A 57,671-nucleotide genomic window follows, 5' to 3' on the forward strand; every position below is an offset into this window, starting at 1 on the left:
CATGACCGAGTTTGCGGCGACGCCTCCCTTGACCGGCCAACGCGTCCGCCTGAGGGGGCTACACGAGAGCGATGCGGCTGCGCTAGCGCGCGCCGCCGAAGGAGTGACCGGGCTGTGGTACGCGCCGGTTCCACAACCGAGCGATATGGCTGCCGAGATCGCGCGTGAGGCGCAGGGCAGCCACGTCAATCCCGAAACGAAACTGTTGCTGCTGACGCGCGCCTTTGAGGAGCTCGACTGCATCGCCGTGGAGTTTCGGGCGCATTTCCATAACTTCCGCTCGCGGCGCGCGATCGAGAAACTCGGCGCGAAGCTCGACGGGGTGCTGCGCTCGCACCGGATCGTCTCGGGCGTGCTGCGCGATACGGCCGTCTACTCCATCACCGCGGCCGAGTGGCCGACCGTCAAGCTCGGGCTGACCGAGCGCCTGGCCGCGCTGTGACGCTCATCCAGCCGCCGAAGCTCGCCGCCGGGCAGTCGATCGCGGTCCTGTCTCCCTCGTTTGCGGCGCCCGGTTTCGCGCCGGCCGTTCACGAACAGGCAATGGCGCGGCTTGCGGCACTCACGGGCGCGGAACTCGTCGAATACCCCACGACGCGGCAGCTGGGGGCGCGGCCCGAGGATAGGGCGGCCGACCTCATGGCCGCGATGCGCGATGAGTCTATCGGCGCGATCCTTGCGACGATCGGGGGCGAGGACCAGATCACCGTCATCCCCCACCTCGATGTGGACGTCGCGCGGGAGCGCCCAACGCTCGTGTTCGGCTACTCCGACAACACCCACCTCCATACGTTTCTCACGCGCGCGGGCGTGGCAAGCTTCTACGGCGGCTCGACCCAGGTGCAGCTCGGGCCGGGACCGCACGTCGATGAGGTGCACGCGACCTCGCTGCTCGCGGCGCTGCGGGACGGCGGTGAGCTCGAGCTCACCGAGCCGGGTGAGAGCGAAGATTTCGGCTACGACTGGCTCGATCCGCGCGCGCTCACCGACTTCCGCGAGCGCCGAGCTACCGAGGACTGGCAGTGGTTCGGACCCGAGGTGCGCGTCAGTGGGCACACCTACGGGGGCTGCGTCGAAGTCCTGAAAGACATCCTGCTGGCGGGGACGTTCCCGAGGGACGATTACCTCGATGGCGCGATCCTGCTGCTGGAAACCAGCGAGGAGATCATCTCGCAGGCGTACTACTTCGAGTTCCTGCGGGCGCTCGGGATTCGCGGCGTCCTGGAACGGCTCGCCGGCCTCGTCTTCGCGCGGCCGCCCGCGACGTCATTCACCCACTCCCCCACGCCTGAGGAAGCTGCCACCTATCGCGCCGACCTCATTCGGCTCACGGGCGAGGCGCTCGCCACCTACGCGCCGCACGTCGTCGGCGTCGCGGGCGTGCCGTTCGGGCACACCCGCCCGCAGTGGATCGTGCCGCACGGTGGCCAGCTGACGCTCGACGGCGCGGCCCGGCGGGTTTTTGCTGACTACGGCGACTGAGCCAGGCGCTGCGCCCAACGCTCCGGGCGGGGATCCATCCGCCGCTCGAGCGTGTCGTGGCCGAGCACCCAGTCATTGGTAATCCGCCCGACCGCGGCAAGGCCCCGGATGGCCTCGCCGGCCGCCGAGAGCACCGAGGCGTCGGGCGCGATACGGACGCCACGACGCTCGCCGCCCGCCCCCTTCGCAGCAAACACACCAAGGTATTCCTCGATCGGCGCGAGCGCGGGATAGGCGCCGGACCAGAATCCCGACGGCGGCAAGACAGCGTCGATCACGACGTCGACCAAGCGCTCTTGCTCGGTGAGCTCGCCCTGTCCGATGCCGGCATCAAGCCAGGACGTATCGACGATGCCCGCCTCGATCAGGGCAAGGAGTTTCTCGCCGTTGATCGGCGGCGGCCCAAAACCGCGGCGTTCCATCAGGGCATCGACCCGCAGGAATTCGCGCCACTGCTCATCGGGCCACTCGCGATGCGCGAGCGTTTCAATAATCGCGTCATACATCGTCGTCCACACCGCGCCGACGATTGACCCCTGGCTCGATTCTTGCCGGCCGCGCGCCACCTCGATCGAAGTTCGCAGCTGGGCTGAGGCTTCACCAGGCGCGGGCTCGGGATCGGTCACCGCCTCGGCGGAATCGCCGCCGGCCTCCTCGATGATGGCGCCGATGCGTGAGAGCAGCTCCAGCGGATCCTGCGAAGCGCGCACGCTCGCATCCGCACGAGCGACGCCGTCCTCGCCAATCAAGGTGGCAAGCAGTCCGGCCGGGGGCTTGACGTCGAGGAATCTGCCCTGGCGAGCGATCGGGAGGATCGCTGCGGGTTCGTTGCCGCCGCGCCGGTAGTGCAGGCGGCCTTCCTCGTCACGTTCGAAGCTGCCGCCGCGCCCCTCGGTGAGCGCGAGCGAGGCGTCAATAAAGGTGAGGGCCGCGCCGCGCACGACGACAGTCGCGCCCGGTCTGATCGCCTCGAGCCGGCTCACGGGATAGACCGCTCCGATCACAGGGATGGGCGCGACGACCTCCGGGCTCAGCGCAGCGGGCCGATCAGTGGAGTGCCCGAGCGCGAGCATGACTTCATGGGCGTAGACGCTCGCGGCATCGCTATCAACGTCCCAGCCGCCATCATTCGCTCGCCGCACCGACGTCGCCGGGCCGTGCTCGGTGAGGTGCATGGCTGCGGGTAGCCGCGAGCGCAGGAATCGATAGCTCTCGCCCAGGTAGGTCCCGACGCGGGCGCGCGGCGGATAGTCGACGCCGTGCCAGGCCGGATCAACGTCGTCGAGCCAATCCGAAAACGTCTCTCCGATCGGCTCAACGCCGTCGCGCCGAGCCGGGTAGAACATGTCGATGATGCTCCGCTTGGCGTTCAAACGGAGGTAGTCCGGCTGATCGGGCGCGAAGGCACTACCGGCTCCCGCGACGCGCACGCCGTCGGCATCGAGGGCGCCGAAGAGGTGAACGTCGATGGGGCAATCGAGGTCGCGCCACGCGCTGGCAAGAGACTGGAGGCAATTCAGGCCGCGAGGCCCGGCGCCGATGATCGCAACGACAAGCGGTGAGGGGGACATATGTTGAACATATGACAGTGCCGGGCCTTGCGCGCGCGCGCACTAGTCTGGAGGCGATGACTTCTCCAGCCCCGATCTACACCTCGGCTGTCGTGTTCACCGACGTTGACGGCCGAATCCTCACCGCTCGCAAGCGCGGCACGAATCGTTTCATGCTCGTCGGAGGCAAGCCCGAGCCTGGCGAGCAGCCCCGGCAGACCGCGCTGCGGGAGATCCGCGAGGAAGTCGGTCTGCTCCTCATGCCAGAGGATCTGGAGCTGATCGGCATGTGGCGCACGGCGGCAGCCAATGAATCCGGGCGGGACGTGCACGGTACCGCGTTCGTCGTACGCGAGCCGATCACCGAACTGCCCCGCGCGGCCGCCGAAATCGCGGAGTTGCGCTGGCTCGATCCCGCGAGCGCCCTGCCCGACGACCTCGCGCCCCTGCTGCAGACCCGGATCTTGCCTGCCCTGGCCGGCGAGGTCCACCCCTGGGATACGGACCATCTGCCGGCCGAAGAATTCGCCTATCCCGGTCCGCTACGCGACCAGCTCGTTGCGGCCATCCAGGCGGGGGCTAAGACCGCCACGAGTTCGCTGCACGCCGATTACCTCACCGGAGGTGAGCCACTGCCCCGGGTGGGACAGCTCGGCAATCTCGTCGATTCGGAAGACCAACCCGTGGGCGTCATCGAGACGACCGCCGTCGACATCGTCCCCATCGGGTCCATCACCGAGCAGTTCGCCTTCGATGAGGGCGAAGGGTTTGAATCGGTCGCCCAGTGGCGCGCTGCCCACGAGGAGTTTTGGGGCTATCGGATGGCAGACGACGAACTCGTCGTCTGCGAGTACTTCCGCTACTACCGCTCTTAGGATTCCGGCGCGAGGGCTAGGACGACGGGGATCCAGCCCAGCTCCGTGCTGTAGCCAATAACCGAGGTCGTGACGTTCATGAAGTTCGGGACGACGGCGACAATCGTCTGGCTTTGCCGATCGTAGGTGATGAGGCGGCCGCCGCTCTTGAACAGATCGACGTTGGCAAGCGCGGGATTCTGCGGATTCTCTGAAATCCCCGTCACGTCGACGGCGACGTTTTCCCGAATCTGGATGACGGTCTCATCCTGTTGACTGCGGGCATAGTCCTGCAGCGCCTGGCAGTCTCGGCACGAGACGAAGATGTCGCCGTCAAGGACTCCGGGCTCCCCGCGATGGATCGCGTATTCCCACAGCTGGTAGTAGTACTGCCCGGCGGCGCTCCCCGCCGCATCTCCGCGTTCCCTCAGATCGGGCTGCGTGGGCGGTTCAGCGAAGCCCGTAGCGGCAAGAAGATCGTCTTCCGAGATCTTCGCCCCGACGATGAGGCCATCGCCGCCTTCCGGCTGTGTCGGACTGGGCGAGGCCGACGCCGTGGGGCTAGGCGCGGACGTCGTAGGTGATGCGGCGGGGGTTGAGTGGGTCGTCGGTGATGGGCTCGGCGCCGGGAGCGTGGTTGGCGGATCGTTCGGAGCGCAGGCAACGAGAGGAGTGGCGAGCAGAAACGCAGCGAGGGCGACTGACGTGAATCTCTTTGTCATGCTGTGAACGCTACCGGCATCAAACGACTATAAACAGAACCTTCCTCAACCTGTGCATAACGTCGTAGCGGAGTAAACTGAAGGCATGTTTGGTGCAGTGCTGTACGGCAAAGACGACGTGCGCTACGAAGAGCGCGAGGACCCCCGCATCATCGACCCGGCCGACGCCATCGTGCGCACCGTTGCGACGTGCGTGTGCGGTTCGGATCTCTGGCGTTATCGCGGCATCAATCCGACCGACCGCCCGAGCCCAATCGGGCACGAATACGTTGGGATCGTCGAAGCGGTCGGCAGCGAAACCACGACGGTCTCGCCCGGGCAGTTCGTCGTCGGCGGCTTCCTCTACTCTTGTGGCACCTGCGCGACCTGCCGCGTTGGCCAGCAGGCCAATTGCGAAAACGGCGGCGGCTACGATGGCTGCCAGGCCGAGTACATCCGCATCCCCTACGCCGACGGCACGCTCGTCGCCGTCGAGGAGACGCCCACGGACGACGACCTCATCGCCGACCTGCTCTCGCTATCGGACGTCATGTGCACCGGATGGCATGCGGCCGTGAGCGCAGGCGTGACAGAGGGCTGCAGCGTCGCCGTCGTGGGCGATGGCGCGGTGGGACTATCCGGTGTCCTTGCCGCCAAGATCCGCGGCGCTGAGACGATCATTGCGATGAGCAAATACCCCGAACGGCAGGCGCTGGCTCGGGAGTTTGGCGCCACTCACATCATCGCCGAGCGCGGCGACGCGGGAATCGCGGCCGTCCGCGAGCTCACAAACGGCATCGGCGCCGACGCCGTCCTGGAGTGCGTCGGTACCCAGACGAGCGTTGATCAAGCGCTGCAAAGCGCTCGGCCCGGCGGCCGCGTCGGCTGGGTGGGGCTGCCGCACATCGATGGCATTAACCAGTCGCACATGTTCTGGCGCAACGTGGGCCTTGCGGGCGGTGTCGCACCCGTGCGCGCCTACCTGCCCGAGCTCCTGCCCATGGTCCTTTCGCGCGCTATCCGGCCCGGCAAGGTCTTCGACCTCCGCCTCCCACTCTCCGACGTCGCCGACGCCTATGCGGCGATGGATGAGCGCCGCGCAATCAAGGTGCTGCTCACCCCATAACTGCCCGCGCCTGAGGAATCCACGCGGCCGTGTGAATTTCTCACACAACCTCATAACAATGCTCAGCGCTAAGCGGCCGAAACCCGCGAGACCGTTAAGTCATGAACAACGACATCATCGTCGACGCGCAACACGTCTCTCGCACCTACGGCTCGGGCTCACAGGCCCACACCGCCGTACGCGACGCTTCGCTGCAGATCCGCCGTGGCGAACTGTTCGCCATCCTCGGCACCAACGGCGCCGGCAAAACCTCACTCATGGAGGTCCTGGAGGGACCCCGACCGACCTCACCGTCGCCGAAACTGCCCGCATGTGGGGCGGCACCATCGCCAATCCCCTCTCCGTCGAGACGGTTCTGGCACACGTCGAGCTGACCCACCCCGCGGACGTCAAGGTCTCCGCGCCATCGGGCGGCGAGAGACGCTGCCTCGATCTGACACTTGCCCTCATGAACCGACCCGACCTTTCAGTGGTAGCTTAATACTGTATACATCCTTCAATTGATCTCTTCAGGGGTTCTCCATGTCTACCGCACCTGATAACCGGTCCTCTCTCCCTTCCCGCCGCTCCGTTGCCGCAGGCGCTGCCTGGGCCCTGCCGGCCATTATCGCGTCGACGACCGCCCCAGCCTTTGCCTCAAGCCGATGCCACGGGTGCTTCCAATACGGCAACTGGAGCCCCTCGACGAATAGCGGGTCCGTATCGCTCGTGTCCGTCCCTACAACATCGGCGGATTGTCGGCGACGCACCAGGCACTGGTGCTTAACATTGGCTACCAGACAACATCCAGGGTGACCTTCACGTTCAGCGAACCGGTTTCGAAAGCTGACCTTCAGCTTCACGACATCACCGCGATCCGCACCGGGGGCCAGAACCAGTACGGTCGGTACGTTGACCGAATCGCACTTGATCAGCCGTGGTCGATGACCGGCGATATGCAGTCGGCTAACAAGAGGATGGGCAACGCCGGAGAGTATTTCGAGCGCACTGCTGATTCTCCGTCTAACCACAGGGCGTGGCTCAATACCATGTCGACGCGCGGCCAATCGCCTTTCACATCACTGACTCTGACCTACAGCGCTCCGAGTGCTGTTTTTGGTGACGCGACGAGGTGTGGTTGGCAGTTCATTGCCGTCGGCAACATTGATTTCTGCCTCGCCTAGCCAGCGGCAGTAACCGCGACAATCTCGTAAGTAACCGCCGACTCAAGGAAGGCTCTGACCTGGTCGTGAGCCTCCTCGGGCACCGGCAGTCCGGCGCCTTCCAATCTGTCGATGAGCTCATTGACGTTCAGAGGTTCGGGCGACTCGGAAAGCATTTGCATGATGCTGGGTGCGACTCCATCAAGCTGGAGGACGGGCCCTTGCGGTAGAGGCGCGACCCACAGCGTCGCACCGTCGAACTCACTCGCCCACGGTAGTGCGGAGTATTTGCGATCCATCCAGACCCACCTCCCCAAGACTCCTCATTGGCATTTGCTTTGGCTCGCTACGATGGAGCCATGACGTCATCGGCCGAGGTACCTGCGGGAGTCCATCGCCGATTAGCCCATGCGTGTTTGCAGTTCATCGCTAACACCGCCGATGTCAGAATACTGCACATCAAAGGTGAAGCCTTGCACCCCGATCTCGCTGATGGTCGCAGCGCACCGAGCGATTGCGATGTCCTTGTCGATCCAGCTCGCGTGACGGCCTATCAGCAGGCGCTCACGCAGCTCGGTTGGGAACTGTACACGCGCTTTGAGTACGGCAGCATTTTTGGCCACGCTGCGACCCACTACAACCCCCGTTGGGGAACCGTCGACGTGCACCGCAGCTTTCCCGGATTTGATCTCAGCCCACAGGAAGTCTTTGACCAGCTGTGGGATGAGCACTCGAGTGTCGAGTTGGGATCCGCCGAATGCGCGGTCCCCAGCCTTCGTCACCAGCGAATCATCATGCTTGCTCACGCCGCGCGGGACCCGTTCGGCCGTGGTGTCTTCGACGTCGAAGCGTCCTGGACAACCGCCACCGACGAGGTCAAACAGGAGATCGACGAACTAGCCGAATCCCTAGGTGCTCGGGTCGCCTTGGCTTTTGCGACCGACCGCGAAGATCGCGCCTTGGGCCGACCAGGTGAGCATCTGTGGCGCGCCTTGTCCAGCAACGCGAATTCGTCAGAGATCTGGCGGGCTCGGGTCAAAGAATCCGTTCGCCAAGGGCCGCGCGCATTCCTGCGGACGCTCGCGACGGCGACCCACGTCAATCCCGATCACCTCGCGCTCAAACTCGGACGCAAACCCACACGCGCAGACCTACGCGCAGAGCAGCGCGAGCGGGTTCGCCGTGGCTGGCACGCCGTTCGAGCCAAGTTCAAGCGCCGCTAGAGCTTCCGGGGTCTTCCTCAGAGGCTAGCGCTGTTGGTGGGACGCGAAATATTCAGCAAGCTCCTTGGAAATTTGGGGTACCGCCATTGGCGCCGCACCTGACCGAAGCGACTCTGTAGCGGCAATACCTGCCGCGACGGCATCCCGTGCGCTCAACGGCGAAGTCTCAGTTGGACCACCGTCAGTGATGAACCGGATGAATTCGGCAACTGTAAGTACGTCGGCATCACCGTGCCCTTCGGCATCGCCACGAATGGCGTACTCCTTGTCACCGCGTTCGCGGTATTCGCTGCGCTTGTTCCACAGCCGGACGACTCCGCCCTCGGAGTCACCGAAGTTCTCAATTCGCCCTTCGTCGCCAATGATGGTGTAGTTCCGCCAGTAATCGGGACTGAAGTGGCATTGTTCGTAGCTTGCGAGAACGCCGGAGTCCATCCGCATCAACATCATCGAAATGTCCTCGACGTCTATGACGGGGTTGAGGCTGTGCTGTTTTGCCGGCGGGTACGTGTCGTAGTCGAACCAGTCACCCATGAGCTCGTCCGAGTTGTCGCGCCTATCGGTGACGTTGCCGTAGACCATGAGGTCGCCCATTGCGGTTACTTCGCGGGTCGCCGAGCCCGCCAGGAGATGCATAACGTCAATATCGTGGGCGCCCTTTTGTAGTAACAAGCCGGTGCCGTGTTCCCGGGTGGCATGCCAGTCCTTGAAGTAGTAATCACCCCCGTGGCCCACGAAGTGGCGAGTCCAGATCGCCTTTACCTCGCCGATCTCACCCCGCTGGATGATGTCGTGCATCAACCGCACCACATGCATGTGCCGCATGTTGTGCCCGACGTAGAGTTTCGTTCCGGTTTCATACGCCGTCTGCAAGACTCGGTCCGCATCGGCGATCGTGATGGCGATTGGTTTTTCAAGGTAAACCGGCACCCCGGCACGAAGCAGCTCACACGTGATGTCAGCGTGGGTGTCGTCTGGCGAGGTCACAAACGCGGCGTCCACGCCGACTGAAATTACCTCGGCCGTCGAGTTGACGTGCGTGACATCCGGCCCGAGGCGATCTTTGACTCGGCGGGCGCCCTGCGGTGAGGTATCGGCGGCCACAACAATTTCGCCACCCACCTGTTCCGCGTGCCTCGCCAACCGGCATCGTGCTCCGGCGCCAATGACACCAATGCGAATCGTCATGCGTATTTCTCCCAATCTTTCGTGAGTTTACGGAGAGGGGGTGCCGGAGGAATATATCCGGACAGAAGAGCCGAGGTGGCATTCTCAATCGCCGCAATCAGGCCCCCAAACATCGGACCGTCGCTGCCGAGCTCGGTCAATGTTAACGGCGGAGGTGACGCAGAAGTGAAGAGCTGAGATAACTCGACCTGCAGCGGCTGAAGTAGCTCGTGCCCCGCGCGTGCATCTGGTCCGGTTAGTACGACCAGGGCTGGATCGACTGTGGCCACTGTCAGCGCAAGGAGCGGCGCAACGGTCGCAGCAATTTCCTCTAGGGTCCGAGATCGAGTAGCCCCATCGATCGTGGAGTCCAGGAGCTCATTGAGCCGAGACATAACGGAAGCCCTGGCAAAGACCCCCGGCAAAGATAAGTAGGAGCTTTCTCCGGCGGCAAAGGTCGTACCACGATGCAGCCGTCCGCCCAGCAGCAGGCCCGCCTTAATCCCCCCAGACATGTGAGCCAACACGACATTGTCATACCCCTGAGCCACCCCCATGCGCGCCTCAGCCAAGGTCGCCATATTGACGGTGTTCTCCAGCACCACTTCGCAGTCTGGCAATGGCAAGACATCCCGAACACCGTAGCCATTGAACTCCGGAAAAGCGTTCACCCGCAGAAAGGAGCCTGCCGGATCGACGACGCCTGGCGTTGAGACGACTATCGAGATCAGATCCTCGGCATGGGGACTCGTCTTCAAGAAATCCTCAACGGTCTCGGCAAGCGCCTCCCTCGTTTGCACTCCCGATGAAAACTCATGCCGCTCATATAGTCGGTACGCTCCCGTGAGATCGGCAATTCCGACTCGAACCGAAAGATCCGTGATGTCGAAACACGCAACCTTGGAGCGAGGTTCGAACCGATAACGAGCTCCCGGCCTCCCCGGTCCAGCGAGTGGCTTCTCCTCACCTTCAGTAGCGAGTCCCTTCTCCACAAGTTCGCGAAGGATTGTCTGCGAAGTCGGGCGAGAAAGCCCTGTCGCCTTAGCAATGTCCGAGGCTGTCGCGCTACCCAGATCTCGGAGCACCTCAAAGCACGCCACAACGTTACGTGCGCGTTGTTGGCTACTCGTCATTGGGTGCTCCTGCGTCATGCTCCGGTATCGCCATTTACGTAAGGGGTTTACGCAATAGCCTTATCTAATTACGTGAGATACGACATGTTAAGGCCGTCTCGAGTCACAACGCGCTTCTCGTGATTGACTGACGTCATGACACAGACCCTGGACGTCGACATCTTTTCCGACATTGCATGCCCGTGGTGCTACATCGGCAAGCGGCGATTCGAGGCGGCATTAGAGCAGCTCCCCTTCGCCGAGCACATCAATGTTCGGTGGCACAGCTATCAGCTAGATCCACAGCTTCCCGCCACGTACCCCGGCACGGAGAAGGACTATCTGATGGAGTCGAAAGGACTCGACGACAACAGCATCGATCAAATGCTTGCCCAGGTGACAGAACACGCCGCCGAGGTGGGACTCACCTATGACTTCGATCGATTAAAGGTCGCCAACTCCTTCCACTCTCACCGACTCCTCCACGCAGCAGCCACGGTCGGCAAAAGCGGAGAGATGAAGGAATCACTACTCGCAGGGCATTTTTGCGACGGGCTCGACATCGGTACCGACGACGACCTTCGAGTCATGGCGGATCGAGCGGGCTTGCCGAGCGACCTGACAGAATCCGTCCTCCGTGACAAGTCTGCATTTGCCGCCGACGTGCGAGATGACATCAAGACGGCTCAACAGCTTCAGGTCAGTGGCGTGCCATTTTTCGTTCTCGGCCAGAAATACGGTCTCGCCGGAGCGCAGCCAACGGAGACGTTCGTTGAGGTTCTCACCCGAGTCTGGGAGGAATCGAATCCCAGCCCCATCACGCTGCTAAACGATGACCCCTCCGGACAGGCCTGCGGTCCGGACGGCTGCGACTAGGTCGACACAGCATCAGCTGCGTGCTGATTAAGAGGAAAGTGACACGCCACCAGATGCGGCCAACCGTCCTTACTCGTCCCGTGCTGTTTGAGTTCCGGCCGCACCTCCGCGCAGATATCCTGCGCCAGGGGGCACCGCGTTCTGAACCGACAACCACTCGGCGGGTCCATTGCGGAAGGAAGCTCACCCTCGATTTTGAAACGCTCACGCGGACCATCGCTTGCCTCATCGATTCGGGGTACCGCGTCAATGAGCCCCTTGGTATAAGGATGAAGCGGACGGTCACTGACGTCATCGGCTGCTCCAACTTCGACCAATACGCCAAGGTACATAACTCCGATACGGTCGGACATGTAGCGCACGACGGCCAAATCGTGGCTGATGAAGAGGTATGACAGTGAATACTCCTCTTGGAGTTCACGCATTTGGTTCAGAACCTGTGCCTGCACCGATACATCAAGCGCCGAAACCGGCTCATCGCACACGATGACGTCGGGGTTGAGCGCGAGCGCACGCGCTAGTCCGATTCGTTGCAGCTGACCGCCAGAGAACTCGTGCGGATAACGCTCCAGGGAGTCTTCCGGAAGTCCGATCTGGTCGACTAGCTCCTCGCTAGTTTCGCGGCGAGATCTTCGCGATCCAATCTTCTGGACTGCTAGCGGCTCGGCAATGATCTCATCGACTCTCATGCGAGGATCCATTGCCGCCGCAGAATCTTGGAACATCATCTGAATCTTGCGATGAAACTCGGTTCGACCGCGTCCCTTCAGCTTTGTTGCGTCATCGCCATCGACACTGACACTCCCCTTCGTGGGCTCGTCCAGTCCCGCGATCACACGTCCAAGCGTGGACTTGCCACAGCCGGATTCCCCCACGAGACCAAACGTCTCACCGCGTCCCACAGTGAAAGACACGTCATCGACGGCTGAAACCTCACCGACTTGGCGCCGGACAAATGTGCCGCCTAGGGCGGGGAACACCTTTGAAACTCCGTCAACATCCAGAACGATATCCGCGCCAGCTTGTTCCGCAGTCGGGCGGTCCTCCAGCACCCCCGCCGTTAACTTCTCGCCACCTGGGTGGAAGCACGCCGTCTTATGGACAGTCCCGGTGAGCTCTGGCGTCTCCGTGCGGCATCGATCAGTCGCACGCTCACATCGGGGCGCGAACGGGCAGCCAGCAATCTCATCTAGGAGATTCGGCGGCGAACCCGGAATTGAGTAAAGCCGCGCTTTGGAATTCGTTGCGCGTTCAGGGAGTGCAGCGAGCAGCGCCCGCGTGTATTGATGCTCCGGCGACTCAAAGAAGGGGCCAGCAGGCGCTTGCTCCATCACCCGGCCGGCATACATTACTGCGACTGTGTCCGCACGGCCCGCAACAACTGCCAGATCGTGGGTCACCAGGATGACGGCCGAACCAAATTCTTCCTTCAGTTCGTCAAGCAGATCCAAGATCTGCAGCTGAGTCGTGACATCCAGCGCTGTCGTTGGTTCGTCTGCGATCAAGAGCTTCGGGTGGCAGACCAGGGCCATGGCGATCATGGCACGCTGACGCATTCCCCCAGATAACTGGTGTGGATAGTCGTCGCAGATCTTATCCGCGCGGGGCATTCCCACCCGGCGCATGATCTCGATCGCCCGGTCCCGAGCTTCTGCTTTTGATGCACCTTTATGGACGCGCAGGGACTCGCCGATCTGGTTCCCGATGGTCATCGTCGGGTTCAATGACGTCATCGGATCTTGGAAGATCATGCCCATCTCGGTCCCGCGGAGGCGCCGGACGTCTGCCGGGTCAGCAGTGACGAGGTCTTGTCCATCGAAGACGATAGAGCCGTCGGCCACCCGTCCATTGCCGGGTAGTAGCCCCATGACGGCCAGAGCCGTCATCGTTTTCCCAGACCCAGACTCTCCGACAATTCCCAGCGTTTCGCCAGCGCGCACGTCCAGGTCAACACCGCGTAGCGGGCTCACATGGCCCTTGCGTTGTGGGATCTCGACGTGCAAGTCGCGGATGGTGAGCAGAGCATTGCTGTCGTGCCTCATATCGGTCACCGCTTCCTCAATCGAACTTCGAATGCATCCCGAAGACCGTCTCCAACGAAGTTGAAGGCAAGTACGAGAACAATGATGGCGATACCGGGTGGGAAGATCAGCCACCAATGGCCTGAGTAGATCTCCCCCAGTCCCGTGGAGAGCATTCCGCCCCAGTTGGCAGCAGGCGGTGGCACCCCGAGCCCGAGAAACGATAGGTAAGCCACGTACAGAACCGCATCCGCCACCTGGAATGTCGCATTCACGATGACGGTTCCAATTGCATTCCGCACGACGTGAGTTCGCACAGCCCTCAGCGGACCACCGCCCATCCCGCGCATAGCGGTCACGAACTCTCGGCTGCGCAGCGCGATGGAGTCACCGCGAACCATACGGGCCGGATTCAGCCACGCAAACGCACCGATAACGAGTACCAACAGAGGTACTGAGGGGGTGATGATCGTGGCGATCAGCATGAATAGGAAGAGAGCCGGAATTGACATGAGCGCATCAACGATTCGCATCATCACGGCATCGACCCAGCCCCCGATGAAACCTGCGGTTGCGCCCCAGATCGTTCCGAATGTCGTCGCTAGCAGCCCGGCGGCTAGTCCCACGATCAGCGACGTCTGCCCACCGAGCATGAGTCGACCGAGTTGGTCATAGCCAACACCATCGGTGCCTAGCGGATAACCTTCTTCGCCCGGAGCCAGGTGCGCCGAGGATAGATCTGTGTGGACTTGGTCAGTTTGGTAGATCAGCGGACCGACGAAAGAGAACAAGACAAGAAAAACCACGAGAGCGAGTCCGAACACAGCCAGCTTGTTCTCAAAGAACACCGCAACGCCTTGTTTGCCAAGACCGACTGGGCGGCGACGCCGTTTCTTTGCGTCTGCTTCCGTGAGTGTCTCCACCGGTTGGGCAGCGGATGACTCAGTGGTTGGGTCAACGGGACCCGACGGGAATGTCATGATTTGCCTCCCGATAGCCGAACTCGTGGGTCAGCCACCGCGTAGAAGATATCTGCGAGCAACGCGCCAATAACCGTCGCAAACGAGACGATAAGCGTGGATGCCAATAGCACGGGGAAGTCACGCGTCTGAGTGGCCTGCCAGAACATCAACCCCATTCCCGGATAGTTGAACAACTGCTCGACTACGAGCGCTCCTGAGAAGAGCCCTGGAATGTACATTCCAAGGAGCGTGATAACCGGGAACAGCGAGTTTCTTAGAGCGTGATGCACAGTCACCCGACGACCGGGAAGACCCTTGGCGTGGGCCGTCCGAATGTAGTTTTCGTTGAGATTGTCGACCATTGTCGAGCGAACGTAGCGAGTGAACGCAGCGATTCCGACGACCGCCAAGGTAATGACTGGCAGAATCAGCCCTCGCCATTGCGGGAGGATCTCACCCACGGTAAATCCCTGTGGTGCTTGCGGTGGAAGAATAGGCCAGATCTGCGAAAACATCACAATGAGGATCATGCCTAGGAAGAACAGTGGCGTAGCGTATGCCAGCAGTGCGACGCCGGTGATGGCGTAATCAACAGGACGGTTTCGCCGAACTGCTTGGATAGCTCCGAGCGGAACCGCGATGATGACCGCGAGCGTCGTCGCAAGCACACCCAGCAAGACAGTCTTTGGAAGCCGTTGAGCGATCATGGCGGCAATCGGCTGGTTTTGCTGGAACGAGAAGCCAAGATCCCCCGATATCAACCGCTGAAGATACATCCCGTATTGGACGAGGAATGGCTGGTCGTACCCCATCTGTTGGTTGTAAGCGGCCAGTTGCTCAGCGGTCGCGTCCAAGCCGAGCGCGGATCGTGCTGCACCGCCCGGGAGAAGGTAGAGAAATAAGAAGGTAATGAAAGTGACCAGGAGCATGACGATTACGGCCTGGCCGAGCCTACGGAGTATGTACTGCCACATCTCGCTTCTGATTCACCTTTCGCGACTAGGGCCGGGAGGCGGTCGCCTCCCGGCCGTCGTCAGTTGCTGTCTATCGTGACCAATCCTGGGGGTACATGCCCAGGGTTGGTTCTTGCGGCGAGATTCCAGTGATGTCGGACTTGAAGGCGGAGACGCGGTTCACCGGGTTTGGCATCCACAACACCGGCAGATCTTCCGCGAGATAGTCGTTGTACTCCTTCATGGCCGCTTCATCACTCGACCGCAGGGTCTTTTCGATGAGTTCGTCTGCCTTGGCATCGGAATAGCTCCCGAGGTTTACCGGCGCGTCGGTCGCAAAGAGCCGCTGGCCAGAAGCGTAGACCGGGAAGTACCACGAGGCTTCAGAGCCGAAGAAGGACAGGTCCCACGTGCATTCCTGATCGGGCTTGCATGCCTGGCTGACAGCAACCGAATCCGGCACTTCCTGAATGTCTAGGACAATCCCGAGCTTCGCAAACTGAGACTTCAGTTCAGCGAACATCTTGGTGGTCGCCGAGAAGCCGGATTGGCTCGTCACCTTGAACCGGAGTTCCTTACCCGCATCAATACCCTCTCCGCACTGGCCCTCGCCGGTGCCGGGATTGGTGCAGGTCGTGACGCCATCAGATTTCACATCCCATCCGTGCGACTCCAGCAGCTCTTTAGCCTTATCGGGGTTGAAGTCATAGACACAACCCTGGAGCGATCCCGCGGCACCTGGTTCCTGGGGAATTGGGCCACAGGTAGGCGCTGCCATGTCTTGCCACACAACCTTCGAGATAGTCTCCTGATCGATGAGGTGCTGCATGGCCTGGCGCACATACTTCTGTTTGAAGATGGGGCCGGTTTCGGGATTGTTGAAGTTGAACGGCATGTAGGTAATCGACCAGCCATACCAAGGCTCTACCGTGTAGCCCTGGGACTCGACGAAGTCCTTCTGAGACACGGATCCTGCGGGGATGTAACCGTAGTCAATCCCTCCCGAACGCAGGGTGTTGAACTGGGAGTCATCGGAAGTAAAAGGCTTGAAAGAGACCGTTTCGAGTTTCGCTTTGTCTTCGCCCTCGTATGCTCCATTAGCTTCCATGACTACTTCGCCCGACGGCACGTAGCTCTTCAGCTTCCAAGGGCCAGACACGGTCTGCCACAGCGGATTAGTCGCGAAGCTGTTTGGGTCCTCGGAGGCCTTCTTTAGGTAGGCAAAGATCGCCTTTGCTCCTTCTTCGCTGCGATCGAGTTCTGGGTCTACCTCCGCGTCATCACCGCTCTTAGACCACACGTGATGCGGCATTGGCACGATGGAGTTCAGCTGGTTGCCGACGAAGTAGCCCGGAGCAAAGACCTCGGTCGTGGTAAAGGATAGGGTCTTCTCATCAATGACTTTAAATTCCGCGACATTATCGGGGAAACCGCCCTCGCGATAGGACGCCCATTCCTCCTTATTGTTCTTGATGAGGTTGTACCAGAACTCGACATCTCGAGTGGTGATGGGCTCCCCGTCCGACCACTTCAGGTCCTTCAACGTGATTTCGTACGTAAGGCCGTCATCGCTGATCTTCGGAACTTCAGCGAGGGAACGCTCCTTCTTGATGTTGTAGTCTTCCGAACCCTCGAGGGTGAAGTTGTAGAGGGTGGGATAGATGAGTGATCGGAAGATGCCATTTTCACCTTGAGTCTTGCCCGGGACAGAAATCGGCATGATCCACGACGGTGTTGTCATGGCAACGCTGACGGACTTCGAGCCGCCACCTTCGCCGCCAGTTGCACCAGTGGCTGCTCCCGTTGGAGTTGAGCTGTTTCCGCTGCAGGCAGCGATTGTCACCAAGGCGAATGAGGCAGCTACTGCGAGCACACCCCTCGTCTTGTGTAGAGGTTTCATCTTTGACTTCTCCTTCGCAGACTCATCAAGGTGTGGGGCTCCACACATCGTCTTGAAAGCACACTAGCACCACTTCGTCCAAATGTGCACTATCTTCTGACAACTTTTTGCACGAGAACCGATTCTTATTGCCTACGATGGATTAACGTGGTTGCATGAGATCACCGGATTCGGCGCCACGAAGGAGGGCCCCATGGCTCTAGTCGACACACCATCGGCTGAACCAGCAGTCAACCAAGATCTCATCGATCAAGCCCTCAAACTCATCACCGCTGGGACTGTTGCCTCGAGAGCCGATCTACGTCGGGAACTCGCAGTTTCTGCATCGACGGCCTCCAATATTGCGCGCGTCCTGATCAGCCGCGGCGAAGTCGTGGAAGACGGAATGACGGCCTCGACTGGTGGGAGACCTGCTGTCGCACTACGCGCTACAAAACGGCCCGAAATTATTGCGCTAGCTGAGGTGGGAACGAGCCACGTGCGTCTTGGATTATCGCGCAACCACGGCGAAGTCACCGATACCAGCGAGACGCCCGTCAACCTATCAGGAGACCCCCGAGACGCCCTCACGGCAATTGTCGAAGCATGGCAAGCCAGCGTCAACAAAGCCGCTCCCGATCATCCGGTGATTGATCGTTGTGCAATCGCCTTACCTGGCCCAGTCCGCACAAGCGACCAACGCGTCATCACACCAGCACGTATGCCTGGTTGGCACGGCACGGACGTCGTCTCATTGCTCAGCGATATCGCGGGGGTCCCAACAATCGTTGACAACGATGCTCGCGCCGGAGCTCGCGGTGAGGCTGCTCAGCGAATACACGAGTTTTCGCAGTTCATCTACGTGAAAGCGGGAAGTGGCATCGGCGCGTCGTTCGTTGTCTCAGGCACACCCTTCGAGGGCGCGTTTGGACTCGCGGGCGACATTGCCCATACTCCGGTCGGCGCTGTTGAGGATGTTCCGTGCGCGTGCGGAAAGGTTGGTTGTCTAGAGGTTCTAGCATCCGGGGCGGCAATCCGGCGGATTGTGCGAGAAGAAGGCGTTGAAGCGTCCTCTATGCTCGATCTCATTGAGAAAGCTCAAGAGGCGACGCCGGTGGTCACCTCGGCCATGCGCCATGCAGGAACCCTCCTCGGACTTGCCCTCGCCCCCCTGGTTAACTTTCTCAATCCGGAAGCCGTGGTCCTGGGTGGGTCTCTCTCCTCAGTTGGGAGTTTCAAAGCTTCTGCTCGCGCCGCTCTTTACGATCAGTGTTTGCCGATGAGTTCGGAGTCCCTGGCTATCGAAACTTCGAAAACCGGCCGCGACGCTGCACTTCACGGATTAGCGATCCTGTCCCGAACCTACCAAGCTACGAGTGTGTAACTAACTCATGTTCAATTTCGAAGACCGCACCGGACCCGCGAACCTCGCTGCTACCGTCCGGTACCCCGACGCCACCGTTCCTGACTGGTACCTGGACGCCAAGCTAGGATTCTTCATCCATCTAGGGCTGTACTCAGTGCCCGCGTGGGCATATCGGCCGGGCGGACCTTATTCCGAGGGCGAGCCGGCCCCGACACCGATGGAGCTCGCGTACTCCCACCACCGCTACGCGGAGTGGTACGGCAACACATGGCGCCTGCCGGACTCGCCCTGCCGAAAATTCCACGAGGACTCTTTTGGGGTCGGAACGAGCTATGAGGACTTCGCGGACCGGTTCACCCCGCATAGCGAGAACCTCGCAGAGCTGACCTCCCGCCTGATCGGGGCCGGCGGGCGATACATCGTTCCCACAACGAAGCATCACGATGGTTACTGCCTGTGGGACACCGAGACAACCAACTTCAACTCGGTAAAGCGAGGACCCGGAATTGACGTAATCGACGCTGTCGCCTCGGTCGTCTCCGATAGCGATGCGCGGCTTGGCCTGTACTTTTCAGGCGCGCTCGATTGGCATGTCTCCGACTTTCCCCCGATCAACTCCGATACTGACCTCTTTGCGTTCCGCCGCAATGACGAGAACTACGCTCAGTACGCGGCAACTCAGCTGCTCGAACTCATCGACCGGTTCAAACCAGATCTCCTGTGGAACGACATCGACTGGCCCGACGGAGGTAAGGGGACAGCCGACTTCGCTCTCGCAAGCATTCTGACGCAATACTACGAGCACTTCCCGGAAGGTGTCGTCAACGACCGTTGGGGCATCCCCCACCATGGATTCCTGACGCGCGAGTACAGCCACGTCCCCGACATCATGGATCGTCCGTGGGAGGCAACGCGCGGACTTGGGCGTTCATTCGGAATCAACACGAACGAGGATCCTGCTGACCGACTATCCAGCCTCGAGCTCATCCACCTGTTGCTCGATGTCTCGGCTAAAGGCGGAAACCTCCTCATCAATGTCGGCCCCGACGCAGCCGGAGAGCTCGATACGTACCAGTCGAAAACGGTCGATGATCTCGGTGAGTGGATGTCCCAGTTCGGCGCCCTGTTGTACGGGACTCGCCCAGCCACGGCTTTCACCGCCGAATCACCGGGAGATCTCCGGTTCGTCACCAAAGGTCAGGATCTGATCTGCTACGTGCGTGACCGCAGTGCCTCCGTCGTTGCCCTTCCCTCCTGGGCAACGGGCACGAGGGCGCAATGGCTGGTGGATGGTAATCACCAAGACGCAGCCATTAGCAGTGAGCGAACTGTTGATATACCTGCCGCTTCATCCGAAACCCCGATAGCTCTCGTCATCAAATAGAAAGACTGCCATGAGCGCCCTTCTTCCCCCACCGACCCGTCCACGCATCGCGATCGCCGGGATTCACATCGAATCATCGACCTTTTCTCCCCAACTTGCTGTGGCCGAAGACTTCGAGATCACGCGAGGAGATGAGCTCTTCTCCCGGTATTCGTGGATCGAAGAGACGTGGTCCCAAGCAATCGAGTGGCTGCCTATCTTCCACGCTCGGGCACTGCCGGGAGGCGTGTTGGAACGCGAAACCTATGAGACCTGGAAGTCCGAGATTTTAGAAGGCCTTCGCGCACTGGGGAAGCTTGATGGGTTTTTCTTCGACATCCATGGGGCGATGTCCGTCGTCGGACTCGACGACGCCGAAGGTGATCTCATCACCGGGATCCGGAGTGTCATCGGGACCGAGCCACTAGTTGGCACCTCAATGGACCTACACGGCAACGTATCCCATGAGCTTTTCGAGGGCTGCGATCTACTGACCTGCTACCGCATGGCTCCGCATGAGGACGCCCTCGAATCCCGCCGGCGCGCGATGCGAACCCTTGCCCTCAGAACGCTGTCAGGCCTTGGAAAGCCAGCCAAAGCACTCGTTCACATCCCCATCCTGCTTCCGGGCGAAATGACCTCCACTCGGATCGAACCCGCGAAACGCCTCTACGCGAGGATCCCGCAGCTTGAGGCCCAACCAGGCGTGATCGATGCAGCGTTTTGGATCGGCTTCGCATGGGCGGATCAGCCCCGATGCAAAGCTGCCGTCGTCCTCACCGGCGATGACGCTGATGTCATCGAGCGCCTCGCCATGTCTTGGGCCAAAGAAATCTGGGAGGCTCGCGACGAATTTGAGTTTGTCGCTCCCGTGGACACCATGTCTGGCTGCTTGGAATGGGCGCGCACGGCACATCGGCCCACCTTGATCTCTGACACAGGAGATAATCCCGGGGCTGGTGGCGCGAACGACACCACCTGCGCGCTCGGGGAACTCCTCGACTTCGAACCCGTCATGAGCGGTGACCTCACCGCGATCGTCGCGTCCTTGCACGATGCGGAATCGGTACGCGCAGCGATCGATGCAGGAACCGGAGCGGTCGCCGACTTTGTCGTAGGTGGAAAGATCGATCGCCGCGACCCCGGCCCTCTGCCCATCACTGCGAGAGTCCAGCACATCGGAACCGATCCGCTTGGGGGAAGCACCGCTGTCCTGAAAGTCCTGCGCGATGGCCACGACACTGGTCTGACGGTCATCGTCACCGAACGGCGCAAGCAGTATTCCGATCTGGAGAGCTTCACACGGTTGGAACTGGATCCAACCGCTACCGACATCGTGGTGGTGAAAATCGGCTATCTTGAACCGGACCTTTACGAACTCCAGCGGGATTGGAAGATGGCGTTGACGCCCGGCGGCGTGGACCAGGACCTCATCCGTCTCGGCCATATGAAGATTGACCGCCCGATGGTTCCCTTCGACGAGAATGTGGACAGCGTGCAGTTGCGCGTCATTACGGGCTGATTTCCCGTGCAATGTCTGCGCCCTTGAGATACTTGGGCATATGGCTCGCATCTTCACCCCGCTCCGGATCCGGAAGCTTCTGGCCCGAAACCGGATCTGGCTTTCTCCCATGTGTATGTACTCGTGCGAGAACGAGGACGGGATTGTCGGCGACTGGCATCTCGTCCACCTGGGCGCGAGGGCGGCTGGTGGTTTCGGGCTGATCATGACCGAGGCCAGCGCCGTTTCCCCTGAAGGACGGATTAGCCCACACGATGCCGGCATATGGAATGACGACCAAGCCGCCGCTTGGAGGCCCATCGTAGAGTTCGTCCACTCCCAAGGCGCCGCAATCGGGATCCAACTCGCCCACGCCGGACGCAAAGCCTCCACCCACCGGCCATTTCCAGGAGAGATTTCGGGGATCGTCACCACTGCCAACGGCGGCTGGGATGTTATCGGGCCTTCAGCTGAGAGATATCCCGGGCTGAAGAATCCAACGCCCATGACGAAGAACGATATCGAGCGAGTAATCGCTGATTTTGCGTCGGCTGCCGAGCGCGCGGTTGCGGCTGGTTTTGACGCCGTAGAAATCCATGCGGCCCACGGCTACCTCCTGCATTCCTTCCTGTCTCCTCTGTCAAACCACCGGGAGGACCAGTGGGGCGGCAGCTTCGAGCATCGGACGCGGTTTTTACTTGAGACCGTGAAGGCGGTCCGCTCTACTGTCGGCGACGAGTTCCCGATCTTCGTCAGAGTCTCCGCCACAGACTGGGCTGAGCGAGGTTGGAGCATTGAGGACTCGACTGAGCTTGCTCCCCTCCTTTCCGACGCCGGGTGCGACCTTATTGATGTGTCGTCGGGAGGAAACGTGCCGGCCGAGATCCCGCTTGGGCCGGGTTACCAAGTGCCGCTAGCAGCGACTATCTCAGCGGAGCTACGTGAAAGAGCATTGGACACCTATGTCGGCACGGTTGGTCTCATCACGGACGGGACGCAAGCGGAGAAGATTCTGGCCGCGGGAGATGCGGACGTCGTACTGCTCGGAAGGGCCGGGCTACGAGAGCCCAACTGGCCGATGGCTGCCAAGGGGCCGCTGCGTTCTGATACTCCGTTTTGGCCGCCCCAGTACACCCGCGCTGAGCTCTAGCTCACGCTGAATATGATATGCAGCACACACTAGACTATGGCAACCAATCATCGGCCAAGCCCAGACACTTCAAGCTGGGCAGAGCCTAATTCTGTCGCAGCGACACCATTGATTTCTGTCGCTGCTCTCAACGTCTGGTCGCTTAAAATAGCTCAAATCTCCGCTTTTTAGCCAACGCTAGGGAAACGGCTTGGCTGTCCACAGTGCCTCAAAATCTGAGACGACAAGGTTGGAGAAGGCCGCTATATGAACTTACCGTTATGTATACTGTAGGAAGTTACGCGTTGTGCGTGACGACCACAAGTTACTCCCGAATTACCACTTGTGGCGGAGGCCCGGGCTGCAGGTTACCTGCTCGCCCGGGCCTCCTTCCGTTTTTGGGAAGATCTCGACAGTACGTAGAGCTCAGAAGAGTGACCTCGCTCGATCTGGGTACTTGAGTCCTGCATACCCACCGCTTTCGACGAGGAAAGCTACTGCCTTTTCCCCCATGACGCTCGGGACAGCAGGAAGGATTCGATCAACGAACCGAGCTGAGTGTCCAAGAATCCTCTCCGACTGGAGGGTACTTGCCATCGCGACGGCTCTTCCCCATATACCCCGAAGAGCCGGTGGTTCAGCTAGGCCGTGCTTCTCTAAGAACGCGCGTTTCGCGGTGCCCGCATGAAGCGCCCGCAACGCACGTATTTCGGTCGTTGTAGCAGCGACGCGGTGTTCTGTTTCTAGCGCTGGCTCAAGCTCAATCGGCACTCCGGCACGGAACAGTCGGTAGCCGTAATCGACGTCTTCCCAACCGTACTTCCGGAATCTCGGGTCATAGAGACCAACCTCCGCCATGACCTCACGTCGGGCCGAGCTATTGCCATGCCAGTAGATCCAACGCTCCGACGGCGGCGCATGGTAAGCCTCCTCGCGGAACATCTGATCCCGTGGCTTTCCGTATGCTCGCGAATAGGGAGTTTCCGGGTATCGGTTGAGATACAGGCCTACCAGCCCCTTGACGGCCTCTCCATGAGACGTCGCGATGATGTCGATGTAATCCGCAGCTGGCACAAGGTCGTCATCGCATCTTGCTATAACCTCGCCGGAAGTAGCCTCGATACCACGATTGAGTGCCGCGACTCGTCCGCGATTTTCCGGAAAAACTGTCCAGCTAAGATCGACCGTGGGGAATTCTTGCTTAAGGCCCTTCAGGACGTCTTCTGATTTATCGATGTCGCCATCAACGATGACGTGGACGTCGAAGCGTGCGGCAGTCTGTTGATTTCCAAATGCCTGGAGCAAGGTGGGTAGTCGGCCGGCTCCCCCTCGTGAGGGCACGATGACACTGACACTTTTCATGATTCTGCCCGCTCTTTCTCATCCCGTATGTACTTTTCGAGGGACTCGAAATGGTCCGGCGGATCAAACCCCGCGTCGCGGAGTGGGGTGAGATCCATGACTGAATTGGTGGGACGTCGCGCAGCCAGCGGCTTATCTCTGTAATACTCCTCTGCCGACACCGGAGAGACACGATGGGGGTTAGCCCCGGCGAGCTCAAATACGTGTCGAGCAATAGCGAACCAGCTTGCGGCTTCCCCGCTTCCCGTCACGTGGTACGTCCCGTAGGGAGCTGAGGACCTAATCAAGTGCAGGATCGCATTCGCCAGATCCGTCGTGAAAGTCAGTCGCCCCCACTGGTCATCGACAACCTTCGGGTCAATCCCTCGGTCAGCTAGACCGAGCATCGTACGAACAAAATTCGGTCCGTCGCCAATAAGCCAACTCGTCCTGACGACCCAGTGACGAGCTGTCGTGGTGACGGCGAGTTCACCGGCGGCCTTCGATGCCCCATAGACATTGAGGGGTGCGATGGGGTCTTGCGGTGAGTAGGACTGTCCTAGAGTGCGCGAACCGTCAAAGACGTAGTCAGTGGAAACATGCAGTAATGGCACGCCTGCTGCTTCGCAGCGCCGGGCGAGATCAGCGACACCCGTGGCGTTGATTGCCCATGCCTGCTGCGATCCCTCTGGCGATTCCGCTCCGTCGACATCGGTAAAAGCTGCGGCGTTAATAACCGCTTTGAAGCGTCGTAGGCTCCCGAGGTGGTCAGCATCGATGTTTGACAGGTCGAATCCCGGCCGATCGAGGGTAGTGAACGCCTGGCCCTGTTCCTCACACTTCTTCACCAAGGCTCTACCCAATTGGCCGCTACTACCAAGGATGAGGACCGGCGGCTCGCTGACGGGTTCGACGTCGGTGAGCAGCGGATGGTGACGATCCTTGTCCGAGACCTCGGCTTCAGCTAACGGGATCGGCCACGGGACGGCCAAGTCCGGATCAGCCAGATTCACGAACGTATAGTCATCCTGCGCATCGGCGCTCCAGTGAGCATTCACCAGATAGGTGTACGACGTTCCTGGCTGAAGAGTCTGGAACGCGTTTCCGACTCCTCTAGGAACGAAAACTGCTCGGTCCGGACCGATCTCGGCCGTTACAACGCGACCGAATCCACTGCCAGCGCGAAGATCTACCCAGGCTCCAAAGACCTTGCCGTTGGCCACCGAGATGTACTTATCCCACGGCTCGGCGTGGATTCCCCGGGTGACGCCAACAGCGGCGTTGAACGAAATATTGTTCTGGACCGGCCCGAGGGCTGGCAGTCCTGCAGCGGTAAGTTTCTCGTTCTGCCAGTTCTCCTTAAACCATCCTCGATTGTCCCCATAGACCGGGATGTCAATCAGGAGTAGGCCAGGAATCTCGGTGGGGTGTACCGAAAAGTTGCTGCTCACTGTCCTGCCTTTGCGTACCGGGCCTCTGTCGCAGCTTTTTGTGGGCGCCACCATTGCTCATTGTCTTTGTACCAGGCGATCGTGTCAGCCAAGCCATCACGGAAGCTCGTGAACTTCGGCTCCCACCCGAGCTCTTCTCTCAATTTGGTGGCATCGATCGCGTATCGAAGGTCGTGGCCGGGCCTGTCAGCAACGTGCTCAAATTCGTCTGGAGATCTGCCCATGAGCTCGAGAATCATCGAGATGACGTCACGGTTATTGAGTTCACCATCGGCACCAATCAGGTAGGTTTCGCCGGACCGACCACTTTCCAGGATTCCGTAGACAGCAGAAGAGTGGTCCTCGGTGTGGATCCAATCGCGAACATTGGTACCGGCGCCATACAGTTTTGCAACACCACCATCTAGGAGGTTCGTGATCTGTCGCGGAATGAACTTCTCGACGTGCTGGTAGGGGCCGTAGTTATTGGAACAGTTCGACAGTGTGACCTCCAGTCCGAATGAACGACTCCAAGCTCGCACGAGGTGATCGGATGCGGCTTTGGACGCGGAGTACGGACTCGAAGGCTTGTACGCAGTGTGCTCGTGGAATTTCTCCGGCGTGTTCAGCGGTAGGTCCCCGTATACCTCGTCGGTTGACACGTGATGGAAGCGCTTGGCGAACTGTCGAACAGCTTCGAGAAGAACTGCCGTTCCCACGACATTGGTGTGGACAAAGGGCATCGGGTCCGACAGTGAGTTGTCGTTATGGGACTCTGCTGCGTAGTGGACGACGGCGTCGCTTGCCTCGACCAGTTCCGAAACAAGGTTCTTGTCGCACACGTCTCCGACTACGAGTTCAACTCGCTCGGGGTCTAGCCCGTCGAGCGACTCTCGATGCCCTGCGTAGGTCAGTTTGTCGAGGACGACAACCTGGTGGTCTGTTTGATCCACGAGGTAGTGAACAAAATTCGATCCAATAAAACCCGCGCCGCCGGTCACCAGAATCCGAGTCATGTCCCTAGCGTAACGTTGATTTTTCTGCTTAATTGGAACTAACCCATTCCATGGAGAGGACAACAGTGAAGGGCATCATCCTAGCTGGCGGGACCGGGTCCAGACTTCACCCACTTACTCTTGGAGTCTCCAAGCAGTTGATGCCGGTGTACGACAAACCGATGATCTACTACCCACTGTCGACACTTATCCTTGCTGGCATCGACGACATCCTCATCATCACGACCCCCGAGGATGCGGAACAGTTCGAACGACTGCTGGGAGATGGCAGCCAGTTCGGAATCACACTCTCCTACACAACGCAGCCCTCACCTGACGGCCTTGCGCAGGCTTTTGTCCTCGGGGCCGATCACATTGGCAATGAGGCCGTCGCGTTGATCCTGGGTGACAACCTCTTCTACGGCCCCGGAGTCGGTACCCGGCTCAGGGAGCACGCCGACAAACCTGGCGCAACCATTTTTGGATACTGGGTTTCCGACCCCCGATCCTATGGTGTCGTCGAATTCGATTCGGAAGGGCGGGCTCTATCCATCGAAGAGAAACCCCAGCATCCGAAATCAAACTGGGCAGTGCCGGGCCTGTACTTCTACGACAACAGGGTCGTTGAAATCGCGCGAAATCTGAAGCCGTCGCCCCGGGGAGAACTCGAAATCACGGATGTGAATCAGACCTATCTAGAGCTCGGCGAACTGCGCGTCGAAAAGCTGCCGCGGGGCACCGCCTGGCTCGACACAGGTACGTTTGACGATTTGAACGACGCCTCCAATTACATCCGCACGATCGAGAAACGCCAGGGCCAGAAGATCGGATGTCCCGAGGAAGTAGCTTGGCGCTTGGGGCTCATTGATGACGACCAGCTTCGCATACGCGCGGGCGAACTAGCTCAGAGCGGCTATGGCGCCTATCTAGAAGAACTCGTGGGCTACGCAGCCAATGAGGAGTTCCGATGATGCGGAAAGACCTCATTGAAAAGATCCCCGGCGCAGCTTTCGCTAAGCAGATTAAACACAAATTATTCGTCACCAAAAAGCGCTTTGCCCAGAAATCCAAGATTGCCGGCACCTTCATCGAGACCGGCTATTACCGATTCCGAAACGAGTCGTATACCTTCGAATACAATCGTTATCGTCACGAGTTCATCAACCGCAAACCACCGCTCATCACAGAGCCTTCTAGGCTCCCACGCATCCTATGGCTTCTATGGACAAATGAGGCTCCTATGACCGAACGGCGGCAGGAATCTCTGAAAAAAATTCGAGAATTGCACCGCGGGATGGAACTGATCCTGGTTACCCCAGAGAACATCCACCAGTACATTCTTGACGATCACCCTCTGAGCCCTGCCTACAAATACCTAAGTGCCGTACATCGATCAGACTATCTACGCGCGTATTTGATGCACCACTACGGCGGCATGTACATGGACATCAAAAAGCCGCTCGAGTCTTGGATCCCCGCGTTCTTGCGCCTTGAGAGATCAAACGATAAGTGGGCAATTGGATATCGCGAGCTCAACGCTGGCTCCGGAGCTAGACTTCCGAGAAAAATTGGAGCGGACCTACGCCGCCACCACGCTAAACTCATTGGAATGGGCGGACTTATTATGCGCTCGCACACTCCCCTTACTGCGGAGTGGTTGAGAGAAGTCGAGAATCGGCTGAAGTGGTACGAAGACTCTCTCCGGGAGTCACCGGGGGATGCCTACGGTACGAATTTGGATTACCCAATTGGATGGACCAACCTTCTTGGTAAGATTCTGGGCCCCGTTCTCCTCAAGTACCACGACCGGCTGATTATCGATCAACGCCTGCTTCTCGCCTTCAAGGATTATCGATAATGCGCACGGCATGCCGCTTCGCATACGCGCGGGCGAACTAGCTAAGAGCGGCTATGGCGCCTATTTAGAGGAACTCCTAGGCCACGGACTCCAAAACTAAGGACTTCGAGAAGTCCTAGGTCAATTCGCCGAGCTCAACCAGTCGACGGAATATCGGATTGTTCTCGCGGAGCGACTCGAAACTTCCTTTAGCCACGACCTTGCCGGCGTCGAGGAGAACAATCTCATCACATGATCTGACTGTGGACAGACGATGAGCAACAACGATTGTCGTGACGTCTCCCCGAACCGTCTCCAGTGCTTGTGTAATGTCGTGCTCGATCTGGTTATCGAGGGCAGATGTTGCCTCGTCGAGGAAAAGGTACTTTGGATTTCGATATAGCGCTCGTGCGATACCAACGCGTTGCCGCTGACCGCCCGACAGGAGCTGTCCTCGCTCCCCAACCTCGGTCTCCTCGCCGTGCGGAAGCTCCGCGATAAGCGACTGTAAGGCAGCGGATTCAATCACCTGAGCGAACCGAGATTCGTCGTAGGGCACTCCCAAACAGATGTTCTCTCTAAGGGTCCCTTCAAAGATCATGACGTCCTGTGGCACCAAACTGATTTGCGAGAACCATCCAAACGGGTTGTCGTGGATACGTTGGCCTTCAACAAGAACGTCCCCATGCGCGGGTTTCAGCAATCCTGTCAATACGTCTATCAGTGTGGTCTTGCCAGCTCCAGAAGTGCCCACGACCGCTACCGACGAGCCAAACGGGATAGTGAAGTTGACATCGTCCAGTATGGGTCGATCAGTGTCCGGGTATCGGTATGAAACATAAGAGATTTCGATATCGCCCGGCTCTAGCGTGGTCAGGGAACTTGGCTGCTCAACCCATGTTTCATCTGCAAGGTCTGCGTAGGCCTTCGACAGGATTCTCAAAGGCTCACGCCCGAGTCGAATCGAGTTCAGAGACGCCACGAGTCGATTGATTCCAGGAAGCACTCGCGTGCCTGCTGCGACGAATGTTCCGAGAAGTGCGATCGCTGATTCAATCCCTGAACTGGCAACCGAAATGAGCGCAACTGCGGTGGCACCGACAATGAACACGACATCCAAGAGATACTTCGGCACTTCGGCATACATGCTCCCACGGCGCCTCAGTCCCGCTTGTTCAAACATTGCCGTGCGGTTGTCGGCAACGAAAGACCCCAGGAGAAGATTCATCCGAACATCGCGAAATCCTTGGAATCCCTTATACGTGTAACCCGCGATGATCAGGTCGAGTTCGGCTAACCGGAGCGAAACCTGGCGTGGGCCTCGTTGGGTCGCCCGCAGCATGAGCCAGGCTGCGCCACCAAAATAAACCATCGCAAAGAGTGCCGGTATGGGCATGAGAACCAGCAGCGCAATCATGATGAACGCCATCGAAATCACCTCGGTAACGACCGAGATTCCGCCTAGAACAACGAGGCCGAAGACCTGTTGCGGGAAGAGCGAAACCGCTCTCGAGATTTCTGGCAGGCTGCGTCTCTTGTGCTGCGAATACTCCGCCCCAAGATAGCGAACATACATATCACTTGAGAGTTCCGCCTGCGAAGAATTAACCATACCGATAACCCACCAACGGAAAGCAATGGTGACCACTGCTCTGATGATGTAGATACCGATGAGTGAGCCAAGAAGCGCAACGAGCAGGCTCTCTCGACTAGTCGTGGAAAAGATGTCGCTAAGGCTTCCTAGGATCCCAAGCGTGATATCGGAACCGGAGATGAGAAGCATAAGGGGATACATCGCGAGTACGGCGACGATATCCAGCATTGCCACGCCGACGGACCCTGCGATCGCGAGCATCACACCACGACGGGCCCGCTTTGAGAGCATGGGGACGACTTCCGCCCATACTCTCTTCAGTGCGATGGGATTCATGGCGTCCTAACTCGTGCGGAGTGGATCTATGCGTGCAATTAGCGGTTTTGGGGGCCGTCCCATTATCCGATATCTCAGGTGGCCCCACGCAACGCCGAGCCTCCACCCTACGCTGCGGGCCTGGACCTTATTGCCCATGTTCGCCCAGCTGACAAGCGCAGTTGGTAGCGAAGCAAGTGCGGCAAGGAGACTATGTCGGAAAGACACGGCTCCAGGGGCAATCGAGTTTCGGTAGCGGCACCATAGCTGAATATATGTTCTTCCAAAGTGAAAATGCTGCAGGTAGGCAGAACGGGAAGTTGACCGCTGAACGTATGTGATATGCGCGTCCGAGTCTCCCACTTCATAGCCTGCTAGCTGAACTCTGATTCCGAACTCCACTTCGTCATGGCCCCGTACAAATGATTCGTCAAAAGCTCCTTCCCGCTCAAAGACTGCTCGCCGAACTCCCATCGAGCCGCCGGTCGGATAGCTGTACCCAAATGCATGGGGGCGCTCTTGAATGTCCGTCGCTTGCTGTCCGACAACGAGGAGTCGGACTCGTCCGCCAACAACGGGCCAGTTGCGCAGCGCCTCACGCATGTCCGCCACCCAGGTATCGGCCACTGCGTCGTCATCATCGCAGAACAGGATGAGCTGATTACGCGAATGCTTGATCCCCGTATTACGTGCGTGGTTGATCCCTTGCCTAGCAACGGCTTGCACCGTACGAATTCTCGGGTCCTTCTTCGAGAGTTCCTCTACGACACGCGCTGTGTCATCGGTGGAGCGATTATTCGCCACAATGATCTCATCACCGTCGAGAAGCTGAGGGATCAATCGCGCGAGCTGCGTCGTTATCGTGGCCGCGCCATTGTAGGTGGGGATGACTATGGAGACTGCCGTGTTTTCATTCATTGTTACGCACTTCTATCAGCTGATATGGCGCCGGTAGGCCTCTGCGGAAGCTAGCGAAACCGAAGGTTTGCGAAGCTTCGGTAGCCACCTTAGCGGCGCGGGTTTCTGCTTCCTGGCTTGCTCGAATGCCGCTCACGATCAACTTGGCAAATTCCGATGCGTTGTCGGTAACGCCCCAGAACCAGTTGTCACCAGGGATTCCCTCGGCTCCGACCGTCGTACTGACTACAGGAACACCGCGAACGAGTGCTTCAATCGTCTTGTACTTCACGCCTGCACCGGTCCGAAGGGGCACAATGACTAGCGCTGATGCTCGATAGATATCATCGAGGTTTTCGCAGAAACCAAGCAGTTCGATTCCTGCAGCGTCCATCCGGTCTACGAAGTCGTCGCGGAGACCCCCGCCTGCGACAACTACCTCGATATCTGGCAATTCCCGACGAACCTGTGGGAGGACTTCGTCGGCGAACCAATACATTGCCTCCTCGTTCGCCCACCTAGCCATGAACCCCACAAAGGTCACTCGGTGGGCGATCTTCTCTCTCCTATCAAGGAGGTCACCACGGATCAGTGGCGGAACAATAGAAACCTCCGCACCCTGTGCAACGCGAGGTAAGAGATCACGATCCTTCTCACTCAACACAATGACGTGATCTGCCCACTTCATTACCAGATACTCGCTGGCCTGAGTGAGCCGGGCGCGAATCTTCCACACTAGCGAAGTGAGAGCATCCTTCGCCTCCTTGGCCTGGCGGATGAAGCGCTGTGACAAGACGTCGTGGAGAGTCACCGTGATCGGTGCCGTTGGATTGATTCGACGTACCCACGGGATCAGGGCTGCCTGCTCCTGCCACTGGATGTCGATGACGGTTGCTGCAGCAATATGGATACGCAACTTGGCAAGGTCCTTGGGTGCAAGCCCCGGCCGCCAACCAATCATCTTCCCAAGCAGCTGCAGGATTGCCGATTCCTTCCGTCTCACGAGAACGTTACGACCACGGGTTCCGCGCGCAAGGGATCTCTCATTAGCAGGCCCAAAGGCGCTGAGCATCGTGAGATCGTAGCGCTCGGATATTGCCGAGGCGATATCGAAGACTAAGGTCTCGCCTGCGGACTCACGCCCATTGGTTGAGGGAATCATCGGGGTGATCATGACGGCTTTCAGTTTCCCGTCACGTGCGACTGGAGCTTCTCGCGCGGTGGCGCTGTCCAGCCCTGCGGCCATCGATTCGCGCCAGGAATCCCAGTTCGGGTGGCTGCTGAGCTTCGTTTGGATGTCCTCGGAGGCCGAAGCGAGCTCGGCTTGCGATAACTGAATGAGGAAGTTGGCGGCATTGGCGATCAGGTCGTCATCGAGGTCGAGTAGCCAGCCACTTTGTCCGAGTACGGTCTCGAGGCCGCCGATACGCGTCGCCAACACCGGTAATCCGTGTGCGAGAGCGTCCGTAACAACGACGCCGCCGCCACTACCCCGGGTGAATTCGATGAGGAGATCGTGACGCAGATACTCGGCTGACAGTTCCTCTGAACTGAGGGTTCCCAGGTGTCGGACCCACGCCGGCAGTTCAGGTGGGGCATCGCCAACCAGCGTGAGGGAGATCTTCCGACTCTTTCGAGCTTGCTCGACTGCCGCAATCACATCCGGGACACCCTTACGCCGCCAATCGCGGGCGACGACCAGGGCTTTGAGGTCCTCTCCGTGTCCATTCTTGGCGTCGCCGTTGCTACGCGATGGGGAGATTCCTGGACCAAACGGAGCGACTGTGATGGTATCTGGGATAACACCTGCGTCGTTGATGAGTGCGTCTTTCGACCATTGCGACGCGACGACGTACGAGTCAGTACGGCGAGCACTGAGCTTGTCGACAAGTCGGCCCTGGACCGCGCCTATTGCTGCAAGATCACCGTTCTGAAAATACGACGTTTGCATCGAAGCAAAAGACGCATCCGTTATTTGGATGACCGGAATGCTCTCAGGCAGCCGAAGGATATCGGTCGAGGCTGCGATCGCGACGATCACATCAAGCCGATCTTCCGTCCTCGCGAGTCGGCGGAGTTCGTTAGCAACTGTGCTGCTTCGTCTAAGCGACGTCGACAGAGCGTGTCGGACTAGGTAGGTCTTACCGAACGCTCCGGAAAGCTTTGCGGCGGCCCGATCGAGAATCGAGGCTCCAGGGTCCTGTGGGTCGATGAGCACGACTTCGCCGAGGCTTTGGAGTTCACGCATGATGGGCTGGACGACCCCAGACCAAGATGCCGGGTCATTGACATCCCAGCCGGAAACGACACCGATTCTCATACGATTCCTAGTCAAGTTCGCGCACCGCCTGATGAATCTCTTGCGCGAAACGCTCTTCCGAGAAGTGCGCGGCATGCTCTCGAATGGCCTCCGCATTCCACGTCACCTGCTCAGCTCGTTCGATGGCCCGCACGATGTCATGCGGATCTGGGCTCTCACAGTAGACACCATTGACCCCCTCATCAATGGAATCCAGAAAGCCTCCCGCTCGCAGCGCAATCGTGGGCTTGCCCCAGGCTGAAGCTTCCAACGGAGTGATACCGAAATCCTCGTGAGATACGGTAATGAGCGCGCCACAGTGCGCGTATGCCCACCGCAGCTGAGCGTCGGTAAGATCCTTCGCCAGGAACCCGACTCCGTCCAACAGGCTGCGAATTCGCGATTCTTCGGGGCCTGATCCCACCACCACAATCTGCTTTCCTGCAAGCTTCGCTGCCGTGACGACCTTGTCGACGTTCTTGTATGGCATGAGGCGGGAGACCACCAGAAGGTAGCCGTCGGCGACGTGTTCGCTAACTCCCGGAATGGGATTCTGGGTGCCCGTTGTATCAACCGAATGCGGCGGGAAAATCAGTCCAACATCGTCTTTGTCATAGACGTGCGCGATTCTCTCCCGCACAACAGTCGAATTGCCGACGTAGCTCCCGTGCTTCGCTGCTGCTCGCTGATCCCACCAGGTCAGCGCGGGGGTGAGGAATCTGAGGATTGTTGCTTTTAGTCCGCGTTCCTCACCCAAATAATCCTGCGGTAGGTACAGCCATCTGGCCGGTGTGTGGCAATAGATCAGAGCTTTACCGTCATATCGGAAGCCGTGCGCCCAGCCGGAGGATGACACGACGGCGTGAGCTTCCCGCACTCGCATCGCCGAGGCCGCAAAAGCCAAGAATGGCAACGCCAGTCGATGATCACTCCGGAATAGCCCAATGCGATTCAGCGGCGAGGTCACGATCGTGGCTTGTCGAAACTCTGGGAACGTGGTCTCCGGGTTGTAGAGCGTCGTGTAGATCGTCGCATTCGGGTACATCCGATGAAATGCCAAGACAACGCGTTCCGCCCCGCCCTTTTGGGTGAGGTAGTCGTGCGCGATCGCTACTGGCTTAGTCCCGGGTTCAGGCTCGAGGCTGGCCACGACGTTAGCGATTCGGCGCCGGCCAGCGTCTGGTGAGAAGTGCTCCTCCCAGCGACGAATACCCTCAGGGCTCACGCTCTCGCTCGAAGCTTCAGTGACGTCTGCGATAGCGCCGGCGAGGGCGTGGCTGTCGGCAGCGGGAACGATCGCGGCAGCCGCGCTCCCGGCCACTTCCGGCAGCGCTCCTCGATCACTGGTGATGACTGGCACGCCCGCAGACATTGCCTCAGCTATGACCAGTCCGAAGGACTCGCGCACGAGAGAGGGGACGACAAGGCAATCAATGGACTCGAAGAAGGCTTCTCGGGACACCCACCCTAGCTGCTCGACTGCTACTGGTGTGGCTGCGAGCGCCGCACCAATCTCGGCTGCCTCTGCATTATCGACGAACCGAGAATCGCCCGCGATCACGAGTTCGAACTGATCCGGGTTCTCAGCCTGGAGTTCCTCCATCGCGTCGAGGAGGGTGAGGATGCCTTTGTCCTTGGAGATGCGGCCAAGGAATCCAATTCGTGCAGGTGGGGCGCTTGCCGTTCTGTTCTCAACTTTGACCTGGTCGACCCAGTTACGGAGCACTTCGGTCCCAGGCATTCGCTCCTGCATGGCGACCGAAGGAACAAAGGCTCGCAGGGCTCCCAGCTTGCTGAGGGCAGAAGCAACTGATTGGGCGCCCGAAGCCTCTTGGTGATAGTGGACGATTCGGCGTGGGAGCCCCGCCGTTGCAAGCGCGGGCAGGAGTCCATTGGCCCAGAGGATCCGCGACCGGCGACGAGTTACCTCCTTGCGCAGATTTCGCGCGTATGCCCCTCGTCCGCTGCCGGGAACTGGTTGCACTTTGAAGCCGCGTTCCGCAGCTGTCCGAACAACCTCGTCTGGGTAGGCAGGAGCAACCACTCGAACAGGTACGTCGAGCGCTCGGAGCGCTTCGGCAATGTTGAGGAGCATGACCTCACCACCGCCGATCTCGCCCTGGTTTGCGAGCAGATCAATGGTTAGCGTCATACAGACTCCCCTCGATATACGCGCCCTATTGCCGCTGTCATGCTCTCAACCGACGCCAACGGGTTTGCTGCCGGTCGTGCGCCACCCCGCGCGACCGCGGAGACGATCTCCGTTGGACTCAAATCATCGAGGAGGTGCGCTTCGTCGAAGATTTCACCATTTCCGCCCACCCGGCTTGCAACAACAGGCAAGTCACGCGCACGAGCATCGAGCAGTGCATACGACAAGTTCTCCCAGGCGGAGAGTTGCACGAGCATGTCATGGTTCCTCATCGCTTCCTGGGCCTCGACATGACCCGGAAAGGTGACGGATTCCTGGAGCGATAGCTCATCCACAATCGCATCGAGGTTGTCACGTTCGGGGCCTTCGCCAGCGATCGTGAGATGTGCTCGCGGGTCCCGCCGCAAGATCTCGGGCATCGCGCGAAGAAGGTACTGAATGTTCTTTTCGGGGGCTAACCTCGCGAGGCTGAGGATGCGGATTCCTTGTCCTAGCGTGCGACGGATCAGTTCCGGATCGCTGGTTTTCGCTACACCATTCGCGATGACAGTGACATCACCAGCGCCCCATTTTTCTTTCATGAGTTGGGCAGTCGATTGGGACACCGCGATCGCATGATCGGTCCGCTTCAGTCGATAGCGGTGCACGCTCTGCTTGACCCGTGCGGCGTTTCTCGACGATGCGTAGAGCGTGTCGTCGGCGGCGATTCCATGCTCTGTTGTTGCTGTGATGGCGCCGAAAGTTTGGGTCAAGGTGGCTGCCACGATATCCGCGTAGGCCAAGTGCGTGTGAATGACGGCAGGGCGCAATAACTCGACCACCCGGGCGAGGGTACGCCTGGAGTGCCACAGTCCTGCTTCGGGACCGAAGTCTCCCTCGACCACCGCACCACCCGAAGCTCGGATCCTTGCCGGTAAGTCTCCGGGCGGAGAGAGGACTATGATCCTAAAGCCCGGAATCCCTTGCGCCACCACATCCAAGACATGACGAGCTACGCCCCCGAGATCGGCTACGGGGACCACCCATAAGGCAAGCTGCGGCACGTCGGTCATGGAATCAAAACCACTCTTCGAGACGGTCGAGGGCGACCCAGAATCCTTCGCCGTTATTGACGTGCCCTTGCCAGATTTCCGGAATGAACGGGGCATCGGGAGCCAATCGATCGAGCTGTTCAGCCAGGACGGGCCAATCCACTTCGCCTTCCCCTACCTGGTCACCTTCACCGTCGACCCCGGAGGCGTCGACGATGTGAAGGTGATCTGAGTACGGCGCGAGCTTTTCGACCATTTCGGAAAACGGAATCCCTAACCAGTTTGCTGAGAGCTTCGAGTGTGAAATGTCGAGGCAGAGTCGCACTCCAGAGTCTTCGCAGAAGCGAATCGTGTCGTCTGGATCCATGAAGAGGTTGTGGTACTGCTGGCCGCCAAGGAGCCACGGATAGGGTGGCAATGTCTGAGCCAGCATCCTGATGCCCTCGGTGTCGAGGTGTCCCACGGCCTCAGTGATGCGGTCGTATTTCCCGATCCGCTCACTGGGCGGGATGTGTCCGTCCATTGTGAAGCCACCCATCGTGACCACCATGATGGGACGCTCTTCCTTCGGGAAGTACTTCTTCAGCTCGCGCGTGACATCGATCGTTCGTTGCACTTCATCAATCGAGCGCCGCCAGTGAGCCTCGTCCCTCGAGGCGAGGTCGACGAGAAAGTCACCGGCGAAGAGGTCGGGAAGGTGGGTGGTGAATCCGATGTCGAGCGGCTTGTCGAAGACGTCCCCAGGATCGATGTCGAGATCCTTGTAGGAGAAGTGGAACTCCAGGAAGTCTGGCGAACTGTGCTGCAGGAGCTGCAACGCGTCGTGGTACCGCACGGGCAGTCCCCACGGCCGCCGAAAGGTGAAGTCGCGCCCGGTCGGCATCGCATCGTCTAGATCGCCGGCGAAAAAGAAGTCTCCCGCTTGTAGGTCCCGGTGTGCTCGGCGCCCCACGAGGTCGGCCAGGCGGTTGGGCTGAAGGCCGCGACCTGGGCTCTTGATCGTCACATCTTCGGCTGAGATCTGCTGCCCGGTGGTGATCGGCCGAGCCGCGACGAGCGATTTCGCTAGATTGATGCGGTTGATCTTCTCCCCATGGGTGACTTCACGGGTGTCGCGTTTGCCGATCGCGTCTTCAACTTCCCGGATCTGTCGAACCATCTGTTTGAACTCTTCGGGCAGGAGGGAGACCTGGTGGTCATTGCCTTCCATCGTCTTATCGATGGTGAAGTGCTTTTCGATGATCGATGCGCCCCGAGCAACGGCGGCGATCGGGACATGGATGCCACGTTCATGGCCGGAGTAGCCGACGGGACATTCACCAATCTCGGCCAGCTTGTCCATGTAGGCGAGGTTGACGTCCTTGAAGGGCGCTGGGTACATCGACTGGCAGTGGAGCAGCGCGAAGGGGGTGCCGAGATTCTTGAGGATCTCGACACTCTCCCGGATCTCGGTTTCGGAACTCATGCCGGTTGACACGATCGTGGGTATCGAGCGGGAGCCCACATCTTCGAGTAGTTCGTGATTCGTTAGGTCAGCGGAGGCAATTTTGAAGGCGGGGACGCCATAGGCCGCTAGATCTTCGACTGACGTGTGATCCCACGGCGTGCAGAAAACTTCGATACCCCTATCCCGGCAATGATCGAAGACTGCGAATAGCTCCTCAGCGGGCAACGAGAACTTTCTTAGCAAGTCGAGTGTGTATTGAGCCGCTAAGTCTTCGCCCTCGGTTGCGCCACCTGACTGTCGATACAGCGAGTCCATATCGCGCAGCTGGAACTTTACGGCGTCGGCGCCGGCATCAGCGGCCAAGTCAACTAGACGCTTTGCGAGATCAACATCGCCATTATGGTTATTTCCGATCTCAGCAATGACGTATGCCGGGAAGCCCGGACCGATGCGCCGCTCACCAATACGCAGTTCGTCGGAGCGATCGATAGCGATCGCCATGACGTGTCCGCGATCATCCAGCAATGGCAGGTGCATTGCGCCGTTGGGCAATGCCTCTCGCATCGTTTTCTCGTCCACTCCGATGCGAGACGTGGCAGGGTTCCGGTTCGCAACGTCCAGTACCGGGACATCGAAGTCGATGTCTGGCGCGTTGATCACCCAGCGCCGGAAGTCCCCGTCGGTGAGGACGCCGAGCAGGACCCCGCTCGCGTCGACGACAAAGACAATGCGCTCTTTGTTTGCCGTCATTTTGCGCAACGCGACAATGATGGGGTCTTCGGAAAAGACCATATATGGCGTGAGGTTTCTATCGATGATCATGCGCTATGCTCCCCATCCACCGATCGATTGTGAATAGTCATCCATTTGGAGTTCGGCCAACCGGAAGTCGATATCGGTATCAATATCGACGCCCTCCAGCTCGCTCAAGACGAACAGCCCGATCGTGCCACCTATACGATTGTGCAACCGATCGTAGATTTCCGGCCGCGTAACGTACAGCGAACCGTTTTCCCGAAATCGCAAGTCAGTTAACGTCATATCTTGGCGCCGTTTGCGGTGCTCGACATCGTAGTCAGCCGCCGGGGGTGCGCCTTCATCGGGGCCAAACCGCCAGATGAACGGGGCGATGGGAACGACCCCGACGAGCGAATCGACGCCCGTGGTTTCGAACTGCTCGATTGCACGATCGATCGTGTCGGGTTGCCGGAGCGGACTCGTTGCTTGCAGGAGCATCACGGCGTCGTACGTCCGTCCTTCGGCACGACGGAAGTTCAACGCATGTTCTACGACCGGTTCGGTGGGGGTCGTATCTTGGGCGAGTTCAAGCGGCCGTAGGAAGGGTACGTTGGCGCCCGCACGCTCCGCGATCTCGGCTATTTCTGGTGAATCCGTCGAGACAACGACGTCGATATCCGCCTTCGCCGCCAGCGCTTGGCCGATGGTCCATGCCACGAGGGGGCGGCCGCCAAGGTCCTTGATGTTCTTTCCTGGCACGCCCTTGGATCCGCTTCGGACCGGGATGACACACAACACGTTCATGTCGCTGAGAGATCTCCCTTTGTAATGAGTGAGGCTATCGCTGCTGCTGGTTCTTGGGATGGCAACGAAAACGCTGGGGTGGGCTCGCGATCACCATGCGGCTGCCAGGGAGCCATCGCGTAGCGCTCCCACATCGAGCGTAGCCACCGCGGTGGGTCAGGATGCACCACCCAACTCGGTTTCCCGCTCGCTGCGGCTTCCAGCACGCCCGTGGAAAACACGGATGCGATGGGACCGAGAGCCTGTGCAAGGGGTCGCCGTTCAAGATCGAACTGGATCCCGTTACGACGCCAGCGAGCGTGCGTCCGCCGGGACAGCAGATCTGTTTCTGATGGATGAGGGCGATAGTGGGCTCCCGTTGACTGGCAGTACATCGTGGCAGCTTTCGCGAAGTCTGCGCGTGGGAGCTCCGCTCCATGCAGCTGACCGAGGAATACCCCGGGTCCGTCGAGTGGCACAGCGCGATGCTTCGATGCTTCCCAAAGCAGCTGTGAGCCCACGGTTCGCACAGCAATATCGTCACGCCCGGACTTCCAGTAATCGCCATCTGCTGCAGAGAAGGCAAGCAGGGTGGCGTCAGCGGGTAGCGGCGGAACTTGGGGTGCCAGGAGACCGTGCTGGACGACGACGAAGGCGATGCTATGTCGCCGAGATATCTCATACCCCAGAGCACCCAATGGCAGATAATGGCCAACACCCAGCACGTGACGCAGCGACGACCAGGACGCAGCCCGCAGGTCTTCGGCGGTGATCGTCCTTCGAGAATCTGATCCGAAGGAGCGAGCTGTTCCGGCGGGACCAATGATAGCGATGGGGAGCTCATCGTAGAGGAGTTTCGCGGGCGCAAGCAGCGCCGCGGTTTGCGTTGGGCCTAGCGAATCAACGGCCACGAGGGCAGCGGCCTGCTCGGGATCTCCGATCAGTTCGAACTGCTCGGGCGATTGGTCACGTCCGCGTCGATCCTTCGCCCACCGGACAACACGTCGCAGAGCGGGCCCTTGTCGCTTCTGCCAACGCTGCCACTGCTCGAGATCCCGAGCAAACCATAATTGGTCATCCATGGCGCCACATACCTGCGACGAGTTCAGCGCGATGCCGGAAGGTGTGGTGAGCTAACGACCGCTCTCGCGCACGTTGTCTAATAGAGCGCGTCCAGTCGACGTCGGTAAGCGCTCGCTGCGCCAGTTCCCGGAGCTCGTCGTAGCTGTCGTAGACAAGAACCTCGGTACCTGGGTCGTAGAACTCTGCAACGTCTGGGCGGTCAATGAATTGGACGCCTCCCATTCCGGGGATCTCGAATGTCCGCATCGAAAGTCCCGCCTGCAGCCCATGAATATTGATCGCACCAGCACCTTCACCCTGGATCCGATATGCCTCGGCGAGTGGAATGTCTCGCTCCCCAGGGATATTTGGCCGCCGGAGCTCCCAGGTTCGCAGCCGGTCATAGGGGTGACGACTCCATTGCCGGCCGTAGGCCCTCACCGGGAACCCGTCCCTGACAAGCCGTTCCAAGATCTCGGTCCGATTCGGGTACTTAGCCCCGACGAAGACGAGCTCATTACGCCAGCTGGTTGGCAACTGCACTAGCGACGGGTCGAACGCATTGGGGACGTAGCGAGCATCGATGCCCGCTTCCTTCAGTCTTTCTGCCTCACTGCGCGCGTATGTGAGGACGGGCTGCAGGCGTGACAAGGAATCGAAGGAGTACCGATGACGTTCAAGGTCGTCGTACAACCAGAGCGTCACCGGTACACCCATAGAATCCAGCTCGGACCAGAACTGCTCCCCCAACGAGTCGCCCTTAATCACCAGAACCCGGTCCGGACGCACTGACCGTAGGGCCTCGACCGCCCGCTGCGTGTCCCACCTACTTCGAACATCGTGGGTGGAGATGCCAACGCGCTGCGGCAGCTCGAGCATGATCTTGTTTCGTAGCTTGCTCGTGGCAGAGGAGTACAGGTCGTAGCAGTAGGACGTGACGGTGTAGTCGAGCTGTCTAAATCCATCCGCAATCGACCGGTAATACCCGTGGAATGCTGGGGTCACCAGAAGAATGTGTTCCGCCGTCACGATTTCACCCCGCTGTTTCGAACAAGCCGACGCTCATAGTTGAACACTGTGGTCGCTGATACATCTCGTCCGAAGGCTTCCCGAACTGCATTCACACCGAAATTCACCGCAGACGCGAGGTAAAGCCCTCCGCGAAGGAGCCGCGGATGCCCCCACTTTTTCGCGTAATGATCGCGTGCTTGGACCAGCCAGGTTCGCCGAAGCTGGGAGTCCGAGGAGCCTCCTCCTTTATGCAAGACTTCGACGGTCGGGATTATGACCGATGGGATTGACGAATCGCGCAAGCGTCGCTGGAGGTCGACTTCTTCCGCGTTCATGAAGTAGCTCTCGTCGAAGCCCCCGGCACGTCGGACGGCTTCCACGGGCAAAAGCATGACAGCGCCGAAAACCCACTCCGTGGGCGTCGCGACACTCGCACTCTCCGCGCCCGTGTCATGCCCCACCCACCTGTGAAGCCGCGGCTTATGGCGGAAACGAGCGAGCGGCGTCAGCCACTCGACGACCTGGTGAAAGACGGTCGGAAACAGCCGCGCTGTCCATTGAGGTTCCCCATCGAATCCCACGACCTTAGGTGACACCACCGCGGGGGCCCAAGAATTCGCCGAATCCACGAGGGTCTCGATTTGGTTTGACGACATCTGCGCGTCGGAATTCAAGATCAGCGCCCACGGTGTCTCCACGAATGACAGTCCATGATTGACGGCGGAGCCAAACCCGCCATTGTGCGCCTTGCGCGAAACCACGAGCCGAGGATCTGTGAATTCTTCTGCCGGGAACGGAATCGGCGAGTGGTCATCGGCAACGATGATACGCGCGATGGTGGACGACTCCTCCGCCATCAACTGCCCAACGAGGGAGACGGTATCGCTTGGATCTCCATAGTGCGGGATCACAACGCTGACAGCGCGATGCTCGCTCATAAACTTCCCACATCTCGGCCGACAAGTGATACATGAAAGTCTAGCAACTATACTAACTCGTCTTGATCGTGCTGACCTTTCGGCACTCGTTGGCTCGTCTCCGCTCGCCGCAGGAAGACCGCGGCTGCAGCCCCCGCCACCACTCCGAGCGAGTTCGCGGCGAAATCCAGCCAGTCCATGTTTCTCGCATCTAGCAGATAACCCTGGACGAGTTCAATGGTCATGCTGGCAACGACACCTGCCACCACAACGTGCCAGACACGAAGTCCGGGGAACACCGCGAGCGCGATGACCACTGGAATCGCGAAGGCGAGGAAGTTGAAGATCTGCTCGGTGTGGTCTGGTGTGATCCAGCGGGGCAGCCCTACCTTTCTTAGTGCCAGCCATAGATCGAGGTTGAGGCGGTGGATAACGCTGCCGTAGGGCCAGAAGAAGATGAAAGCTGCACAAGCGAGGTATGCGGCAAGCAGTCCGCGACCCAATCGACGACGCTGGGTGCCTGTCACAACCGCATTCCCGGGTTAAGTTCTTGGACCCGTTCGACTTTGAGTTGGTAGGCACGTTGGTCTCGGAGCCTCATTTCTTCTGCGGTGAGCATCAGCCCGCAGGCCAAGAGAAGCGCTCCCGGCACGGTAATGAAGGTCTCTCCCAAGCGGGAAGCACACACCAGCAAGACAATTGCAGCGCCTTCGACTGCAATGCGAGAACGTGACCGAAAAACCGTGCTAAACGGCCGCAATCCCAAGATGATGTATGCCAGGACGACAACCACACAGAAAATTGCGCCACCTTCAACCCATAACCCCCAGTAAGAGTTATGGAACCACCAATGGCGGTCCTCAATGATGACAAAGGCCTGATTGAGTCCACTGCCGTACCACGGGGTATCGCCGACCTTTTCCCATGACTGCCGATCGATCTGTTCACGCAACCGGTCCGACCCGACACGCTCGGCGTATACCAGGGCGCGGGCGAAATTCTCTTCGATGTACTGAATGGCGATGATGAAGCCGCCGAAAAGAACCATTCGAAAGAACATGCCTAGTTTCGGCGAGGCCACGACCCAGATAATCGCGCACGCGAGGGCTGCCATGCTCGTGCGGGAATCAGTCAGGACCGTTCCCGCGGCACCGAAGACTAAAAGGGCCACCTTGTACTTGTTGCTCGAGCACGTCGCCGAGAGCAACAACGGCACAACGGCGTAGTACAACCCGGCAACATTCTTGTCCCCGATAAACCCGGTTAAGACGCCACCATAGGTGTCCGGCAACAGCCCCAGATAGAACAGCGGGATATTGATCGCGAGCGCAGCGACTGCCCCTCGCAGTGCAGCCCTAATATCTACGCGCCCACTAGCGAATACCCCAATGAGTCCCAACAGCATGGCAATGCGGAAAGCCCGCCGCAGCCAATCACCGTCATTGATGATCGTTACGCCGATGAGGTAGAGGATGAGTGCCACCGCGAGCACGCCAACAACACCAAATCTCGAGAGCTGACGTTCGGGGCGCCGGAACAATGCAAGCGTGAGGAATGCGAGTGCCGCCAGTTCAGACAGCGGGACACTTCCGCCGCCCGCCGGGATCGGCACGCCTTGCATCACCAGCAAGAAGCCCAAGCAGACCTGAAGTAGTGAGGGCGATCGCTGCGTCAGGAGCGGATTCTCTCGCTCGTCGGTATGCGACAGCTCAGTGCGGAAACGGCCTTTGCCTTGGCTGTCCATCAGGGTCCCCCTCTCGCTACGTTCGTCGTGTCTGCTCATTCGTCATGAGGATAGTGCATGCGTGCGGCCTCAGAGACTGATCTCTGAGCGTGGACGGCGCCCACTCAGCTCTTCCAACCGAGCGACGCGCGCTTCGTATTTCAATTGCCGGTGCCGCTCTAACTCCTCTGCCGTGAGCATGAATCCCGCAGACAGCAACAGCATCGATGGGATGGAGATAAAAACCTCGCCGAGTTTCGAGGCGCAAACCAGCAAGACGATAGTGCTCGCCTCCACAGCGATACGCGAAGGCGTCCGCACCAAATTACTGAATGGCCTCAATCCCAACAGGACGACGGCCGCGACGACGACTCCCGCGAAGACCCAGCCACCTTCCGTCCACGCCGCAAAGTAGGAATTGTGGTACCACCACCGGTTCGTATCCACGAACACGTAAGCCTCGTTCAGGCCCTTGCCGTACCAGGGAGTCTGCGTCACCTTGACCCACGATGCGGCGTCGATCTGGCTCCGCAAATGATCCGATCCGAGCCGATCTTCAAAGAAGATCGCGCGCGGAAAGTTTGTTTCCAGATAGTGAACGCCATAGATCATGGCCCCGAGCAGCGCGGCTCGAAAGGCGATCCCACGCTTAGAGGTGATAAGCAACCAAATGATGGCGCAACCGAGCGCCGCCATAGTGGCGCGAGATCCCGTGAGGACTGTGCCAAGCAGAGCGAAGGCGATCAGAAGCGTCTTGACGTCCCGGCGTTTGATGGTGGCACTCAGCAACAGCGGCACGACGGCGTAGTAGAGGCCTGCAACGTTCTTATCCCCGAGAAAGCCCGTGAGCACACCACCGTAGGTATCCGGCAGAAATCCAAGGTAGAACAACACAATGTTCAATCCAAGTGCTACGTTCACACCCTGCAGCACGGCGTTGAGCTGCAATCGACCGCTGCCAAAGGACCCAATAAGTGTCATGAGGATCGCGATTCTGCCAGCGCGTCGCATCCAATCCACGTCGTTGATGAGGCTGACGCCAATGAGGAAGGCAATCAGCGCCACGGCGAGGATCCCCAAGACACCAAAACGTGAAAGCTGGCGCTGCGGGCGTTGGGTGATCGCGAGAATACATAGGGCGACGGCGGCTGCCTCAGATAGCGGAAGGATCTGTCCGCCGACCTTAACGATGACTCCCTGCATGACGAGGATGAACCCCAACACGGCTTGCAGCAGGAGCGTCGGGTTACCCCGCATGAGCGGATTGTCATGGTCGACAACCTCGGCATTGACCGTGCGCGACATGGCTGTATCGGGTCCAGTTATCATGTTGACCGCTCACACCTCCTCCCGCCGGAATCACAAGCGGTTCGGCTATAATGATCGTAGCTCAGCACGCGCCCATTCCACTTGGCCCGTACCACCTAAGGCGTTCCATTGGCTCACTCGACCTCCACGCATAACCAGCTCAATATTCGAGTCATCGGTCGAGATTTTTCCGTAACCTTGCCCCCCGATTCTGACGACGCACGTCGCGCCCACCTCCACTCGGCCTGGCAGCGCTGTGTTCCAACCGAATCCGTGGATCGTGACGCCATTACCATCGACTGCTCGCACGGCTTTTCATCGGATTCTCCTGAATCCGCATGGCAGAATCTGGGCGACCGAGTAGCTACCGCCATCACAACCGAGGTGCTGCGCGTTGGTGTCGGTGAATACTTGCTATTCCACGCCGCCGGTGTGGCCACCAAGGAAGGCGACGTCCTAGTCTTGTGTGCCGGGCCTGGCACGGGCAAAACCACCGCCTCAGCGGTACTGTCGAAGCACTTTGGCTACGTCAGCGATGAAATGATCGCCGTTGATCCCGAGTCGGGAGAGGTCTCTCCCTACCCGAAGCCGTTGCAGGTGATCGTGCCAGGCTCTGGCAGTCGCAAGGACCTCGTAGGTCCGGACGATCTGGAACTGCTTCATCCCCCACAAACTCTGCGTCTTCGCCAGCTTTTCATTTTGGACCGCGAACGCGATCCCGCCGAGTCATTCGCGCCAACCATCGAACCCATCGATGTGCCGCTGGCGCTGGAACTCCTCATCTCGCAGATCTCTTCGCTCTATCTCCTACCGACACCATTGCAGCTGCTCTGCCGCTATCTGGCCGATTCTGCCGGCCCGTTAGTTATTCGGTACGCCGAAGCTGACACCCTCCCAGCACTGCTGACCGATTGGCTCAAGGAGGAGCGGCAGGATCGCGCTCCGGCGTTCACCTGGTCCCCCTCCGACACCTCTGGGGCACCCCTAGACGCTCCCTCAGGGTCGAGGTTCCAACGCCGCGCTCCGCTGGACGCTGTGCAGCTTGATGATGCTCTCGCGATCCTCATTCACAGCGAGTTCTTCGTCTTGGCCGGAATCGGAACAACAATCTGGAACGCTACGGCTGAGCCCGCAACTGTTGACGATGTTCTGGCGCGCGTCGTGGCTGAACATGGAGCACACGATGATGCGGCCGCAATTGTCTCGTCCGTATTACAGAATTTTGTACACCACGGAATTCTTGCCAATGTGCCCTAATGTTGCGGAAAGTAGAGGTTGGTCTCACCGTGGCATCTGGATCCGAAACGGCACGAGAACAAACTAGAGTTACTCAGTAGCAATACCCGTGAATTTATTGTTAGGCAGCCTCACGGCAGCACACCGAAAGTTGGACAAGGCATGACCGTCGTTGACTTCTTCCGCATGCTCAAAGCAAACATTGTGATTTTGCTGCTGGGCGTTCTCCTCGGCGCTGCCGCCGGGTATGGCTACTCCATGCTCCAGCCCAAGGTCTACACCTCGAAGTCGACCGGGTTCGTCGTCGTCAACGACTCGGCCGGGGGATCGGTGCTCTCGGGTAGTAGCCTCGCGCAAGAGCGCGCCAACGCCTACCTGCCACTGATTAACAGCCGCGCGGTCCAAGAGCAGATCTCGCAGATGAATGATGGCGATGCCCCCGCCGGCAGCCTCTCGGCGGAGGTTGCCACCGGGTCCAACCTCATCGTGGTTTCGGCGAGCTCCAGTGACCCAGAAGCTGCGGCAAAGCTTGCCAACACGGCGCTGCTGGCCACTGCGGAGGTCGCTAACCGCATTGAAGGCAGCCAGTCGGCGGTTCGTGTCGAGGCTCTGGAGGACGCCGTTGTCCCCACTACCCCGTCGAGCCCGAACATTCCACTCAACGTTGCCTACGGCGCCGCGATTGGATTGGCGCTCGCTCTTGCGGTCGCCTTCTTGCGTCGCTTGTTCGACGTCAACATCCGCACCACAACCGACGCCCGCGTCGCTGCCGGAGCCGGAATCCTGGGTGCGCTACCCAGCGATGAGACGTTCTCTCTGACGGGCGAGGGTGTCGATCATCTTGCGCCCCGCGCATCGGAGGCCGTCCGCCAGCTACGCACGAACTTGAAGTTCGTGAGTATCGACAACCCGCCGAAGACCATTTCCATCACGAGCGCCGATCCTGGCGAAGGAAAATCCACGGTCATTGCAGCGCTTGCCACAGCCCTAGCGGCCTCGGGCGACCGCGTGATTCTCGTTGACGCGGATCTTCGCCGCCCTCGCCAGGCCTCACTGTTCAATATTGAAGGGCGGGTTGGCCTCTCGGAGGTCCTGGCCGGTCAGGTCGAACTTGATGACGCTATCCAGGAAGTAGGGCCCTATGGCCTGCTCATCCTTCCCGCGGGCCGCACGCCTCCTAACCCATCGGAGCTGCTGGGTTCCGAACGTATGAGGCTGCTGCTTGAGGAACTGTCACGCCACTGCACCGTCCTCATTGACGCTCCCCCGGTGTTGCCCGTGACGGACTCGACCTTGCTGTCGACTTCGGTCGATGGGACGGTGCTCGTCGTTCGCCATGGCAAGACTCGCCGGGATCACGTCGAGGTCGCACGGGACATGCTGGCAAACGTCAACGCCACTGTTCTCGGTGTCGTGCTGAACCGCGTTCCCGCCAAGGGCGTTGGAAGCAGCTACTACGGGGGCGGTTATGGCGCCTCGGACCAGTCTTATGCTCCCTACCAGTCCGCGCCGCGCGGGTCTCGCGACAGCAACAAGCGCAGCGGCCGACGCGCACGCAAGACGGTACGCCACCGCAACTAGCGAATGAAAGCACGCTTTTGGGGGCGATGTGCCAACTGGCGCATCGCCCCCAAAAAAGTATGTGGCTAGAGCTTGTCGCAGCCGATGATGCCCTTGGGGAACCGAACCGTGAAGACCTGAGTCATCGGCTCACCGGTGACGTTATCAGTGACCTTGAAGGCGATCGTGATGGTACCGCTGGCATCCTGGCTATTGCCGTAGTTGTCCAACACCAGGTAGAACGGCTTAGTCTCGCCGCCTTCCAGTGTGAAGGAACCGAGTTCCCCACCCGTGAGCGGGTCCGACTCGAAGAACCGGAGGCGCCCCACCCGCGCCGCGTCGCCGTCAAAGGTAATGCTACTTGCGCCGGGAAGAGGCTCGACGTTGACGGTGTGCGTTGACTTGTTCGTAAAGTTCGCGCGGAACCGGTAGGCGTGCTTGAGGTCGTTTCCAGCACTAGCACCCGGGTACTTGCAGAGGGTCCCCGGAATAAGCTCGGGCTCTACGATCGGCGACGCGGCGAACGCTGGTGCATTGGACACGACGGCAATTGCGGGTACGGCCCACGCGGCACCTGCGATCACCGTGCGGCGCGACACTCCGGCCTGAGAACGCTGAATTGACATGTTGAGTCCTCCTGTGACGTCCGATCACGGGGGTGATGACGACAAAATTTGTCGCCCATCCCATACCCGAACTCCCGATTCGGGCCGGCCGGAATCGTGACACCGCCAGGGCTGCCCGCGTAGGTAAAGCCTCCTGTCCTGGTGGTCCCGCCAGCAATGAGAGTCCCCTGCTGGGGAGTCACCGTGATCTCCTGGTTCGTCTTGTTCTCGTAAGTTGCAGAAAGCGTGACCGAGCCCTTCTTGCCCGAGCTGTTATTCGTGTAGCGGCACTTCGCGGTGAGCGTCAACTGAACCAGGGGGGAGGCTGCGAAGGCGGGCACCTGTGAAGCGACAGCGATCGCGGGCACGGCCCACATCGCACCTTTAACAACGTGGCGGCGCGTAGGCGTAGCAGAAGACGCAGTCGGCTGAGTCATGGCAGTCCTTCAAGCGAGAAACAGAGGGGATTTTCAGGCTCGGCCCGCAGGGAGCGGGCCCTAGTCAAGACTGCAGACGCGCTCTAACTTAGACAAATGATGTTTAGCCCACACTTTTGATCGAGCGAGTCTGGCAGACTCGATCGTGCCAGGCTAGACGTCGATTCGAGAGAGCAGGAGCGGCGAGCATGACTAGAGGATTCCGAATGCCGGCTCGCTTCGCGGCCGAAGACTCGGCAGTGACCTCGGGCGGAAGAATCCTGTTCGTGTGCACTGGCAATATCTGCCGTTCCGCATTCGCACACCACTACGTCGCCCGCGCTCTCGCTGATCGACAGCTCCACCATCTGGAGGTCGCCAGTCTCGGGATGGGAGTGAACCAGCAGCTAGTGGTGCCTGAGGAGATCCTCGAACTGGCTCCGGGGCCCATCCAGGGCGCGTTGACGGAGCACCGCCCCACTCTCGTGAACGAACCAGCGGTAATCGCCTCGGACGTCGTCTTGACGGCAACGACCCGTCACGCTGATCAGATCGTCACTGAGGTTCCGGCCGTGCACGCTCGAACCTTTACGCTGATCGAGTTTCTTTCCTCCATCCGCCACATCAAGGATGCGCAGAATGTGCGCGACCTGGCGCGCCAAGCTGACCGCTGGCGTAGACGACACCGCCAGCACGATGCCGGCGCGCTCAATATCCCCGACCCCTACGGCCGAGGAATGCCCGCCTACCGCGCGATGGTCGATGAGCTCACACCACTGCTCGACGAGCTCGTCGGAAAGCTGACGGACCTAGTAGGCTCCCCGTCCGCCGACGACGATCCCGATGGTGCGTAGGCAAATCATGATGTCGCGGAGCATCGACCAGTTGTCCACGTAGTACAGGTCGAGGCGAACGGTTTCATCCCAGTCCAAATCGCTGCGGCCCGAGACCTGCCAAAGACCGGTCATGCCCGGCCGGACACGTAGCCGCAGGTACGCCTTTTCGGAGTAGGTGTCTACTTCCTCCGGCAGTGCCGGCCGTGGCCCCACCAAGGACATCTCCCCTCGCAGGACGTTAAAGAGCTGCGGCAGCTCATCGATAGAGTGGCGGCGGATGAAGCGCCCAATGGGCGTGACGCGGGGGTCCTTCGCCATCTTGAACAGGCCTTCGCCGCCATGTTCTGCGACGAGCTCGGCGCGAAGCTCCTCGGCGTTTTCTACCATCGAGCGGAATTTCAACAGCTTGAAGGGCTCGCCGTCGACGCCAATGCGGGTCTGGGAGAAGATTACCGGCCCGCCGTCGTGGACCTTGATGAGGAAGGCAACAATCAAGAGGAACGGCGAAATGAGCAGCGTGCCGAGTCCAGCGCCGACGAGGTCGAAGAGGCGTTTAACCCACGACAGGGCCTTGGCGGATCGAGGTTGCTCCACCCACATGAAGGGCAGTCCGGCGACCGGGCGCGAGTGGATTCGGTCTTGCGCGATATTGCTGACTGCCGGCATCACGATGAGCGAGACGTGCAGCGATTCCAGGGCCCAGGAGATGGAGGAAAACTCGGCGGAGTCTTTCAAGAAGCCGTCCGCGATGACGAGGACCTCGACGTCAGACTCCTTGACCGCGCGCGCTAGGTCTTGAAAGACGGGCTCCTTCGAGACGTTGTCGGTGGTGGGCAGGTAATCGGCGGATAGGAAGGATGCGACGGGAAGCAGGCCGAGCCAGGTGCGGCCCGCGAGCGCCTCTGCAATCGCCCTCGTTCGCGTCGGGGAGCCGGCGATGAGGGCGCGACGCATGAAATGCCCCTCGTCACGGAAGTGGTGCAGGATGCGACGAAAGATGAAGCGCCCGAGCAGCAAGAAGATCGTCTGGACGACCAGGAGCACGAGGAAGTAGGTTCGCGAGAGCGGGATATCCCACAGGTAGGCGATGATGCCCCAGCCGCCGAAGGCCAGCGCCTGGGCGGTAATGACCGCGCGGTATTCCGCGCTGCCGGCTCCTATGTCCCTGAGGTCATAGCCCCCGACGAATTTCAGCACGGCTAGCAAGACGATGTATTCGGCGATGACGAAAATCGTCACCGCGGAGGGGATGAACGGCACCGGAGGAAAGAACGGAATGGTGCCCGGCAGGTTCCAGGCGAGGGTGGCCGCAAGGATGACAGCTAGCGTGTCAATGATCGTGACGCTAAGGAGAACGATCCGGTAGGAGCGAATGCTGTCGACTCTCACGCTGACCTCGGTGCCACAGGAAGGTAGGGGCGCAGGCAATCCCCTGGCCGTTGCTCGGATAGTTCCACAGCTAACTCGTCATCCACTCACTCGGTGAGCGCTCGTTACTTGACTGGTGTGAAGCGCCCACTATCCAGTATTTGACTCCGTAGCAATCAACCTTAACCTATTGCAACGCTTCGAAACAGAGCTCGTTCCTACGTCGTGCATCCTGGTTTCCACAGGCGTAAGGGCTAGATAAGTCGACTCACACTGCGCGATTCGTGAGCGCAAGGACGAGTCGCTTCGCGCCTTCCATGGCGTCCTCGTGCGGCAGTGCCAGGCTCAATCGGATCCAGCTCTGCCAGGTTTCGCCGAACTGGCCACCGGGCGTCACGCTGACACCGGCTGCCGCGCAGCGCGCCGAGAGATCTGCGTCGGGCTCGAGGTACGGGCCCGCGTTGAACCACAGCAGCATCGAACCGTCGGCGTCGGCTACCTCGGTGGCCGACAGGTGCTCGCGCAGATAGGCGGCGACGTCCCGCTGGTTTTGGGCGACGGTCGCGGCGATCTGGTCGACGTATGCGCCGCCATCGCGCCACGCGGCGATCGCTGCGGGCTGCGCGAAGTAGCTCGCCGTCGACAAACTGAGGCGCGACTTTGCGGCTTCGATGTTTTCACGAGCCTTGCCGCGCGCGAAGACGACGGCGGCTTCGATGCCGGACATCGCAAAGGTGATCGTTGGCGAGGTGGTGTGGATGAGTCGGCCTGCTTCGAAGAGGAACGGGCAGGCCTTCGCCATCGGGATATAGGGGCGTTCGGCCCTCGCGAAATCGGCGTGGATATCGTCGCTGATGACGGTGACGCGGTAGATCTCGGCGAGGTAGCCAACCTTCTTTAGTTCGTCTTCGCTGAAGATCCGCCCGGTGGGGTTGTGCGGGTTGATCCACCAGAGGTAGTCGGCGCCGATCATCGCGTTTTCGAGCGCGGGCCAGTTGATTCGCAGGCGGCCGCCGAAGTCTTCCATCCGCACGAGCCTGAGCTCGGCGCCGGAACGCTGCAGCATCTGCGCTACCCGCCCATAGGTGGGGCTGAGCGCCACGATGACGGGCGCGCGCTCCACGCCGTTGTCGGCCGTCGCTTCGACGCGGGAGTCCGCTTCCTGCTGGGCAAGGCCCAACACCACCTCGCGCGGCGCTCCCATCTCCATAGCCGCCGCGGCCGACATCGGCGATCGATCCTCGGAGCCGCCGGCGAGCTCGTAGAACGTCGGGCCGGCATTGATGAGCGCCGTCATGAGGTGTGTCGTCTTCGGGATAAAGAGCGCGTCGGCGGCGTCGACATTCCAGCCATGCCGGTCCCGTTGCCACGCGGCGGCGGCCTCGACGTAGTGGGCGCCCGGCCGGGCGTATCGAAACGACGACGCATGCGCGGCCTTGAGGATCGCTTCCGCGACGGCGGGAGCGGTCGGGAATTGGGGTGCTGCAGGTCCTAGATCAACGACGTCACTCATGTGCCCATCTTCCTACAGCGGTGAAGGAATATGTGATTTTGGCACAGTTTGATCACCGGCGACGACGTCCGGTTACGCCTCTTTCCGACGGACGTCGACAAAAATCGGAGGATTGCTCTGTGCCGCATGATCATCGCGGATACCGCCGATCGCAGGCGGTGGCTCGCCGAGGAGAAAAATCGGCTCAAGACGTGCCACATGCAAGCCCACCGGCTCGTTCGATGCGGTTGACGTGACATTCAGGAGTGCCATAGTCGAATGAGTGAACACCAACGATCAACATTCCCCTCAAGCTGATGTTCCGCCAACCGCGACGCAAACTCTCGCCGAGTTAATCGCGACGCACGAAGAGCTCACGCACGTGGACTCGGGCGACGACCTTCGCCACAAGGCGGAGTACCACCAGGGCGAACTCGATCTGCGAGTCATCATCCCCGCGCTGGTTTTCGTCGTCGGAGTGGTCCTGTGGGGCCTGCTCGCGTCGGATAACTTCGCGAACTTCGCGGCCTCTGCCATCACCTTCGTGGTGCAGGACTTCGGGTGGGCCTTCGTCCTGTTCGGCACCGGCATAGTCGCGTTCATCATTTGGATCGCGGCGTCGAAATTTGGCCGCATCCGACTCGGCAGAGACTCCGACGTTCCCGAGTTTTCTACCGTCTCGTGGATCGCGATGATGTTCGCCGCGGGCATGGGCATCGGCCTGATGTTCTACGGCACGACGGAACCTCTGACGTTCTACCGCGAGGGCGTGCCAAACCACGAACCGCATGATGTCGGCGCCTCGTTTGCGACGACGCTCTTCCACTGGACGCTGCACCCGTGGTCGATCTACGCGGTGGTGGGACTTGCGATCGCCTACTCGACATTCCGGATGGGTCGCAAGCAGCTGCTTTCGCGCGCATTCATCCCGCTCATCGGTGAAAAGCGCGCTGACGGACCGCTCGGCGCAACGATCGATGTGCTGACGATCGTCGTCACGGTCTTCGGTACCGCCGCTTCCCTCGGCATCGGCGCGCTGCAGATTAGCGCTGGCCTTGATCGTACCGGCCTCATCCCTGGGGCGTCGATGAGCACGATCATCGGCATCATCCTGGTGCTGACACTAGCCTTCCTTATCTCGGCGATGTCGGGCGTTGGCCGCGGCATTCGCATCCTGTCGAACGTCAACATGATCCTGGCGTCCCTGCTCGCGATCTTCGTGTTCATCCTGGGTCCGAGCATCCCCATCCTGAACATGCTGCCGACCTCGGTCGCGAACTACCTCGGCCAGTTCTTCGAGATGGCCGGCCGCACCGCCGATTCCGCCGATGGCACCGCGGGCGAATGGCTGTCCGGTTGGACGATCTTCTACTGGGCGTGGTGGATCAGCTGGAGCCCCTTCGTCGGAATGTTCCTCGCGCGCATTTCCCGCGGCCGCACGATCCGCGAGTTCATCGTCGGCGTGACGCTGGTGCCCGCCACCGTCACGACCATCTGGTTCTCGATCTTTGGCGGCACCGCCGTCGACTTCGAGCAGGCGGGCAAATCAATCTGGGGCGACGGCGATTCCAAGCGTCAGCTCTTCGACCTGCTCTACCAGCTCCCCGGTGGCGCAATTGCCGCCGTCGTCGCGATGATTCTGTTGGCGACCTTCTTCATCACCTCCGCGGACTCCGCGTCGACGGTGATGGCGTCGATGAGCCAAAATGGCCGCCTCATCCCAAGCCCGTGGGCCTCCGCCGTTTGGGGTAGCCTCACCGCTGCGATCGGCCTGACGCTGCTCGTTTCGGGTGGCAACGACGCGCTGGAAAATCTCCAGTCGGTGACGATTATTGTCGCTTCGCCGTTTCTTATCATCATCGCGGCGCTCGCCGTCGCGCTGGTGAAGGGGCTGGCGAACGATCCGCTCTACATCGATCACAAGTCGCAGCAAGAGTTCGCCATGAAGCTTGCCCGCGAGCGACGTTTGCTTGAGGAGCATCGTCGCCGCCGCAAGAAGGGCGGAGCACGCAAGCGGGAAGCCACTCGCTAGTTCGCTCGCCCCAAGCGCAGAAAGGGTCGGCTTCACCTAAAGGGAAAGCCGACCCTTTCTCTCGCTCTACTAACTGGCTGCTTCGAGCTCGCGTTGCTGCTCTGGGGAGAGCTTTGCGATGCCAATTCCCGTCGCGGCCCACAAGAGTGCGAAGCCGATCGCAATCCAGTTCGAAACCGCCCACGGTAGATAACTAAAAGTTGCTACTCCTAGCGTCCCCGCCATGTAGGCACCTGCAGCGGTCCACGGCATGATGGGTTCGATCACGGTCACGGAATCCTCGATTGTGCGAGAGAGGTTCTTCGGATCCAAACCTCGCTCGACGTATGCGGGACGGAGGATCTCGCCAGGAATCAAAAGGGACACCTGACCATTGGAGGTGATTCCGATAGTCGACACACCGGTAACGACCGTCGCGGCAATGAGGCCGAAGGTCGACTTCACCTTTCCGAGTAGTTTCTCAATCAAGATGTTGAGTGACGGCGTGACCGACATAACCCCCGCGAATGAGATTGCACAGAAGCAGATCAAGAGCGTCGACATCATGGAGTTCATTCCGCCGCGATCAACTAGCCGAGTGACATCCTCGATGACATTGGCTGAATCGAAGCCAGGCGCTGTAACCATGTCGATATTGAAGCCATTCACAGCTGAGACAACCGTGTCTTTCAGTGAAATCCCCTGGATCACTACAGCGTTAAAAGCAGCGATTACCCCTGAGGCGAGCATGACTGGCACTGTTGGCAGTTTGAATGCCGATCCAAGGAGTACGAGGAGAACGGGGAGGATAAGGGGAATCACCCACCCACCTGTCAAGTTGAACGCGCTGGACAGGGTGTCCATTACTAGCCCAACCTTCTCTGGAACGTGACCCGTGGCGGTGTTGGTAAGTCCGAAGTACAAGTAGACAGTTGCTGACACTAAGAACGCCGGAAGGGTAGTCCATAGGAGGTGCTTGATGTGCACAAACAGGTTCACACCAGTTGCGAGGGAAGCAATATTCGTTGTGTCTGAAAGTGGCGACAACTTATCGCCGAAGTAAGCTCCCGCAACGACCGCTCCGGCAACGACAGCAAGATTCGCATCCATGCCGGCTGCAACTCCCATGAAGGCCACGCCGATCGTTCCCGCGGATCCCCACGATGTCCCGGTACATAGGGAGACGATGGCGGTAACCACCAGCGCTACCAGAGCGAGGTATTTCGGCGAGATCAACTTCAGCCCATAGTAGATCAGCATTGGAATCGTTCCGCCTGCCATCCACGTTCCGATAAGCAATCCCACCACGATAAGGATGAGAATTGCGGGCATTGTCTTTGCGATCTTCTGAGAGATCGACTCGATAATGTCGTCCCAGGTGTATCCGAGCCGGATCGCCACTATCCCTGCAACTACCGCAGCTGCAATCAGAAGCGGTTCCACCGGTAGTTCGAACGCGATGTAGCCACCCCCGAGAAAGACCAATAAAGCTAGGACGGGGAGAAACGCCTGGAACAGCGTTGGAGTCTTCCGCTCTCGGCTACGTTTTCGTTGCTCTTCAGGCGAGGCCTGAGTGGTCATGGCTTTCCTCCTGAGTTTGGGGTTGCTTCGATAAATTGATCAAGTGCTTTACAAAGCAAATCTGGGGGAACAGCGACGTTGAGGCGGGCATAACCTTCGAAGCTTGATCCAAAATCCGAGCCAGTAGAGACTGCAACACCGGCTCGTTCTTGCCAGCTGTCTAGATCTGCGGGAGATGTGATGTACTCCTGTAAGTCCAGCCATAGAAGGTAAGTGCCCTCAGGTCGGTGGCAGCGGACTCGTGGCAATCCTTCGCGGATCAGATTCATCGCTAGCGCGATGTTCGCGTCGATCCGTTCATTCAGCGCATCGACCCAACCATGGCCGTGATTCCAAGCGGTAACCGTGGCGGGAATTGCAAAGTAGTTGGGATTATGAAGCCCCATATTGCGTTTTGCATTCTCCAAGAGATCTCGCTGGAACTCGCTAGATACGATGATGGCTGCCGACTCTAAGCCGGCTGTATTAAAGGTCTTGCACGGTGACGTACAAGTTATGAGAAGACCGCGCTTCGACAACTCGGCGGCCACGGTTTCCAGGGGAAGATACGTCTCCCCTAACCTGGTGAAATCAGAGTGGATATCGTCACTGACGATCAGCGTGCTGTTCTCGAGCGCAGCTTCTGCGATCAGTTTCAATTCACTACTCGTCCACACCCGCCCGGTGGGGTTGTGCGGTGAACAGAGCAGGAATATGTCGGCTCTGGCCATCGCCTTCGACATGGCTGACAAGGGGATCTTCCAGCCCTCATCGGTATCGTCAAGGTTGACTTCGAGCAGGCGACTTCCCCGACGTGCCACAACTTCGAGGATTGGTCCATATGCCGGCATGAGAGTCGCAACGGTTGGGGGACGCTCGTAGCCGTATGTCAAGAGCGCGGAGATCATCTGGACGATACGCGGATAGAAGACGACCCGGTCTTCCTGAACATCCCAACGGTGGCGCGAGGACTGCCAGTTCACGCAGGCCCTCCGAAAGTCCTCGAAGACCTCCGTATAGCCATAGATGCCGTGTTCCGCAGCCTTCTCAATTGCCCGCTTTACAGCGGGGCACGTTTGAAACTCCATGTCCGCAACAGAAAGACTCAGTGATTTGGGGCCTAGCGGGGCAGCTAAGAGATCCCATTTTGCAGACCAGGTGTTCCACCGGGGCGTTGCACTTTCGAAGTCAAACACCAATTTCAGGCCTCCTTGCCTCTTTTTGGAACTTTGGTGACCGGTGGGGGTTATCCGCGCTTGAGTACGTTGGCGGCCTGCTTGGCAGCGCCGAGTGCGACGTA

Annotated in this window: 50 protein-coding genes (1 of these 50 only partly in view); 18 read left to right on the forward strand and 32 right to left on the reverse strand. The window is 59.7% G+C overall.

The genetic code is table 11. The features are described 5' to 3' along the window. Window position 1 precedes the first annotated feature (1 nt). On the forward strand, window positions 2-442 hold the full coding sequence (locus MUN85_RS07585) for a GNAT family N-acetyltransferase (protein ID WP_250506150.1): 441 nt from the start codon (window positions 2-4) through the stop codon (window positions 440-442). Then, the gene (locus MUN85_RS07590; protein WP_250506151.1) at window positions 439-1,482 is read left to right on the forward strand and encodes a S66 family peptidase; all 1,044 of its coding nucleotides are present in this window, start codon (window positions 439-441) and stop codon (window positions 1,480-1,482) included. The genes MUN85_RS07585 and MUN85_RS07590 overlap by 4 nt, the downstream gene beginning before the upstream one ends. Here MUN85_RS07590 and MUN85_RS07595 read toward each other — a convergent pair. Beyond that, complete coding sequence (locus MUN85_RS07595; RefSeq protein WP_250506152.1) at window positions 1,470-3,053, reverse strand: FAD/NAD(P)-binding protein; 1,584 nt, start codon at window positions 3,051-3,053, stop codon at window positions 1,470-1,472. The genes MUN85_RS07590 and MUN85_RS07595 overlap by 13 nt on opposite strands. Before the next feature lie 56 nt (window positions 3,054-3,109). Between MUN85_RS07595 and MUN85_RS07600 the strand changes: the two genes are divergently transcribed. Then, complete coding sequence (locus MUN85_RS07600) at window positions 3,110-3,907, forward strand: NUDIX domain-containing protein (protein ID WP_250506153.1); 798 nt, start codon at window positions 3,110-3,112, stop codon at window positions 3,905-3,907. On the opposite strand, the gene MUN85_RS07605 is transcribed toward MUN85_RS07600, so the two are convergent. After that, a complete protein-coding gene (locus tag MUN85_RS07605; RefSeq protein ID WP_250506154.1) occupies window positions 3,904-4,608 on the reverse strand; it encodes a hypothetical protein in 705 nt (234 codons plus the stop codon). The two genes, MUN85_RS07600 and MUN85_RS07605, sit on opposite strands and share 4 nt — an antisense overlap. 85 nt (window positions 4,609-4,693) lie before the next feature. Between MUN85_RS07605 and MUN85_RS07610 the strand changes: the two genes are divergently transcribed. From MUN85_RS07610 to MUN85_RS07620, 3 genes are all read left to right on the forward strand, one after another. Beyond that, the gene (locus MUN85_RS07610; protein ID WP_250506155.1) at window positions 4,694-5,713 is read left to right on the forward strand and encodes a zinc-dependent alcohol dehydrogenase family protein; all 1,020 of its coding nucleotides are present in this window, start codon (window positions 4,694-4,696) and stop codon (window positions 5,711-5,713) included. A 101-nt stretch (window positions 5,714-5,814) separates the two neighbouring features. After that, window positions 5,815-6,087 (forward strand): ATP-binding cassette domain-containing protein, encoded by a 273-nt coding sequence (locus MUN85_RS07615; RefSeq protein ID WP_250506156.1) that lies wholly within the window; start codon window positions 5,815-5,817, stop codon window positions 6,085-6,087. A 417-nt stretch (window positions 6,088-6,504) separates the two neighbouring features. After that, on the forward strand, window positions 6,505-6,876 hold the full coding sequence (locus tag MUN85_RS07620) for a hypothetical protein (protein WP_250506157.1): 372 nt from the start codon (window positions 6,505-6,507) through the stop codon (window positions 6,874-6,876). Here the strand turns inward: MUN85_RS07620 and MUN85_RS07625 are convergent. After that, window positions 6,873-7,154: a PqqD family peptide modification chaperone gene (locus MUN85_RS07625; RefSeq protein ID WP_250506158.1), complete on the reverse strand. Its 282-nt coding sequence runs from the start codon at window positions 7,152-7,154 to the stop codon at window positions 6,873-6,875. The two genes, MUN85_RS07620 and MUN85_RS07625, sit on opposite strands and share 4 nt — an antisense overlap. Before the next feature lie 60 nt (window positions 7,155-7,214). On the opposite strand from MUN85_RS07625, the gene MUN85_RS07630 reads away from it, so the two are divergent. Further along, window positions 7,215-8,078 carry a nucleotidyltransferase family protein gene (locus MUN85_RS07630; RefSeq protein ID WP_250506159.1) on the forward strand — a complete coding sequence of 288 codons (864 nt, stop codon included), beginning with the start codon at window positions 7,215-7,217 and terminating at the stop codon, window positions 8,076-8,078. Window positions 8,079-8,102: 24 nt separating this feature from the next. On the opposite strand, the gene MUN85_RS07635 is transcribed toward MUN85_RS07630, so the two are convergent. Next, window positions 8,103-9,266, reverse strand: coding sequence for a Gfo/Idh/MocA family protein (locus tag MUN85_RS07635; RefSeq protein ID WP_250506160.1), 1,164 nt, complete (start codon window positions 9,264-9,266; stop codon window positions 8,103-8,105). Beyond that, window positions 9,263-10,378, reverse strand: a complete 1,116-nt coding sequence (locus tag MUN85_RS07640) for an ROK family transcriptional regulator (protein ID WP_250506161.1) — start codon at window positions 10,376-10,378, stop codon at window positions 9,263-9,265. Before MUN85_RS07640 ends, MUN85_RS07635 begins: the two co-directional genes overlap by 4 nt. 135 nt (window positions 10,379-10,513) lie before the next feature. On the opposite strand from MUN85_RS07640, the gene MUN85_RS07645 reads away from it, so the two are divergent. Beyond that, window positions 10,514-11,233: a DsbA family oxidoreductase gene (locus MUN85_RS07645; RefSeq protein ID WP_250506162.1), complete on the forward strand. Its 720-nt coding sequence runs from the start codon at window positions 10,514-10,516 to the stop codon at window positions 11,231-11,233. On the opposite strand, the gene MUN85_RS07650 is transcribed toward MUN85_RS07645, so the two are convergent. From MUN85_RS07650 to MUN85_RS07665, 4 genes are all read right to left on the reverse strand, one after another. Then, window positions 11,230-13,275: an ABC transporter ATP-binding protein gene (locus MUN85_RS07650; RefSeq protein WP_250506163.1), complete on the reverse strand. Its 2,046-nt coding sequence runs from the start codon at window positions 13,273-13,275 to the stop codon at window positions 11,230-11,232. The two genes, MUN85_RS07645 and MUN85_RS07650, sit on opposite strands and share 4 nt — an antisense overlap. 5 nt (window positions 13,276-13,280) lie before the next feature. Beyond that, entirely contained in the window at window positions 13,281-14,102 is an 822-nt protein-coding gene (locus tag MUN85_RS07655; RefSeq protein WP_250506164.1) for an ABC transporter permease, read from the reverse strand. A gap of 128 nt (window positions 14,103-14,230) precedes the next feature. Continuing rightward, the gene (locus MUN85_RS07660; RefSeq protein WP_250506165.1) at window positions 14,231-15,190 is read right to left on the reverse strand and encodes an ABC transporter permease; all 960 of its coding nucleotides are present in this window, start codon (window positions 15,188-15,190) and stop codon (window positions 14,231-14,233) included. A gap of 70 nt (window positions 15,191-15,260) precedes the next feature. Continuing rightward, complete coding sequence (locus MUN85_RS07665) at window positions 15,261-16,889, reverse strand: peptide ABC transporter substrate-binding protein (protein WP_250506166.1); 1,629 nt, start codon at window positions 16,887-16,889, stop codon at window positions 15,261-15,263. Between the two features lie 373 nt (window positions 16,890-17,262). Between MUN85_RS07665 and MUN85_RS07670 the strand changes: the two genes are divergently transcribed. The 4 genes from MUN85_RS07670 to MUN85_RS07685 are packed head-to-tail and all read left to right on the forward strand — an operon-like array spanning window position 17,263 to window position 22,428. Next, entirely contained in the window at window positions 17,263-18,432 is a 1,170-nt protein-coding gene (locus MUN85_RS07670) for an ROK family protein (RefSeq protein ID WP_250506167.1), read from the forward strand. A gap of 7 nt (window positions 18,433-18,439) precedes the next feature. Then, entirely contained in the window at window positions 18,440-19,798 is a 1,359-nt protein-coding gene (locus MUN85_RS07675) for an alpha-L-fucosidase (RefSeq protein ID WP_250506168.1), read from the forward strand. A 10-nt stretch (window positions 19,799-19,808) separates the two neighbouring features. Further along, window positions 19,809-21,299: a M81 family metallopeptidase gene (locus MUN85_RS07680; protein WP_250506169.1), complete on the forward strand. Its 1,491-nt coding sequence runs from the start codon at window positions 19,809-19,811 to the stop codon at window positions 21,297-21,299. Between the two features lie 40 nt (window positions 21,300-21,339). Next, window positions 21,340-22,428 carry an NADH:flavin oxidoreductase/NADH oxidase gene (locus MUN85_RS07685; protein ID WP_250506170.1) on the forward strand — a complete coding sequence of 363 codons (1,089 nt, stop codon included), beginning with the start codon at window positions 21,340-21,342 and terminating at the stop codon, window positions 22,426-22,428. Window positions 22,429-22,833: 405 nt separating this feature from the next. On the opposite strand, the gene MUN85_RS07690 is transcribed toward MUN85_RS07685, so the two are convergent. The 3 genes from MUN85_RS07690 to rfbB are packed head-to-tail and all read right to left on the reverse strand — an operon-like array spanning window position 22,834 to window position 26,194. Continuing rightward, on the reverse strand, window positions 22,834-23,769 hold the full coding sequence (locus tag MUN85_RS07690) for a glycosyltransferase family 2 protein (protein WP_284501025.1): 936 nt from the start codon (window positions 23,767-23,769) through the stop codon (window positions 22,834-22,836). Continuing rightward, window positions 23,766-25,199, reverse strand: a complete 1,434-nt coding sequence (rfbD, locus tag MUN85_RS07695; protein WP_250506172.1) for a dTDP-4-dehydrorhamnose reductase — start codon at window positions 25,197-25,199, stop codon at window positions 23,766-23,768. The genes MUN85_RS07690 and rfbD overlap by 4 nt, the downstream gene beginning before the upstream one ends. Further along, entirely contained in the window at window positions 25,196-26,194 is a 999-nt protein-coding gene (rfbB, locus tag MUN85_RS07700) for a dTDP-glucose 4,6-dehydratase (protein WP_250506173.1), read from the reverse strand. Before rfbB ends, rfbD begins: the two co-directional genes overlap by 4 nt. Before the next feature lie 65 nt (window positions 26,195-26,259). Between rfbB and rfbA the strand changes: the two genes are divergently transcribed. Together rfbA and MUN85_RS07710 are read left to right on the forward strand one after the other, a co-directional pair. Beyond that, window positions 26,260-27,144 carry a glucose-1-phosphate thymidylyltransferase RfbA gene (rfbA, locus tag MUN85_RS07705; RefSeq protein WP_250506174.1) on the forward strand — a complete coding sequence of 295 codons (885 nt, stop codon included), beginning with the start codon at window positions 26,260-26,262 and terminating at the stop codon, window positions 27,142-27,144. Then, complete coding sequence (locus tag MUN85_RS07710; protein WP_250506175.1) at window positions 27,141-28,031, forward strand: capsular polysaccharide synthesis protein; 891 nt, start codon at window positions 27,141-27,143, stop codon at window positions 28,029-28,031. Before rfbA ends, MUN85_RS07710 begins: the two co-directional genes overlap by 4 nt. Window positions 28,032-28,146: 115 nt before the next feature. Here the strand turns inward: MUN85_RS07710 and MUN85_RS07715 are convergent, their stop codons facing one another. From MUN85_RS07715 to MUN85_RS07775, 13 genes are read right to left on the reverse strand one after another with little or no spacing between them, the layout of a single operon-like run. Next, window positions 28,147-29,940 (reverse strand): ABC transporter ATP-binding protein, encoded by a 1,794-nt coding sequence (locus MUN85_RS07715; protein ID WP_250506176.1) that lies wholly within the window; start codon window positions 29,938-29,940, stop codon window positions 28,147-28,149. Window positions 29,941-29,946: 6 nt separating this feature from the next. After that, window positions 29,947-30,837, reverse strand: a complete 891-nt coding sequence (locus tag MUN85_RS07720; protein ID WP_250506177.1) for a glycosyltransferase family 2 protein — start codon at window positions 30,835-30,837, stop codon at window positions 29,947-29,949. After that, window positions 30,830-33,136 (reverse strand): glycosyltransferase, encoded by a 2,307-nt coding sequence (locus tag MUN85_RS07725; RefSeq protein WP_250506178.1) that lies wholly within the window; start codon window positions 33,134-33,136, stop codon window positions 30,830-30,832. Before MUN85_RS07725 ends, MUN85_RS07720 begins: the two co-directional genes overlap by 8 nt. 7 nt (window positions 33,137-33,143) lie before the next feature. Continuing rightward, window positions 33,144-35,267 carry a glycosyltransferase family 4 protein gene (locus tag MUN85_RS07730; protein WP_250506179.1) on the reverse strand — a complete coding sequence of 708 codons (2,124 nt, stop codon included), beginning with the start codon at window positions 35,265-35,267 and terminating at the stop codon, window positions 33,144-33,146. After that, window positions 35,264-36,415 (reverse strand): glycosyltransferase family 4 protein, encoded by a 1,152-nt coding sequence (locus MUN85_RS07735; RefSeq protein WP_348647964.1) that lies wholly within the window; start codon window positions 36,413-36,415, stop codon window positions 35,264-35,266. The genes MUN85_RS07730 and MUN85_RS07735 overlap by 4 nt, the downstream gene beginning before the upstream one ends. After that, on the reverse strand, window positions 36,324-38,567 hold the full coding sequence (locus MUN85_RS07740; protein WP_250506181.1) for an N-acetylneuraminate synthase family protein: 2,244 nt from the start codon (window positions 38,565-38,567) through the stop codon (window positions 36,324-36,326). Before MUN85_RS07740 ends, MUN85_RS07735 begins: the two co-directional genes overlap by 92 nt. A 3-nt stretch (window positions 38,568-38,570) precedes the next feature. Beyond that, window positions 38,571-39,287 (reverse strand): acylneuraminate cytidylyltransferase family protein, encoded by a 717-nt coding sequence (locus MUN85_RS07745; RefSeq protein WP_250506182.1) that lies wholly within the window; start codon window positions 39,285-39,287, stop codon window positions 38,571-38,573. Then, window positions 39,284-40,348, reverse strand: coding sequence for a hypothetical protein (locus MUN85_RS07750; RefSeq protein ID WP_250506183.1), 1,065 nt, complete (start codon window positions 40,346-40,348; stop codon window positions 39,284-39,286). The genes MUN85_RS07745 and MUN85_RS07750 overlap by 4 nt, the downstream gene beginning before the upstream one ends. Then, window positions 40,341-41,333, reverse strand: a complete 993-nt coding sequence (locus tag MUN85_RS12930) for a CgeB family protein (RefSeq protein ID WP_250506184.1) — start codon at window positions 41,331-41,333, stop codon at window positions 40,341-40,343. The genes MUN85_RS07750 and MUN85_RS12930 overlap by 8 nt, the downstream gene beginning before the upstream one ends. A gap of 20 nt (window positions 41,334-41,353) precedes the next feature. Beyond that, the gene (locus MUN85_RS07760; protein WP_250506185.1) at window positions 41,354-42,277 is read right to left on the reverse strand and encodes a glycosyltransferase family 2 protein; all 924 of its coding nucleotides are present in this window, start codon (window positions 42,275-42,277) and stop codon (window positions 41,354-41,356) included. A 47-nt stretch (window positions 42,278-42,324) separates the two neighbouring features. Next, window positions 42,325-42,783, reverse strand: coding sequence for a VanZ family protein (locus tag MUN85_RS07765; protein WP_250506186.1), 459 nt, complete (start codon window positions 42,781-42,783; stop codon window positions 42,325-42,327). Then, complete coding sequence (locus tag MUN85_RS07770) at window positions 42,780-44,039, reverse strand: O-antigen ligase family protein (RefSeq protein WP_250506187.1); 1,260 nt, start codon at window positions 44,037-44,039, stop codon at window positions 42,780-42,782. Before MUN85_RS07770 ends, MUN85_RS07765 begins: the two co-directional genes overlap by 4 nt. Before the next feature lie 30 nt (window positions 44,040-44,069). Beyond that, window positions 44,070-45,284, reverse strand: a complete 1,215-nt coding sequence (locus tag MUN85_RS07775) for a hypothetical protein (RefSeq protein ID WP_250506188.1) — start codon at window positions 45,282-45,284, stop codon at window positions 44,070-44,072. A 132-nt stretch (window positions 45,285-45,416) separates the two neighbouring features. Between MUN85_RS07775 and MUN85_RS07780 the strand changes: the two genes are divergently transcribed. Both MUN85_RS07780 and MUN85_RS07785 read left to right on the forward strand, forming a co-directional pair. Then, window positions 45,417-46,544: a hypothetical protein gene (locus MUN85_RS07780; RefSeq protein ID WP_250506189.1), complete on the forward strand. Its 1,128-nt coding sequence runs from the start codon at window positions 45,417-45,419 to the stop codon at window positions 46,542-46,544. 141 nt (window positions 46,545-46,685) lie between these two features. After that, window positions 46,686-48,104 carry a tyrosine-protein kinase domain-containing protein gene (locus tag MUN85_RS07785; protein ID WP_250506190.1) on the forward strand — a complete coding sequence of 473 codons (1,419 nt, stop codon included), beginning with the start codon at window positions 46,686-46,688 and terminating at the stop codon, window positions 48,102-48,104. A gap of 65 nt (window positions 48,105-48,169) precedes the next feature. Here MUN85_RS07785 and MUN85_RS07790 read toward each other — a convergent pair whose 3' ends face one another. Further along, window positions 48,170-48,709 (reverse strand): hypothetical protein, encoded by a 540-nt coding sequence (locus tag MUN85_RS07790; RefSeq protein WP_250506191.1) that lies wholly within the window; start codon window positions 48,707-48,709, stop codon window positions 48,170-48,172. 604 nt (window positions 48,710-49,313) lie between these two features. Between MUN85_RS07790 and MUN85_RS07795 the strand changes: the two genes are divergently transcribed. Next, window positions 49,314-49,958, forward strand: a complete 645-nt coding sequence (locus MUN85_RS07795) for an arsenate reductase/protein-tyrosine-phosphatase family protein (RefSeq protein ID WP_250506192.1) — start codon at window positions 49,314-49,316, stop codon at window positions 49,956-49,958. On the opposite strand, the gene MUN85_RS07800 is transcribed toward MUN85_RS07795, so the two are convergent. The 3 genes from MUN85_RS07800 to MUN85_RS07810 form a co-directional block, all read right to left on the reverse strand. Further along, window positions 49,914-51,329, reverse strand: a complete 1,416-nt coding sequence (locus tag MUN85_RS07800) for a sugar transferase (RefSeq protein WP_250506193.1) — start codon at window positions 51,327-51,329, stop codon at window positions 49,914-49,916. The two genes, MUN85_RS07795 and MUN85_RS07800, sit on opposite strands and share 45 nt — an antisense overlap. Window positions 51,330-51,576: 247 nt before the next feature. After that, the gene (locus tag MUN85_RS07805) at window positions 51,577-52,821 is read right to left on the reverse strand and encodes an aminotransferase class I/II-fold pyridoxal phosphate-dependent enzyme (protein WP_250506194.1); all 1,245 of its coding nucleotides are present in this window, start codon (window positions 52,819-52,821) and stop codon (window positions 51,577-51,579) included. A gap of 72 nt (window positions 52,822-52,893) precedes the next feature. Next, the gene (locus MUN85_RS07810) at window positions 52,894-53,073 is read right to left on the reverse strand and encodes a hypothetical protein (RefSeq protein ID WP_250506195.1); all 180 of its coding nucleotides are present in this window, start codon (window positions 53,071-53,073) and stop codon (window positions 52,894-52,896) included. Between the two features lie 10 nt (window positions 53,074-53,083). Here MUN85_RS07810 and MUN85_RS07815 point away from each other — a divergent pair, with 10 nt between their 5' ends. After that, complete coding sequence (locus MUN85_RS07815) at window positions 53,084-54,832, forward strand: BCCT family transporter (protein WP_250506196.1); 1,749 nt, start codon at window positions 53,084-53,086, stop codon at window positions 54,830-54,832. A 69-nt stretch (window positions 54,833-54,901) separates the two neighbouring features. Here MUN85_RS07815 and nhaC read toward each other — a convergent pair whose 3' ends face one another. The 3 genes in view from nhaC to xylB are tightly spaced (at most 50 nt apart) and all read right to left on the reverse strand, a layout consistent with a single transcriptional unit that may run on beyond the window. Continuing rightward, window positions 54,902-56,392, reverse strand: coding sequence for a Na+/H+ antiporter NhaC (gene nhaC / locus MUN85_RS07820; protein WP_250506197.1), 1,491 nt, complete (start codon window positions 56,390-56,392; stop codon window positions 54,902-54,904). After that, entirely contained in the window at window positions 56,389-57,567 is a 1,179-nt protein-coding gene (locus MUN85_RS07825) for a MalY/PatB family protein (RefSeq protein ID WP_250506198.1), read from the reverse strand. The genes nhaC and MUN85_RS07825 overlap by 4 nt, the downstream gene beginning before the upstream one ends. 50 nt (window positions 57,568-57,617) lie before the next feature. Beyond that, window positions 57,618-57,671 carry the 3' portion of a xylulokinase gene (gene xylB / locus MUN85_RS07830; protein ID WP_250506199.1) on the reverse strand. The gene runs 1,275 nt beyond the window's last position, so the window shows 54 of its 1,329 coding nt (coding positions 1,276-1,329); its start codon lies beyond the right edge, outside the window; it ends in the stop codon at window positions 57,618-57,620.

The organism is Bowdeniella massiliensis (assembly GCF_023634005.1).
GTDB classification, from domain to species: Bacteria; Actinomycetota; Actinomycetes; order Actinomycetales; family Actinomycetaceae; genus Bowdeniella; species Bowdeniella massiliensis.

Bases quoted from the DNA above. Each gene is read 5' to 3' on its own strand.
- MUN85_RS07795 (WP_250506192.1), top strand. From the start codon at position 49,314: ATGACTAGAGGATTCCGAATGCCGGCTCGCTTCGCGGCCGAAGACTCG.
- MUN85_RS07730 (WP_250506179.1), bottom strand. From the start codon at position 35,267: ATGACGCTAACCATTGATCTGCTCGCAAACCAGGGCGAGATCGGCGGT.
- MUN85_RS07605 (WP_250506154.1), bottom strand. From the start codon at position 4,608: ATGACAAAGAGATTCACGTCAGTCGCCCTCGCTGCGTTTCTGCTCGCC.
- MUN85_RS07660 (WP_250506165.1), bottom strand. From the start codon at position 15,190: ATGTGGCAGTACATACTCCGTAGGCTCGGCCAGGCCGTAATCGTCATG.
- MUN85_RS07600 (WP_250506153.1), top strand. From the start codon at position 3,110: ATGACTTCTCCAGCCCCGATCTACACCTCGGCTGTCGTGTTCACCGAC.
- MUN85_RS07645 (WP_250506162.1), top strand. From the start codon at position 10,514: ATGACACAGACCCTGGACGTCGACATCTTTTCCGACATTGCATGCCCG.
- MUN85_RS07740 (WP_250506181.1), bottom strand. From the start codon at position 38,567: ATGATCATCGATAGAAACCTCACGCCATATATGGTCTTTTCCGAAGAC.
- MUN85_RS07710 (WP_250506175.1), top strand. From the start codon at position 27,141: ATGATGCGGAAAGACCTCATTGAAAAGATCCCCGGCGCAGCTTTCGCT.
- MUN85_RS07615 (WP_250506156.1), top strand. From the start codon at position 5,815: ATGAACAACGACATCATCGTCGACGCGCAACACGTCTCTCGCACCTAC.
- MUN85_RS07675 (WP_250506168.1), top strand. From the start codon at position 18,440: ATGTTCAATTTCGAAGACCGCACCGGACCCGCGAACCTCGCTGCTACC.
- rfbB (WP_250506173.1), bottom strand. From the start codon at position 26,194: ATGACTCGGATTCTGGTGACCGGCGGCGCGGGTTTTATTGGATCGAAT.
- MUN85_RS07720 (WP_250506177.1), bottom strand. From the start codon at position 30,837: ATGAATGAAAACACGGCAGTCTCCATAGTCATCCCCACCTACAATGGC.
- MUN85_RS07805 (WP_250506194.1), bottom strand. From the start codon at position 52,821: ATGAGTGACGTCGTTGATCTAGGACCTGCAGCACCCCAATTCCCGACC.
- nhaC (WP_250506197.1), bottom strand. From the start codon at position 56,392: ATGACCACTCAGGCCTCGCCTGAAGAGCAACGAAAACGTAGCCGAGAG.
- MUN85_RS07750 (WP_250506183.1), bottom strand. From the start codon at position 40,348: ATGGATGACCAATTATGGTTTGCTCGGGATCTCGAGCAGTGGCAGCGT.
- MUN85_RS07790 (WP_250506191.1), bottom strand. From the start codon at position 48,709: ATGTCAATTCAGCGTTCTCAGGCCGGAGTGTCGCGCCGCACGGTGATC.
- MUN85_RS07625 (WP_250506158.1), bottom strand. From the start codon at position 7,154: ATGGATCGCAAATACTCCGCACTACCGTGGGCGAGTGAGTTCGACGGT.
- MUN85_RS07770 (WP_250506187.1), bottom strand. From the start codon at position 44,039: ATGAGCAGACACGACGAACGTAGCGAGAGGGGGACCCTGATGGACAGC.
- MUN85_RS07760 (WP_250506185.1), bottom strand. From the start codon at position 42,277: ATGAGCGAGCATCGCGCTGTCAGCGTTGTGATCCCGCACTATGGAGAT.
- MUN85_RS07640 (WP_250506161.1), bottom strand. From the start codon at position 10,378: ATGACGAGTAGCCAACAACGCGCACGTAACGTTGTGGCGTGCTTTGAG.
- MUN85_RS07610 (WP_250506155.1), top strand. From the start codon at position 4,694: ATGTTTGGTGCAGTGCTGTACGGCAAAGACGACGTGCGCTACGAAGAG.
- MUN85_RS07665 (WP_250506166.1), bottom strand. From the start codon at position 16,889: ATGCCGATTTCTGTCCCGGGCAAGACTCAAGGTGAAAATGGCATCTTC.
- MUN85_RS07715 (WP_250506176.1), bottom strand. From the start codon at position 29,940: ATGAATCCCATCGCACTGAAGAGAGTATGGGCGGAAGTCGTCCCCATG.
- MUN85_RS07635 (WP_250506160.1), bottom strand. From the start codon at position 9,266: ATGACGATTCGCATTGGTGTCATTGGCGCCGGAGCACGATGCCGGTTG.
- MUN85_RS07650 (WP_250506163.1), bottom strand. From the start codon at position 13,275: ATGAGGCACGACAGCAATGCTCTGCTCACCATCCGCGACTTGCACGTC.
- MUN85_RS07630 (WP_250506159.1), top strand. From the start codon at position 7,215: ATGACGTCATCGGCCGAGGTACCTGCGGGAGTCCATCGCCGATTAGCC.
- MUN85_RS07690 (WP_284501025.1), bottom strand. From the start codon at position 23,769: ATGAAAAGTGTCAGTGTCATCGTGCCCTCACGAGGGGGAGCCGGCCGA.
- MUN85_RS07775 (WP_250506188.1), bottom strand. From the start codon at position 45,284: ATGTCGCGCACGGTCAATGCCGAGGTTGTCGACCATGACAATCCGCTC.
- MUN85_RS07585 (WP_250506150.1), top strand. From the start codon at position 2: ATGACCGAGTTTGCGGCGACGCCTCCCTTGACCGGCCAACGCGTCCGC.
- MUN85_RS07745 (WP_250506182.1), bottom strand. From the start codon at position 39,287: ATGAACGTGTTGTGTGTCATCCCGGTCCGAAGCGGATCCAAGGGCGTG.
- MUN85_RS07810 (WP_250506195.1), bottom strand. From the start codon at position 53,073: ATGGCACTCCTGAATGTCACGTCAACCGCATCGAACGAGCCGGTGGGC.
- MUN85_RS07670 (WP_250506167.1), top strand. From the start codon at position 17,263: ATGGCTCTAGTCGACACACCATCGGCTGAACCAGCAGTCAACCAAGAT.
- MUN85_RS07595 (WP_250506152.1), bottom strand. From the start codon at position 3,053: ATGTCCCCCTCACCGCTTGTCGTTGCGATCATCGGCGCCGGGCCTCGC.
- MUN85_RS07725 (WP_250506178.1), bottom strand. From the start codon at position 33,136: ATGAGAATCGGTGTCGTTTCCGGCTGGGATGTCAATGACCCGGCATCT.
- MUN85_RS07685 (WP_250506170.1), top strand. From the start codon at position 21,340: ATGGCTCGCATCTTCACCCCGCTCCGGATCCGGAAGCTTCTGGCCCGA.
- MUN85_RS07735 (WP_348647964.1), bottom strand. From the start codon at position 36,415: ATGCCCCGTTCATTCCGGAAATCTGGCAAGGGCACGTCAATAACGGCG.
- MUN85_RS07785 (WP_250506190.1), top strand. From the start codon at position 46,686: ATGACCGTCGTTGACTTCTTCCGCATGCTCAAAGCAAACATTGTGATT.
- MUN85_RS07680 (WP_250506169.1), top strand. From the start codon at position 19,809: ATGAGCGCCCTTCTTCCCCCACCGACCCGTCCACGCATCGCGATCGCC.